Below are 48,626 nucleotides of genomic sequence, written 5' to 3'. Positions count from 1 at the left end.
ACAGCCCAGATCACCAGCTAAGGCCCCTAAGCGTGTGCTAAGTGGAAAAGGATGTGGGGTCGCATAGACAACCAGGAGGTTGGCTTAGAAGCAGCCACCCTTTAAAGAGTGCGTAATAGCTCACTGGTCAAGTGGTTCCGCGCCGACAATGTAGCGGGGCTCAAGCACACCGCCGAAGCTGTGGCATTCACACATGAACTTCGTGCCTCCTTGATGGGGTATGCAGGTGTGTGGGTGGGTAGGGGAGCGTCGTGCCGGGGGTGAAGCAGCGGGGTGACCCAGTTGTGGACGCGGCACGAGTGAGAATGCAGGCATGAGTAGCGAAAGAAGGGTGAGAAACCCTTCCGCCGGATGACCAAGGGTTCCAGGGCCAGGCTAATCCGCCCTGGGTGAGTCGGGACCTAAGGCGAGGCCGAGAGGCGTAGTCGATGGACAACGGGTTGATATTCCCGTACCCGCGAAAGAGCGTCCCTGACGAACCTCGTTGTGCTAACCATCCGATCCATCCAAGACCTTCGGGTTGAGGGTGGGGAGCGTGGGAACCTGGCGGGTAGTAGTCAAGCGATGGGGTGACGCAGGAAGGTAGCTGAGCCCGGCCGGTGGTTGTGCCGGGGTAAGCGTGTAGGCCGGTGTGTAGGCAAATCCGCACGCCATGGGGCTGAGACGTGATGCCGAGCCGATTCAGGTGAAGTCAGTGATCCTATGCTGCCGAGAAAAGCCTCTAGCGAGTTCTTAGCGGCCCGTACCCCAAACCGACACAGGTGGTCAGGTAGAGAATACCGAGGCGATCGGGCGAACTGTGGTTAAGGAACTCGGCAAATTGCCCCCGTAACTTAGGGAGAAGGGGGGCCGGAGACGTGAAGCCCCGCGCGGGTGGAGCGTTGTATGGCCGCAGAGAGCAGGGGGAAGCGACTGTTTACTAAAAACACAGGTCCATGCGAAGAAGTAATTCGATGTATATGGACTGACGCCTGCCCGGTGCTGGAACGTTAAGGGGACCTGTTAGCTCTTCGGGGCGAAGCGGAGAACTTAAGCGCCAGTAAACGGCGGTGGTAACTATAACCATCCTAAGGTAGCGAAATTCCTTGTCGGGTAAGTTCCGACCTGCACGAATGGCGTAACGACTTCCCCACTGTCTCAACCACAGGCCCGGCGAAATTGCATTACGAGTAAAGATGCTCGTTACGCGCGGCAGGACGGAAAGACCCCGGGACCTTTACTATAGCTTGACATTGGTATCTGAATTAGCTTGTGTAGGATAGGTGGGAGCCGGTGAAGTCCATACGCCAGTATGGGTGGAGGCAATCTTGAAATACCACTCTGGTTGATTCGGGTATCTAACTTCGGACCGTTATCCGGTTCAGGGACAGTGTCTGGTGGGTAGTTTAACTGGGGCGGTTGCCTCCTAAAGGGTAACGGAGGCGCCCAAAGGTTCCCTCAGCCTGGTTGGCAATCAGGTGTTGAGTGCAAGTGCACAAGGGAGCTTGACTGTGAGACTGACAGGTCGAGCAGGGACGAAAGTCGGGACTAGTGATCCGGCACTGGCATGTGGAAGCGGTGTCGCTCAACGGATAAAAGGTACCCCGGGGATAACAGGCTGATCTTCCCCAAGAGTCCATATCGACGGGATGGTTTGGCACCTCGATGTCGGCTCGTCGCATCCTGGGGCTGTAGCAGGTCCCAAGGGTTGGGCTGTTCGCCCATTAAAGCGGTACGCGAGCTGGGTTTAGAACGTCGTGAGACAGTTCGGTCCCTATCCGCCGTGCGCGTAGGATACTTGAGAAGGGCTGTCCCTAGTACGAGAGGACCGGGACGGACGAACCTCTGGTGTGCCAGTTGTCCCGCCAGGGGCACGGCTGGTTAGCTACGTTCGGAAGGGATAACCGCTGAAAGCATCTAAGCGGGAAGCTCGCTTCAAGATGAGGTATCCCACCCACATTTGTGGGGTAAGGCCCCCAGCTAGACGACTGGGTTGATAGGCCGGAAATGTAAGCCCGGTAACGGGTTCAGTTGACCGGTACTAATAGGCCGAGGACTTGACTACCAAGCTGCTACGCGTCCACTGTGCAACTCTGAACAAACCACCACCCATGTTGTTGGGTTGGTTGACATGTTCATAGAGTTACGGCGGTCATGGCGGAGGGGAAACGCCCGGTCACATTCCGAACCCGGAAGCTAAGCCCTCCAGCGCCGATGGTACTGCACTCGGGAGGGTGTGGGAGAGTAGGACACCGCCGGACAATCCTTCAGTTCAGGGCCACCCCACACCGGGGCGGCCCTGAATTGCGTTCACCGGAAACCCGGCCGGAGCCGGCGCCGGACGAGCGGGCTCAGCGGCTCTGGACGGATTCGCGGATGTCGCGGAACAGCGCCGCCGCGTCGTCGACCCGCCGGCCCGGGAACATGCCCATCACGACGCTGCCGTGGTCCGCCCACCCGCAGACCGCGAAGTCGCCGCCGTCGCCGCTCGTCGTACCGCACTTCATCACGCCACCCAGGCGGCCCGCGTCCACCTCACGCAGTCCTGCTACCCGGCCGGTCTCGTCGGCCATCAGGCCGAACAGGGTGTCCAGGTCGCGTTCGGGCTGCCAGAGCAGTGTGGTGCCGCCGAACAGCAGCACCGAGCGCTTGGCGTCCCCGCGGTCGGAGTAGACGGCGCCGAAGCCGCGGTCCAGCTCGATGTCGGCGGCCAGCCCGTCGCGCAGGTAGTCGGCGGTGCTGCGGGCCCGCTCACTGTCGTCGCGTACCAGCCCGGCCACCTCGGCCGGCTGGCCCAGAGTCGTGTCCTTCTGCTGGAGGACCCGCCAGCCACCCAGCCCGAGCGCGCCCGCGCCGGCGATCCCGGCCGCGAGCAGAGCGGCCATGACGATCCTCCGGCGCCGCGAGACGGGACGGCGTTCGGGGTCCTGCGCGGGGTCGCGGCGGCTCAGCTCGATCGGCTCTTCGGTCAGCTCGACCGGATCGGAACCCCCGTCGACCGGGCGCTCGGTGAGATGCGCGTCGGACATGACCGCCACCGTACGCGAATCACAGGTGGTGCACGTCGGGTCCCCGAAAGCGCTCCGTAGACTTTCCGGGTGACCGAGAGACTGGATGCCCGACGCCCCGACGCCCCGACCCTCGCCGGCCAGTACCAGCCCGGCGAGGTAGAGCAGCGACGGTACGAGCAGTGGGTAGCCGGCGGGCACTTCCGGGCGTCGGCGGACAGCGAGAAGCCGCCGTTCACCATCGTCATCCCGCCGCCGAACGTCACCGGCTCGCTGCACATGGGTCACGCGTTCGAGCACACCCTCATGGACGCGCTCACCCGGCGCAAGAAGATGCAGGGATACGAGGCGCTCTGGCTGCCGGGCATGGACCACGCCGGCATCGCCACCCAGAACCTGGTCGAGCGGCAGCTCGCCGGTGAGGGGCTGTCCCGGCACGACCTCGGGCGGGAGAAGTTCGTCGAGCGGGTCTGGCAGTGGAAGGCCGAGTCCGGCGGCGCGATCCTCGGCCAGATGCGCCGGCTCGGCGACGCGGTCGACTGGGACCGCGAGCGCTTCACCATGGACGAGGGCCTGTCCCGGGCCGTGCAGACCATGTTCAAGAAGCTCTTCGACGACGGGCTCATCTACCGGGCCAACCGGATCATCAACTGGTGCCCGCGCTGCCTCACCGCGCTGTCCGACATCGAGGTGGAGCACACCGACGACGAGGGCGAGCTGGTCTCGATCCGCTACGGCGACGAGGTGGTGGTGGCGACCACCCGGGCGGAGACCATGCTCGGCGACACCGCGGTGGCGGTGCACCCGGACGACGAGCGCTACCGGCACCTGATCGGCACCGAGGTGGAGCTGCCGCTCACCGACCGGCGGATCCCGATCGTCGCCGACGAGCACGTCGACCCGAGCTTCGGCACCGGCATGGTCAAGGTGACCCCGGCGCACGACCCGAACGACTTCGAGATCGGCCAGCGGCACGACCTGCCGTCGCTGACGATCATGGATGAGCGCGGCGTCATCACCGCACCCGGCCCGTTCGAGGGCCTGGACCGGTACGAGGCCCGACCGGCGATCGTCGCGGCGCTGCGCGAGCAGGGCCGCATCGTGGCCGAGAAGCGGCCGTACCTGCACGCGGTGGGGCACTGCTCGCGGTGCAAGACGACAGTCGAGCCGCGGCTGTCGTTGCAGTGGTTCGTCAACACGGCGCCGCTCGCCAAGGCGGCCGGAGACGCGGTGCGCGACGGCCGGGTGAAGATCGAGCCGGCCGAGCTGGCCAAGCGCTACTTCGCCTGGGTCGACAACATGCACGACTGGTGCATCTCCCGCCAGCTCTGGTGGGGGCACCGCATCCCCGTCTGGTACGGCCCGGACGGCGAGATCGTCTGCGTCGGCCCGGACGAGGAGCCGCCGTCCGGCGAGGGCTGGCGGCAGGACGAGGACGTGCTGGACACCTGGTTCTCCAGCGGTCTGTGGCCGTTCTCCACGCTCGGCTGGCCGGAGCGCACCCCGGACCTGGCGAAGTTCTACCCGACCAGCGTGCTGGTCACCGGCTACGACATCCTGTTCTTCTGGGTCGCCCGGATGATGATGTTCGGCCTGTACGCGATGGACGGCGTGCAGCCGTTCGACGTGGTGGCGCTGCACGGCATGGTCCGTGACGAGCACGGCAAGAAGATGTCGAAGTCGTTCGGCAACGTGGTGGATCCGCTGGACTGGATCGACCGGTTCGGCGCCGACGCCACCCGGTTCACGCTGGCCCGGGGCGCCAACCCCGGCCAGGACGTGCCGGTCAGCGAGGAGTGGTGCCAGGGCTCCCGTAACTTCTGCAACAAGCTCTGGAACGCCACCCGGTTCGCGCTGCTCAACGGCGCGCACACCGACGGCCCGCTGCCGGACGCCGGTGACCTCTCCACCGTCGACAGGTGGATCCTGTCCCGGCTGGCGCACGTCACCGCCGAGGTCGACGAGCAGTTCGAGGCGTACGAGTTCGCGAAGGTCTGCGACCTGCTCTACCACTTCGCGTGGGACGATGTCTGCGACTGGTACGTCGAGCTGAGCAAGCCGGTGCTGGCCGAGGGCGGTCCCGCCGCCGACGCCACCCGCCGGGTGCTCGGTCACGTGCTGGACCAACTCCTGCGGCTGCTGCACCCGGTCATCCCGTTCGTCACCGACGAGCTGTGGGCCGCGCTCAGCGGCGGCGAGACCGTGCTGACGGCCTCCTGGCCGGTCGCCGACCGTACCCTGATCGACGACGCCGCGGAGGGCGAAGTCGGCACGCTTCAGCGGGTGGTGACCGAGGTCCGGCGGTTCCGCTCGGACCAGGGGCTGCGGCCGACCCAGCGGGTCGCCGCCCGCCTCGACGGCCTGACCGGCGCGGGCATCGCGGCGCATGAGCCGCTGGTCCGCTCGCTGGCCCGGCTGGACGCGCCGGGCGACGACTTCCAGGCGAGCGCCACGTTGGCCATGCCCGGCGCGGTCAGCGTCGCACTCGACACCCGCGGCTCGATCGACGTGGCCGCCGAGCGCGCCCGGCTCACCAAGGATCGGGCGGCGGCCGAGAAGGAGGCCACCCAGGCGCGGGCGAAGCTGGACAATCCGGCGTTCGTCGGCAAGGCGCCCGAGCCGGTGGTGGCGAAGATCCGCGACCGGCTGGCGGTGGCCGAGGCGGACCTGGTCCGGATCGACGCCGCCTTGGAGGCGCTGCCCTCGTGAGCGCGAGGAGTGAGCCGGGGTTGCGAGCCCCGCAGTCGCGAACGAAAGATGGCCCCGTATGAGTGACCGCACCGCGTTCGCCGAGGTGGAGGCCGCGCTCGACGCGCGCGGCTTCACCCGGATGCACTTCGAGCTGGAGAAGATCGGAACCCTGCTCGATCTGCTGGGCAGCCCGCAGCGGGCGTACCCGTCGATCCACCTGACCGGCACCAACGGCAAGACCTCGACGGCCCGCATGGTCGACTCGCTGCTGCGGGCGTTCGGACTGCACACCGGCCGCTACACCAGCCCGCACCTGGAGACCGTCCGGGAGCGGATCAGCCTGGACGGCGAGCCGGTGAGCGAGGACCGGTTCGTGTCCATGTACCGCGAGATCGCCCCGCTGGCCGAGCTGGTCGACCAGCGGTTCGCCGAGCCGCTGACGTACTTCGACATGACCACCGCGCTGGCGTTCGCTACGTTCGCCGACGCCCCGGTCGACGTGGCGGTGGTGGAGGTCGGGCTCGGCGGCGCGGAGGACGCGACGAACGTGATCCAGGCCGGTGTCGCCGTGATCACCCCGATCGGGCTGGACCACACCGAGTGGCTCGGCGACACGATCGAGGACATCGCGCTGCACAAGGCGGGCATCATCCACCCCGGCGCCACGGTGATCGCGGCGGCGCAGGAGGAGGAGGCGGCCCGGCCGATCCTGGAACGCTGCGCCGAGGTCAACGCCACCGTCGCGCGCGAGGGCGCCGAGTTCGGCGTGCTGCGCCGCGCGGTCGCGGTCGGCGGCCAGGTGCTGACCATCCAGGGCCTGGGCGGGGTGTACGAGGAGATCTTCATCCCGCTGCACGGCGCGCACCAGGCGCAGAACGCGGCGGTGGCGCTTGCCGCGGTGGAGGCGTTCCTCGGCGCCGGGACTCGGCGGCAGCTCGACATCGAGGCGGTCCGTGAGGGCTTCGCCGCGACCAGTTCGCCGGGCCGTCTGGAGCGGGTGCGTACCGCACCGACGGTGCTGCTCGACGGCGCGCACAACCCGCACGGGATGGCCGCGACAGTCGCCGCCGTGCAGGAGGAGTTCGCGTTCAGCAAGCTCGTCGGCGTGCTGGCGGTGCTCGGCGACAAGGACGCGGCGAGCCTGCTCGAACTGCTCGAACCGGTGCTCGACTCGATCGTGGTGGCGGAGAACAGCTCGGCCCGGGCGCTGCCGGTGGACGAGCTGGCCGCGCTGGCGCGGGAGATCTTCGGGCCGGAGCGGGTGCAGGTGGCCCGGGACATGCCCGACGCCATCGAGGCGGCGGTGGCGGAGACCGAGTCGGACGTGCCGGGCGAACTGGCCGGTGTGGGCGTGCTGATCACCGGATCGGTGGTGACAGTGGCCGACGCACGCCGGCTGCTCAAGCGATGACCGGCCCGCAGCAGCGGCCGGACGCGGAGCCGGCGGGCGGCCCGGAGCCGGCGGGCGGCGCGCGGCGGTCCGGGCTGCGGAACCCGGACAAGGCGGTACGCGGGCTCGGCGCCGGCACCATGTCGCTGGAGGCGCTGGTGCTGCTGCTGGCCATCCAGCCGATCCGGGTGGTCGGCGGTGACCTGAGCGGCGCGGCGATCGGCGCGATCGTGGGGCTGGCGGTCGCCTGTGTGGTGCTCGCCGGCATGATGCGCCGCCCGTGGGCGTGGCACGCCGGCACCGTGATCCAGGGACTGCTGCTGCTCTCCGGGCTGCTGCACTGGTCGCTGTTCGCGCTGGGTGTGATGTTCGCGCTGGTGTGGGCGTACGCGCTGCACGTGCGGCGGGTCATCCTCGGCTGAGCGCCGCCGCGCGGTCGCGCGTGTTAAGAAGGGCCCCTTCCTCTACCTGAGGCGTTAAGAAGGGGCCCTTCCTTACACCTGGGCGAGGGTGCGCCACTGCGTCAGCGCGACGCCGTGGCCGTCGGGGTCGCGGAAGGCCGCCGCCCACACCTCCAGCTTGGTGCCCCGGTTCACCACGCGCGGGGCGTACGTGAACCGGACGCCGGAGTCGCGCAACCGCTCGTACGCCCCCTGGATGTCGTCCACCTCCAGGTTCACGTGCACCAGGCGACGGCTGATCGGGGCGGCGCCGGTCACCCGGCGCAGCACCAGCCGGGTCGGCCCGGAGGAGAGCACGGCGTTGCCCTCGCCCCGGTCCAACTCGTCGAAGCCGAGTTCCCGGTAGAAGTCGAGGGACCGGTCCAGGTCGCTGACGAGCAGCGTGATGCCGACGCCGCTGATCGGGCTGGTCAGCTCGTCCGGCTCGGCCGCGCCGGACGGGCCGAAGATCGCCTCGTCCAGCTCCTCGGGCGTCGGCGGTGCGTCGGAGCGCCGCGGCGCGTCCGAGGGGTCGTCCAGCGCCACGTCGATCGGGTCGGGCCCGGAGTCGGCCGGCCCGGGTCCGGGCGGTCCGATGTCGGGCGGTCCGATGTCGGCCCGTCCGGCGTCGGACCGTCCGGCGTCGGCCGGCACCGAGTCAGCCGGCCCGGAGTCGACGAGCACTGTCTCGACCGGCACCGTGTCGACCGGCTCCTCGGCCGGCGAGCGGGGGGCCGGGGCGCGGCGGGGGAGCGGGCCGGGGCCGGCCGTGCGCTCGGCCCGCTCGACGAGCTGCCCCTCCAGCACCACCGGACCGCCGGGGCTCTGGTGCAGCACCACCGGCTCGCGTTCCTCGGCCCGGGGCGGGACGTCGTCCAGGTACGGGTCCGGCGCGGGCGGGTAGTCGTCGCGGAAGTCGTCCTCCGGTGCGCGCCCGGCCCACGGCGGCGCCTCCTGCGCGATCAGCGGTTCGTCCAGCGGGTCCGGCTCGGCGGCGTACTCGGGCGGCAGGTCGGCCACCCCGGCGGCGCTCTCCGCGTGCGTGGGCACCTCGTCCCACAGCACGCGTACGTGCCGCTGGTCGTCGAGCGCCACCCGGACCGGCAGCGCCTGGCCCAGCGAGGGCCACTTGGCGACCGGCACCCGAGGCTCGATGATCTTCTTGGATCGGGGCGGCAGCCCCGGCGCGTCGATGACCAGTTGCAGCTCGCACCGGCCGAACGCGTACTGGGTGGGCGGTTCGGAGGCGCTGTGCACGTGCCCCAGGCCGATCACCCAGGTGCGGCCGCCGCCGCGTACCGTGGCCAGGGCGATCGCCAGCACCAGCAGCGCGACGCCGAGCGCCACGATGGCCCAGCTGGTCATGCCGAGCCCGAACACGGTCACGAAGGTGGCGACGGTGCCCAGCACCACCCCGATCAGTTTGCGTACCGGCGCGATCGTGCGGTTCCCGCCATTCGCCACAGTGGACCTCCCAGGGGTTCCAGGGCCAGGCTAGGCCGCCGCGGCGGGCCAGGGAAGACGCAGCCGCCGCGCCGGCGCCGGGACCGGGTCGCTACGCTGACCGTACCCAGCCGAACCCCGTTTGAGTGCGCAGGAGGAACCCAGCGTGTCCAGCAGCAGCCCGGACGAGCGGTCGCTCGTACTGATCAAGCCCGACGCGGTGCGCCGCGGTCTGGTGGGCGAGATCCTGTCCCGTTTCGAGCGCAAGGGCCTGCGGATCGACGCGATGGTGAGCCGGACCATGGACGGCGACTTCGCCGACCAGCACTACGCCGAGCACGTCGACAAGCCGTTCTACCCGCCGCTGAAGACGTTCATGACCAGCGGCCCGCTGGTGGCGCTCGTGCTCTCCGGCGACCAGGTCGTCGAGGTGGTGCGCGCGATGATCGGCAGCACCGACGGCCGCAAGGCCGCCGCCGGCACCATCCGCGGTGACCTGTCGCTGTCGAACCGGGAGAACCTGGTGCACGCCTCCGACTCGGCGGACAGCGCCAAGCGCGAGATCGCGCTCTGGTTCCCCGAGCTGGCCTGACCGACGCGCCGACGGCCCCGGCCCGCATGCTCGCGGGACCGGGGCCGTCGTGTGCCGGCGATCAGACCTGCGCCGGCGGCTGTGTCCGGCAGGTCACCGCGACCCGGTTCCACACGTTGATGGTGGCGATCGCCATCACCAGGTCCGCCAGCTCCTTCTCCGACCACACCTTCGCCGCGGCGTCCCAGACGTCGTCCGGCACGCCGTGCTCGCCGAGCCGGGTCACCGCGTCGGTGAGGGCCAGCGCGGCCCGCTCCCGCTCGTCGAAGAACGGCGCCTCGCGCCACGCCGCGACAGCGAACAGCCGGCGGCTGTCCTCTCCGGCCGCCAGCGCCTCGCGGCTGTGCATGTCGACGCAGAACGCGCAGCCGTTGCGCATCGACGCCCGTAGCTTCACCAGCTCCAGCACGGTGTGGTCCACGTTCGCCCGGACGTACTTCTCCAGGCCCAGCACGGCCTGGTACGCCTCGGGCGCCACCGCCGCAATGTCCATCCGGCTCATCGCCGCCTCCTTGAGGTTCGGGTACGCGGACAGGACGGGGCACGGCGGGCGCGGTGTGACGGCCCGGCGGTGTGACGGTGGTCATGACCGGGCCGACAGCAGTCGTTGACGTGCCGGTCACCTCGACCGGAGTTCCCGGCCACCTGCGGCCGGTAGACCGGGCTGGTGACACTGCCGAGACCGGGAGAAGTCATGACGCACATCGATCGACGACCGGGTACGGGTGGAGAGCCTGGACCGGCACGGCCTGTGCGGCGAGCCGCTGACCGGTTCGTTCGCCACCGCCCCCGGCCGGCACCAGCGGCGTGACGTGCGGTTCGTGTGGACCGGCGACATCGTCGGGCAGGGCTGGGGGATCAGCACCGGCTTCGACGGCCTGGCGATCTTCCGGGCGATGCGGGAGCGCCGCCCGGACTTCTTCCTGCTCGACGAGCACCTGCGGGCGTTCGCCGCCGAGGTGCCGCAGGTCAACCAGTGGGACGACCACGAGGTGGTGAACAACTGGTACCCGGGGGAGGTCCTGACCGACGAGCGGTACGGCGAGAAGCGCGTGGACGCGCTCGCCGCCCGGGCCCGGCAGGCGTTCCACGAGTGGCTGCCGGTGCGGTCGGGCGGGCCCATGTACCGCAAGCTGTCGTACGGGCCGCTGCTGGACGTGTTCGTGCTGGACATGCGCACCTACAAGGACCCGAACGACGGCAACACGTACGCCGACCGCAACCGCGGGCTGCTCGGCGGGGCGCAGCGGGAGTGGCTGATCCGGGAGCTGCGCGCGTCCCGGGCCACCTGGAAGGTGATCGCCAACGACCTGCCGATCGGCGTGGTGGTGCCGGACGGTTCCGCCGCGCAGGAGGGCGTCGCGCAAGGCCCAGGCTCTCGTTGATCATGAGGTTGGCGGCGATGTGGATCTCGGATTTCACCGTCAACTTCATGATCGACGGGGCAGAGGCGGGGCAGAGGCGGCGGGGCAGAGGCGGGGCGGGGGTGGGGGATACTCGGCGGCGCGGTGGGTGGGGGTCGAGTACGCTTGACGGGCACAGGCGACGACCCGGCCATCACCGGCGAGCCTCCGGAAGAACGGCCGGGTGACCGGCTCAGTAGAACCGGACGGGACCGGCCCGTCACAGCCGGCCAATGAGCGGGCGGTCGCACCTCGGCCGCCAAGCGGGGTGGTACCGCGGGCCACACCCGGGCGCCGGTCACGGCGTACCGGATTCGGCTCGTCCTCGCAGACCACTGACGAGTGAGCTGCTGAGGGAGAGCGACAGGCGATGGCCTATCCGTTGCACGACCCGACCGGCGCCGGCGTACCGGCGAGCCCGGACCTGCCCGCGGTCGAGCGCCGGGTGCTGGAGCACTGGACGGCCGACAAGACCTTCGAGGCGTCGGTCGAGGCCCGCGACGCCGGCCGGGACGGGGAGAACGAGTACGTCTTCTACGACGGCCCGCCGTTCGCCAACGGCCTGCCGCACTACGGCCACCTGTTCACCGGCTACGTCAAGGACGTGGTGCCGCGCTACCAGACCATGCGGGGCAAGCACGTCGAGCGCCGGTTCGGCTGGGACTGCCACGGCCTGCCCGCCGAGGTGGTGGCCGAGAAGCAGCTCGGCATCACCACCAAGGCGGAGATCCTCGACCTCGGCGTGGCCCGGTTCAACGACGCCTGCCGCACCTCCGTGCTGGAGTTCACCCACGACTGGGAGCGGTACGTCACCCGGCAGGCCCGCTGGGTCGACTTCGCCAACGACTACAAGACGCTCGACCTGGACTACATGGAAAGCGTCATGTGGGCCTTCAAGACCCTGCACGACAAGGGTCTGGTCTACGAGGGCTTCCGGGTGCTCGCGTACTGCTGGCGGTGCGAGACGCCGCTGTCGAACACCGAGACCCGGATGGACGACGTCTACCGGGACCGGCACGACCCGACGCTCACCGTCTGGTTCGAGCTGACCGCCGACGAGAACGCGCCGGAGCCGCTGCGCGGGCCGGTCAAGCTGGGCGTCTGGACGACCACGCCGTGGACGCTGCCGTCGAACCTGGCGCTCGCCGTCGGCCCCGACATCGAGTACGCGCTGCTGGAACACCGGGGTTCCCCCGACAGCGAGCGCAGTGGCGAGCGCTACGTCGTCGGCGCCGCGCGCCTCGGCGCGTACGCCAAGGAGCTGGAGGGGTACGAGCAGGTCGGCACCGTGTACGGCCGCGACCTGGTCGGACGCCGCTACACGCCGCTGTACGACTTCCTCGTCGAGCCGGCCGGCCCGAACGCCTACCAGGTGCTCGGCGCGGACTTCGTGACCACCGAGGACGGCACCGGGATCGTCCACCTGGCGCCCGCCTTCGGTGAGGACGACCAGAACACCTGCAACGCCGCCGGCATCCCGACCGTCGTGACCGTGGACGACCACACCCGGTTCACCGCGCTGGTGCCGCCGTACCAGGGCGAGCAGGTCTTCGACGTGAACAAGCCGGTGATCCGGGAGCTGAAGGAGCGGGGGGTGGTGCTGCGGCAGGACACCTACACCCACTCGTACCCGCACTGCTGGCGCTGCGACACCCCGCTTGTCTACAAGGCGGTGTCGTCGTGGTTCGTCGCGGTGACGACGTTCAAGGACCGGATGGTCGAGCTGAACCAGCAGATCAACTGGACGCCCGGGCACATCAAGGACGGCTCGTTCGGCAAGTGGCTGGCGAACGCCCGGGACTGGTCGATCAGCCGGAACCGGTTCTGGGGCTCGCCGATCCCGGTGTGGCGCTCGGACGACCCGAACTACCCGCGCGTCGACGTGTACGGCTCGCTCGCCGACATCGAGCGTGACTTCGGCGTACGCCTGACCGACCTGCACCGGCCGGCGGTGGACGACCTGGTCCGCCCCAACCCGGACGACCCGACCGGCAAGTCGATGATGCGCCGGGTGCCGGAGGTGCTGGACTGCTGGTTCGAGTCCGGCTCGATGCCGTTCGCCCAGGTGCACTACCCGTTCGAGAACCGTGAGTGGTTCGAGCACCACTACCCGGGTGACTTCATCGTCGAGTACATCGGGCAGACCCGCGGCTGGTTCTACACCATGCACGTCCTGGCCACCGCGTTGTTCGACAGGCCGGCGTTCCGCAACTGCCTGAGCCACGGCATCCTGCTCGGCTCGGACGGGCGCAAGATGTCCAAGAGCCTGCGCAACTACCCGGACGTCTACCACGTGTTCGACTCCTACGGGTCGGACGCGATGCGGTGGATGCTGATGTCCTCGCCGGTGCTGCGCGGCGGCGACATGGCGGTCACCGAGTCGGGCATCCGGGACGCGGTGCGCCAGGTGCTGCTGCCGCTGTGGAACGTCTGGTACTTCTTCTCGCTGTACGCCAACGCCGACGGCTACACCGCGCGTCGTCGTACCGACTCCACGAACGTGCTCGACCGGTACGTGCTGGCGAAGACGAACGAGCTGGTCGCGACCGTCGGCGCGCAGATGGACGCGTACGACATCTCCGGCGCCTGCGCGACCGTGCGGTCCTACCTGGACGCGCTGACCAACTGGTACGTGCGCCGGTCCCGGGACCGGTTCTGGGCCGGCGACGCGGACGCGTTCGACACGCTGTGGACCGTGCTGGAGACGCTCTGCCGGGTGGTGGCGCCGCTGGCGCCGCTGACCGCCGAGGAGATCTGGCGCGGGCTGACCGGCGAGCGGTCGGTGCACCTGACCGACTGGCCGCAGGCGGAGGAGTTCCCGGCCGACCACGAGCTGGTCTCCGCGATGGACAACGTCCGGGCGGTCGCCTCGGCGGCGCTGTCGCTGCGCAAGGCCAAGGGCCTGCGGGTGCGGCTGCCGCTGGCGACGCTCACAGTGGCGTCGCCCGTCGCCGCCCAGCTGCGGCCCTTCGCCGACCTGGTCGCCGACGAGGTGAACGTCAAGGAGGTCGTGCTCACCGACGAGGTGTCCGCGTACTGCCAGCAGGTGCTCACAGTGGTGCCGCGGGCGCTCGGCCCGCGCGTCGGCAAGGCCGTCCAGCAGGTCATCAAGGCGGTCAAGGCGGGGGAGTGGGAGCTGCGCGACGGCGCCCCGGTCGCCGCCGGGGTCACGCTCGCCGAGGGCGAGTACGAGCTGCGCCTGGTCGCCGCCGACGCCGAGCACTCCGCGCCGCTGCCCGGCGGTGAGGGGGTGGTCGTGCTGGACACCGAGGTCACGCCGGAACTCGCCGCCGAGGGGCTGGCCCGGGACGTGGTCCGGGTCGTGCAGCAGGCCCGCCGCGACGCCGATCTGGACATCTCCGACCGGATCACGGTGGCGGTCTCCGCGTCGGAGGAGGTGCGCGCGGCCGTCGCCGCGTACACCGGGTTCGTGGCCCGGGAGGTGCTCGCCGACAGCATCGACTTCGCCGAGGGCCTCGACGGCTTCGCCGGCGAGGCCGGCGAGGGCGAGCGCGTGACGGTGACGGTCCGCAAGGTGTGATGTAGGGCGGGGGCCCTTCCTGACGCCTCAGGTAGAGGAAGGGCCCCTGCTTGACACCCGCACCCAGCGAGTGGACTGCGGACCACCCCCTCGGTGGCGGACGGCCGCGTCGGCTACCGTGACAGCGCCTGTTTCACGTACGACCGCCGGAGGACCCGTGCCCCTGCTCTACACCATCGGCAAGCTCACCGTGGCGCCCACGCTCCGGTTGGCCTTCCGTCCGCACGTGGAGGGTTTGGAGCACATCCCGGCGACCGGCGGCGCGATCTTCGCCAGCAACCACCTCTCCGTCGCCGACGAACTGCTCCTCGGCACCGTGGTGCCCCGGCACCTGGCGTTCTGGGCCAAGTCGGAGTACTTCACGGGCACCGGCCTCAAGGGCGGCTTCTCCAAGTTCGTGCTCACCGGCCTGGGCGCCATCCCGGTCGAGCGGGCCGGTGGCCGGGCCGCGCTGACCGCGTTCGACGCGGCGATCCCGGTGCTCAAGGCCGGTGACCTGGTCGCCGTCTACCCGGAGGGCACCCGCTCCCCGGACGGGCGGCTCTACCGGGGGCGCACCGGTGCGGCGCGGCTGGCGGTCGCCGCCGGGGTGCCGATCATCCCGGTCGGCGTGACCGGCACCGACAAGGCCCAGCCGATCGGTACGCGGATCCCGCGACCGGGCCGCGCCAAGATCACCATCAGGTTCGGCAAGCCGCTGGACTTCACCGGCCGTCCCGACGACCGCACCTCGCTGCGCGCCATGACCGACGAGATGATGGCCGAGATCCAGAAGCTCAGCGGCCAGGAGTACGTCCCGCGCTACGCCCCGAAGCGCGCCGCCCAGACCGGCGGCGACCAGGCCGGCGGCGACCAGACCGCCTGAGCGGTCAGGACTTCGGCACCACCACGCGCTGGCGCAGGTCGTTCAGCAGCCGCCCGCTGTCGTCCACCGACAACCGGGTGAACACGCCAGTGGTGAGGCTGCCGTGGTCGGCCGAGACGCAGACCACCACCGAGTCGCCGTCCGCGCGGCCGACGGCGCAGCGCTCGTGGCGTCCCCGTACGCCGGTGTCCACGGCCACCGACTCCTTCAGGGCGTAGTCCCCGGCGAGGCGGTCGAGTTCCGCCTTGGCGTCCGACTCCGGGCTGAACCGCAGCCCGGTGCTGCCGAACAACGTCACCCGCTTGCCGTCGCTCGTGCCGTAGATGCCGGCGAACGTGTCCTCGGCGAGCAGGTTCGCCTCGCGTACCTGGGATTTCAGCTCCTCGGCGGCGGCCCGGCTGCTCTCGTCCTGGCGCAGCCGCATCGAGTCGATCTGGTCCGGAAGGGTGGCACTGGCCGGGTACTGGCTGGAGATCGGCTGGAACCACCAGAGCGGGAGGCCGCAGCAGCAGGCGACGGAGAGCAGCAGCACCCAGGGCCAGCGGCGCCGGCGGCGGGTCCGCCTGGGCGGCTGCTGCCAGCCCGGCGGCGGTGCGACAGGCGGTCCGGCCTTGCTCCGGCGCTGCTTCGGCGGCCGTCCGGGCTTCGCCGGCGGCGCGACGGGCGCCGCGGGCGGCAGCGGCCGGGCGGCGGGCGGACCGGGGTGGTGCGGCGGCGGGACCGGCCGGGCCGGTCCGGGGTACGGCGGGCTGTGCGGCGGCGGTGAGACCGGCCGGGCTGCGGGCGGCGCGGGACGGGCCGGTGGCGCCGGTTGCGGGGCGGGGTGGGCCGCCGGTGGCGCCGGATGGGCCGGGTGGGGGTTGTTCGGCGCGGCCCAGGGCGCGGTGTAGGGCAGCGTCGGCGTCAGCGGCGGCAGTTCGGGGGCGTGCAGCTCCCAGCCCGTGGTGTCCACCCCCGCCCACGGGTCGACCGGCGTGGCGTGCTCCGGCGATGCCAGCGGCGGCACCGGCGTGGGCTCGGCGGACTCGCCCCAGGCGGGCCGTCGCGGCGGCGGTGGCGGGACGGCGGCGGAACCGCTCCAGCGGGGCGCAGGCGCCTCGACCCGGGTCGGATCGGGGGTGTTCTCCACGCGGGTCGGGTCCGGCGTGTTCTCCACGCGGGTCGGGTCCGGCGTGCTCGCCGACGGCATGCGGTCCGGTGCGTTCTCGACCTTGGTGGGGTCAGGGGCGGCCGCAGCCCGGGACGGCTGCGGCGCGACGTCGATCCGGGTCGGATCCGGCTGCCGCCCGGTCCGGGGAGTGGGGACGGGTGTGGTGCGGCCCGGAACCGCCGCGGATCCCCGAGCCCGGGTGGCCGGTACGGGCGGAGTGCCGCCCGGCGCTCCGGCGTCGGCAGTCGGAGCCTCGTCGTCGGTAGGCGCGTCGGCCGGCTCGACGGGGTGCGGCTGCTCGTCGGACGCGACGGCGGAAGGCCGGCGCTGGGGCGTACCGTCGTGCGGTTCGCCGTCGGCGGCGTCGGACGGCTGGTCGGCCGCCGTCGCGCCGGGGGTCCGGTCGTCGGCGGCCGCCGTCGCGCCGGACGGGGACGCCGGAGCCGAGGCGCCGGTGGCGTCCTCGGTGTCGGCGGCGGTCGCCGGCTCGGTGACGGACGGCATCTCGGCCCCGTCGGCCGGCCGGTCCGCCCCCGGCTGCGGCTGCGGCATCGCGGCTATCTCCTCTCGCGCCCGTTGCGAGGTTAGTACCGCCCCGCCACCCAGGACGAATTCCGCCCCCGTCCCCGGCCCCACTCCGGTGATCAAGGAGTTCGCGTCCGGTGGGAGCGCCGGACAGCGCACAAACTCCTTGATCAACGCGGCGGACACGGGCGCGGGCGCGGGAGAAGGCCGGGGCACCGCGTACGCTTGGGCATCATGAGTGCCCCGTCCACGACCCCGCGTCCCGCCGCCGCCAACTCGGTCTGGCCCCGGCTGGAGCCGTTGCTGCCGCAGGTGACCAAGCCCATCCAGTACGTGGGTGGAGAGCTGGGAGCGGTGGTCAAGGACTGGGACGCCGCGACCGTCCGGTGGGCGCTGATGTACCCGGACGCCTACGAGGTGGGCCTGCCCAACCAGGGCGTGCAGATCCTGTACGAGGTGCTCAACGAGCTGCCCGACGTGCTGGCCGAGCGGACGTACGCGGTCTGGCCCGACCTGGAGAAGCTGATGCGCGCCCACGGCGTGCCGCAGTTCACCGTCGACGCCCACCGCCCGGTGCGTGACTTCGACGTGTTCGGCGTCTCGTTCTCCACCGAGCTGGGCTACACCAACCTGCTCACCGCGATCGACCTGGCCGGCATCCCGCTGCTCGCCGCCGACCGCACCGACGCCGACCCGGTGATCGTGGCCGGCGGGCACGCCGCGTTCAACCCGGAGCCGATCGCCGACTTCGTCGACGCCGCGGTGCTCGGCGACGGCGAGGAGGCGGTGCTGGAGATCACCGCCATCGTCCGGGAGTGGAAGACGGAGGGCTCCCCGGGCGGCCGCGACGAGCTGCTGCTGCGGCTGGCCCGCACCGAGAGCGTGTACGTGCCGCGCTTCTACGACGTCGACTACCTGCCCGACGGCCGGATCCAGCGGGTCGTGCCGAACCGGCCGGACGTGCCGTTCCGGGTGCACAAGCGCACGACCATGGACCTGGACGCCTGGCCGTACCCGAAGAAGCCCCTGGTGCCGCTCGCCGAGACGGTGCACGAGCGGTACGCGGTGGAGATCTTCCGGGGCTGCACCCGCGGCTGCCGCTTCTGCCAGGCCGGCATGATCACCCGCCCGGTGCGGGAGCGTTCCATCACCACCGTCGGCCAGATGGTGCAGCAGGGGCTGGAGTTCTCCGGCTTCCACGAGGTCGGCCTGCTGTCGCTGTCGTCGGCCGACCACTCCGAGATCGGCGACATGTGCTCCGGCCTGGCCGAGCAGTACGCGGGCACGAACGTCTCGCTGTCGCTGCCGTCGACCCGGGTGGACGCGTTCAACATCGACCTGGCTCAGGAGCTGTCCCGCAACGGACGCCGGACCGGTCTGACCTTCGCCCCCGAGGGCGGGTCGGAGCGGATCCGCAAGGTGATCAACAAGATGGTGTCGAAGGAAGACCTCATCCGTACGGTGGTCACCGCGTACTCCAACGGCTGGCGGCAGGTGAAGCTCTACTTCATGTGCGGCCTGCCCACCGAGACCGACGAGGACGTCCTGGAGATCGCCGACATGGCGCACGAGGTGATCCGGGCCGGCCGCGCGGCCACCGGATCGAAGGACATCCGCTGCACGGTCTCCATCGGCGGGTTCGTGCCGAAGCCGCACACCCCGTTCCAGTGGGCCTCGATGGAGCGGCCGGAGGTCATCGACGGCCGGCTCAAGCTGCTCAAGCAGGCGATCAACAGCGACCGGTCGCTGGGCCGGGCGATCGGCTTCCGCTACCACGACGGCGAGCCGTCGCTGATCGAGGGCCTGCTCTCCCGGGGCGACCGCCGGGTCGGCGCGGTGATCCGCAAGGTCTGGGAGAACGGCGGCCGATTCGACGGCTGGAGCGAGCACTTCTCCTACCAGCGGTGGGTGGACGCCGCCACCGAGGTGCTGCCGGCGTACGGCGTGGACCTCGACTGGTACACCACCCGGGAGCGCGAGGAACTGGAGGTCCTGCCCTGGGACCACCTCGACTCCGGCCTGGACAAGGACTGGCTCTGGCAGGACTGGCAGGACTCGCTGTCGGAGTACGAGCAGGACGACTGCCGCTGGACGCCCTGCTTCGACTGCGGCGTCTGCCCGTCCATGGACACCGAGATCCAGATCGGCCCGACCGGCCGCAAGCTGCTGCCGCTCACCCCGGTCAACGGGCTGAAGCTGCCCGCCGCCGCCCAGGGCTGACGCCGCCCGCACTCATCGGAGCGCGGGAACCCGTCCGGGTTCCCGCGCTCCGTCGTCCTTCCCGATGACCGCCGCGGTACACGGGGTGGGGGTGCCCCGACTGGTCCTTCCTCGATACGCTGCGTCCGTAATGGACCGGCCGGGGCCGGCAGCGGGGAGGACAGTCAGGATGGGCATCAATCCGCCGGACACCGGCGATCTGCACGTCAGCGTCGAGGATCTGGACGCCGCAGCGGAGTACGTCGAGCGTCTCAAGCAGTACGTCGACGACACCATCGGCTGGGAGATGGAACGCATCAAGGAGCGGATGAAGGGCGACAGCGGCAACGCGCAGACGGTGCCCAACGGCACCCCGTTCGGCGCGTACGAGGACGCCCGGATGCAGTGGCAGGCGCTGACCACCTCCACGGCCAGCATGGAGGCCCACCTCAAGGCCATCTCCATGAAGCTGGCCGGCCTGAAGCAGGGCACACAGGACATCGCCAAGGCGTTCCGCGACGCCGAGGCCCGCAACGCGGCCAACGGCAAGGACATCGAGCGGCTGCTGGAGTCCGCGGCCCCGCCGCCGGACGCCGGGCAGCAGCCCACCTACCCGTACACGGCCTGAGGGGGAGACTGTCATGGCAGGAGGCACCTGGGAGCGTTGTGTCCGTGAGGTGACGCTCTCGGCGGACCCGGAAACCGTCGGATCGGTCGGCGCGGGCTGGAAGAACCTCTCCACCGCGCTCGGCCACCTGCGCGACTCGCTCGTCGGTCGCTCGTTCGTCGGCCCGATCGCGGCCGGGCAGGAGCGCCCGCACACCGGCGGCCTGCCCGGGATGCTCGCCGGCTGGAAGGGCAGCGGCGGCGACGCGTACCGCGAGCACCTCGGCGACATCGGCAAGGAGATCGAGGAACTCATCACCCACGCCAGCAACGTCAGTGGCGCGCTGACGCGGATCGAGGGCGACATCCGTACGGCGGTGGCGAGCATCCCGATCCCGCTGATGGACAACTTCGGCTGGAACGAGTGGAGCCTGCCCGGCGGCACCGAGCTGGACGACGCGCGCGACGGCGAGAGCCAGTCCGGCTTCCTGGCCGCCCTGCGCAGCGACTACCAGGGCAACCAGGCGTTGTACGCCGACGGCGCGTTCCGCGACAAGGCCGACGACCTCGAAGCCACCATGAAGATCGACGGCAACGCCAGCGACCAGAAGCGGGGCGGCTGGTGGGACACCAAGTCCCACCTGGACAACTGGTACCGCGACAACCAGCAGGCGGCCAACACGGCGATGTCGCCGCTGCCGGCCGCGGTCGAGGCCGAGCGCCCCAAACTGGTCGTACCCCGCCCCACCGACAGTGAGCTGGGCGACGGCTACCGCGGCGACCCGCGGGTTCCCCCGTCGGGTGTGCCCGGCGGCGGCCTGCCGGGTGGCGGCGCGCCCGGCGGCGGCATGCCCGGCGGTGGTGGCCCCATGCCGTCCATCGGCAGCACCGGAATCGGTGGTGGCACGCCCGGCGGCGGTTCGTTCACGCCGTCCCCGGGTGGGCCCGGCAGCGGCGTACCGGGTGGCGGCTCCTACACCCCGCCGACCTCCGGGGGGATCCCCGAGCTCGGTGGCGCCCCCGGCTCGGGCACCCCGGAGTACGGCAGTGGTCTGGCCGGCGCGGCCGGGCCCGGCACGATCACCGCGGGCGGGCCGGGGACGCTCGGTCTGGGCGGCGGTGGCGGTGGCGCGGGTGGACTGAGCGCCGGTGGCGGCGGCTTCGGCGGTGGTGGCGCCGGTCTGGGCTCGGCCGGTGGGATCGGCGCGGCCGGCGGCATGGCCATGGGCGGCCTGCCCGGCATGGTCGGCGGCGCCAACGGAAAGGTTCCGCCACTGACCAGCGCGGCCAGCGCGTTGAAGGCCGCGGCCGCGGCGGGACCGGGCGGCTCGCGTGGCGGGATGGCCGGCGCCGGGATGATGGGCGGCGGAATGATGGGCGGTCACGGCGGCGCCGGTCACGGCCGCGACGCGGCCGGGCACTCGTCATGGTTGACTGAGGACGACGATCCGTGGGGCGCCGGTGACGGTGCGTCCCCGGGCATCCTGCGATGAGGACGGACGGATGAAGGTGCACGTCGGTGCGCTCCGGCCGGTGACGGCCGGTCTGCTCGCCGGACTGATGCTGCTGGGTGCCGCCCAGCCGGCGGTCGCCGCGCCGCGCCGCGCCGAGCAGTGGTATCTGGACGAGCTGCGGATCGACCGGGCGCATCAGATCTCCACCGGGCGGGGCGTCGTCGTCGGCGTGCTGGACACCGGTGTGGACGCCGGGCACCCCGACATGCGGGGCCAGGTCCTGGCCGGGGGCAGCACCCGTGACTCCGGTGACGGCCGGCGCGACCCGGACGGCCACGGCACCCACATGGCAGGGATCATCGCGGCCAACGGGACCGGAGTGGTCGGCATCGCGCCCGACGCCCGGATCCTGCCCATCCGGAAGCCCGTCGGCGCGGCGGCCACCAAGGACGACTCCGCGACCGGCATCCGGATGGCCGTCGACGGCGGGGCGAAGGTGCTCAACCTGTCGTACGGCGGCGCCGGGCCCGTGGAGGAGGCCGAGGAGGCCGCGATCCGGTACGCGCTGGAGCGCGACGTGGTCGTGGTGGCCGCCGCCGGCAACGTCCGGCAGGCCGGCCCGGGCGTCGTCTCACCCGCCAAGATCCCCGGCGTGATCGCGGTGACCGGCACGGTCCGGGGCGGGGGTTTCTGGTCCGGATCGGCCCAGGGCCCGGAGGCAGTGATCGCCGCGCCCGGCGACGAGGTCTACAACATCGGCCCGGACCGGGGCTACGGCTGGGGGGACGGCACCTCCGACGCCGCCGCCGTCGTCTCCGGCGTCGCGGCGCTGATCCGGTCGAAGCACCCGAAGCTCTCCGCGCCCGACGTGATCAACCGGATGATCCGTACCGCCCGGGACGCCGGGCCGCCCGGCCGCGACCCGCGGTTCGGCTTCGGCCGGATCGACCCGGTGGCGGCGCTCACCGCAGACGTGCCGTCGGTGTCGGCGAACCCGCTGCTCGGGGCCGCCGCGCCCAGCGCGTCCGCACCACCGGCCGCCGCCGGGGACGACAACTTCGACGTGACGAAGTACGGCGACCGGGGCGGCCCCACCGACCAGCAGGTGATGGTGATCGGCATCGGCATCGCCGTGGCGCTCGTGGTGCTGCTGGCGCTCGTGGTGTTCCTGATCTGGAGCCGTCGCCGTCACCGGCGTGAACTGGCGAAGGTCGGCTCGATCCCGGACGAGGCGCTGGACCGGATGGACGCCGGTGGGCAGGGCCCGCCGGTCCCCGCCGGTCACGCCGCCCGGCCGCCCGGCTACGGTCCACCCGGCGGCTACCCGCCACCCGGCGCGCACCCCCAGCCGGGCGGATACCCCCAGCCGGGCGGATACCCCCAGCCGGGCGGATACCCCCAGGCGGGCGGATACCCCCAGCCGGGCGGATACCCCCAGCCCGGCGCGGGCGCCTACCCGCCCCAGGGCCAGGCCCACCACACCCCACCCGGCCAGAGCCCGTACGCCCCACCCGGCGACACCCGCCCCTGACCGCCCCCGCACCCGCCGCCCGCGCCCGCCCACCCGCCCTCACGCTGTTCCTGGCGCACCCGGAGACCCGGCACCGGCCCGCCCCCGCGCCCCCGCCCAACCCGTCGATCATGAAGTTGACGGCGAAGTCGATCTCCGATCTTGCCGCCAACTTCATGATCGACGGGGCGGGGGGAGGCGGGGGGAGGCGGGGACGGAGGTGAGGGCGGGTGGGGTTTGTGGGGGTTTGGGGTGGGTGGGGTGGCCCCGGGTGTGGGGCGCGGCGGACGCTGCGTCAGGATGAGACCGATACGCAGGCACAGCCGAGGAGCTCACGATCGCCAGAAAGCCTCAACCCGAGGGCGGCCAGGCCCCCGTCGTCCAGCGGGTCCGTATCCGGTACGCCAAGCGTGGGCCGCTGCGCTTCACCTCGCACCGGGACTTCGCCCGGGCCTTCGAGCGCGCGTTGCGCCGGGCCGGCGTGCCGATCGCCTTCTCCCAGGGGTTCACCCCGCACCCGAAGATCTCGTACGCCTCGGCCGCCCCGACGGGAGTGGCGAGTGAGGCCGAGTACCTGGAGATCGGGCTCCGTGAGCCGGCCGACCCGGCACGGCTGCGTGAGGCGCTCGACGCCGCGCTCTCGCCCGGGCTCGACGTGCTCGATGCGGTGGAGGCCACCGGGGGCAGCCTGGCGGACCGGATCCAGGCGTCGTACTGGCGGATCGAACTGCCCGAGGTCGACCCGAAGGTGCTCGCGGAGGCCGTGGCGGCCTTCACGGCCGCCGAGGAGATCCAGGTCGAGCGGATGACCAAGCAGGGGCGGCGCACCTTCGACGCCCGCGCGGCAGTGGTGTCGATCGATGCCATGGCTCCGGCTGAGACGCCTTCCGGGGCGGCGGCCGTACCGTGTGCGATACTCGAACTGGTCGTGCGGCAGGTCACCCCGTCCGTTCGGCCCGATGACGTCCTGTCCGGCCTCCGTGCGGTGGCCGCCTTGGAGCCGCCGGTCACCCCGAAGGTGATCCGGCTGGCGCAGGGCACGCTGACCGCGCAGGGCGAGATCGTCGATCCGTTGGAAGCGGATCGCGACGGGGCAACCATCGGAGAGCGCTGACCGTCGGTCAACGCTCTGGCAGGCAGACTTCGGCGGTCGCGCGTTGCGCGCCCGGCGGAAACACCTTTGCGGCAACCCTGCGTGGCAGCGCTCACCCGCGCCCGGGGCAGCCAGAACTGGAGAACGTCCATGCTCGAGAACGAGCCCGAGGGCGGCGAACGGACCGGCGCAGAGCCGACCGGGACGACCGCCGACAGCGCCACCACCGCCTCCGGCAGCGCCGCGAGCGCGACCTCTGCCGGCGCCGGGGCAGCCACCACGGAAGGCGGCGTCACCGCGGAGGGCGGTGCCACCGCGGAGGGCGTCGCCGAGACGAAGCCGCCGGCCCGTAAGCGGGCCAGCCGCCGCAAGGCCGCTCCGCTGAACCAGCCGGAGCAGACCGACGCGCCGGTCGAGGCGTCCACGACGGCGACCGGCAGTGGCGAGTCGCCGCAGGCCGAGGTGCTCGCGCCGGTGGCCGGCGAGTTGGACACCGCGCCGAAGACCACCCGGCGGCGTCGTAAGGCGACTCCGGCGAAGGCGGTCGAGGAGCCGGTGGCCGCGGCCGGTGTGGAGGCCGCCTCGGAGGAGGTCGTTCCGCCGGTCAAGGTGACCCGGACCCGTCGTCGCAAGGCCACGCCCCCGGCTGCCGAGACCGCCGCCGCGGGGCAGGCGCCCGCGGACGGCGTGATCGACGGACCGGTCTCCGCGCCCGGTGGTGACCTGATCGCCGAGGGACGCGCCGACATCGACGGCGGCGAGACCGCCGCGCCGGGCGAGGCCGTCACCGCCGGTACCGCCGCCGAGACTGCACCGCAGGCCCCCGCGGGCCGGCGCAGGGCCACCACCGGCAGGACCAAGGCCGCCGGCAGGGCGGGCACCGGCGGCGCGGCGAGCACCGGCGGCGCGGCGAGCACCGCCGGCATCGGTGAGACCACCGGCGAGGACGTCGAGGACGAGGACGCCGAGGCCGTTGCGGACGCGAGCGCCGCGGCTGCGCGTACCGAAGAGGTCGATCTGGCCCGCAGCGGCGGCCCGGCGGACGCGACGGGCGTCGTGTCGACGGGCGCCGCCGTGCCGCGTGCGGCCGAGGAGCCGGCCGAGACGCCGCGGGCCACCAGCCGCCGGCGTCGTGCCGCGCTCTCCGCGCCGACCGTCCTGTTCATGGCGCCGCAGCCCGACGAGGCGCCGGCCGTCCAGGTGACGTACCCGGCCGCCGAGGAGCCGATCGAGGAAGCGGTCGAGACCGGCCGGCGACGCCGTCGCGGCCGCCGTGAGGCCGAGCCGGTCGAGGCCGAGGCCGAGCCGGTCGAGGACGCCGAGGAGGAACTCGCCGCCGAGGCCGAGGAGACCGCCGAGGGGGACGAGGACGACGAGACGGCCGCGGGCCGGCGTCGCCGCCGCCGGGGCCGCCGGGGTCGTGGCCGGGGCAAGGGCGGCGCGGACGAGGCCGACGACGAGGACGTCGAGGAGCCCGCCGCGGCCGAGGCCGAGGGTGAGGCCGAGGAGTCCGCGGAGGACGAGGAGGCCGAGGGCGAGGGGATGACCCGTCGCCGTCGCCGTCGTCGCCGCCGGGGCGCCGGGGAGGCGGACACCGCGGCCGAGGACGGCGTGCCGACCGTGGTCAAGATCCGTGAGCCGCGCAAGCCGGTCGACGAGGTGCAGGGTGTCTCCGGCTCGACCCGGCTGGAGGCCAAGCGGCAGCGCCGGCGGGACGGCCGCGAGCAGCGGCGTACGCGGCCGCCGATCCTGAGCGAGTCGGAGTTCCTGGCCCGCCGCGAGGCGGTGGACCGGGTGATGGTGGTCCGCCAGCGCGGCGACCGCACCCAGATCGCCGTGCTCGAGGACGGCGTGCTCGTGGAGCACTACGTCACGCGGAACTCATCCGGCACCATGGCCGGAAACGTCTACCTGGGCAAGGTCCAGAACGTCCTGCCGAGCATGGAGGCGGCCTTCGTCGACATCGGGCGGGGGCGCAACGCGGTCCTGTACGCCGGTGAGGTCAACTGGGACGCCACCGGCCTGGAGGGCCGGGCCCGCTCGATCGAGCAGGCGCTGCGTTCCGGCGACTCGGTGCTGGTGCAGGTGACCAAGGACCCGATCGGGCACAAGGGCGCGCGGCTGACCAGCCACATCGCGCTCTCCGGCCGGCACCTGGTCTACGTGCCCAACGGCAACGCCTCCGGGATCAGCCGCAAGCTGCCCGACACCGAGCGCAAGCGGCTGCGGGACGCGCTGAAGAAGCTGGTGCCGGACGGCGCCGGGGTGATCGTCCGGACCGCGGCCGAGGGCGCCAGCGAGGACGAGCTGGCGCGCGACGTCAAGCGGCTCCAGGCGCAGTGGGAGGACATCCAGGCCAAGGCGACCGAGGGCGGCGCTCCGGTCCTGCTCTACGAGGAGCCGGACCTGGTCATCCGCGTGGTCCGGGACCTCTTCAACGAGGACTTCCGCGAGCTGGTCATCGAGGGCGAGCCCGCGTACGACCTGGTCGAGTCGTACCTGTCACACGTGTCGCCGGACCTGGTGGCGCGGCTGCGCCGGCACGCCGGGGTGGCGGACGTGTTCGCCGAGTACCGGATCGACGAGCAGATCCTCAAGGGGCTGGACCGGAAGGTCTTCCTCCCCTCGGGCGGCTCGCTGGTGATCGACCGTACCGAGGCGATGACTGTCGTCGACGTCAACACCGGCAAGTACACCGGCTCCGGGGGCAACCTGGAGGAGACGGTCACCCGCAACAACCTGGAGGCGGCCGAGGAGATCGTGCGCCAGCTGCGGCTGCGTGACCTCGGCGGCATCGTGGTGATCGACTTCATCGACATGGTGCTGGAGTCGAACCGGGAGCTGGTGCTGCGCCGGCTCACCGAGTGCCTCGGCCGGGACCGTACGAAGCACCAGGTCACCGAGATCACCTCGCTCGGCCTGGTGCAGATGACCCGTAAGCGCATCGGCGCGGGCCTGCTGGAGGCGTTCAGCGAGACCTGCGAGTGCTGCAAGGGCCGGGGCGTGATCATCCACACCGAGCCGGTGCCGGAGAAGCCGCGTGGCGGGGCGGGGGAGAAGGTCAAGGCGGTCGCCTCGACGGTCGCCGCGCCGGCCGAGGAGAAGGGCCGCCGCCGGGGCCGCAAGGCCGCCGCGGAGAAGCCCGCGGTGGAGGCCGCGCCGGAGCAGCCTTCCGCGCAGCCGCAGGCAGTCACCGAGGCACCGGCCGCCCCGGAGCGGACCGTCGTCGAGGTGGCCGAGACCGACGACGACTACTACGACACCCAGGGCTACGACCTGTCCCGGTTCGAGACGGACACGCCCGCAGCCCCGGCGGTCGCGGACAGCCAGGAGGGCGACTCGGCCCGGCTGGCCGCCGCCGACGACCCGGACGCGATCGGTGACGGCGACAGCGACGACGACAGCGGCGCCCCGCGCCGGCGGGCGCGTCGTGGTGGCGCCCGGCGGCGTACCCGGCCGTGAGGCTTTAGCGCGCTGACCTGCGCGAACAGGGCCCCCGATCCGCCGAGAAGAGGCGGGGCGGGGGCCCTGTCGTGCCCGCCGAACCCGGCGGAGGGGCACCGACCGGCAGCCCGGTTTGGGAGGCGGGCCGGGTATGGCGTACGCTTGCCTGCGGCGCACTTTGGTGTGCCGAGTTCCCGCGTGCCCGCGCCGCCGGTGTCACGGCTCCCGGCGAGTCGCCGTGGGAACGACCGTCGACGGTGTGACAGCCGGCAACGGTGCAATAGACGCCAGCAGCCTCAACGACAGGGAGTCCGCCTCCGATGTACGCGATCGTCAAGACCGGCGGCAAGCAGTACAAGGTCGCCGAGGGCGACGTGATCGAGGTCGAGAAGCTCGCCGGTGCGCCCGGCGACGCGGTGAAGCTCACCGCGGTGCTCCTCGTCGACGGTGACGACCTGGTGACCGAAGCGGCGAAGCTCGCCAAGGTCGCGGTGTCCGGCGAGATCGCCGCGCACACCAAGGGCCCGAAGATCCGGATCCACAAGTTCAAGAACAAGACCGGCTACCACAAGCGCCAGGGTCACCGCCAGCCGCTGACCCAGGTCAAGGTGACCGGCATCTCCAGCGGGAAGTAGGTCGTCCTCCAATGGCTCACAAAAAGGGTGCGTCCAGCTCGCGTAACGGCCGTGACTCCGCGGCCCAGCGGCTCGGCGTGAAGCGCTTCGGTGGTCAGGTCGTCAGCGCGGGTGAGATCCTCATCCGTCAGCGTGGCACCAAGTTCCACCCCGGTGACCTGGTCGGCCGTGGCGGCGACGACACGCTGTTCGCGCTGGCCGCCGGCTCGGTGCAGTTCGGCACCAAGCGCGGTCGCAAGACCGTCAGCATCGTGCCTCAGCAGTAGTTCTGTAAGCGTTGCGGGCCGCGGACCTCGAGTCCCGGCCCGCTTCGCTTTTCCCCGTGCGGGGCGGACCCCGCTGGAAGGATTGGCGTCGTGACGACGTTCGTTGACCGGGTCGTCCTGCACATGCAGGCCGGCGACGGCGGGCACGGCTGTGTCTCGATCCACCGGGAGAAGTTCAAGCCGTTCGGCGGGCCGGACGGCGGCAACGGCGGCCACGGCGGCAGCGTGTCGCTGGTGGTCGACCCGCAGGTCACCACGCTGCTCGACTTCCACTTCCGGCCACACCTGAAGGCCGAGAACGGCAAGGGCGGCGCCGGCTCGAACCGGGACGGCGCCAACGGCCGTGACCTGGTCATCAAGGTGCCGAACGGCACCGTCGTGCAGAGCCTCGACGGCGAGGTGCTGGCCGACCTGGTCGGCGTCGGCACCACGTTCGAGGCGGCCCGGGGCGGCCGGGGCGGGCGCGGCAACGCCTCGCTGGCCAACGCCCGCCGCAAGGCGCCGGGCTTCGCCGAGCTGGGTGAGCCCGGCGATCGGCTGGACGTCGTGCTGGAGCTCAAGAGCGTCGCCGACGTGGGCCTGGTCGGCTTCCCGTCGGCAGGCAAGTCGTCGCTGATCTCGGTGATCTCCGCGGCCAAGCCGAAGATCGCCGACTACCCGTTCACCACGCTGGTGCCCAACCTGGGCGTGGTGCGGGTGGACAACCACACCTTCACCGTCGCCGACGTGCCGGGCCTGATCCCGGGCGCGGCCAGCGGCAAGGGCCTGGGCCTGGAGTTTCTCCGCCACGTCGAGCGCTGCGCCGTGCTGGTGCACGTGATCGACACCGCGACGCTGGAGCCCGGCCGCGACCCGCTCGCCGACATCGACGCCATCGAGTCGGAGCTGTCCCAGTACGGCGGCCTGGCCGACCGGCCCCGGCTGGTCGCGCTCAACAAGGTCGACGTGCCGGACGGCAAGGACCTCGCCGACATCGTCCGCCCCGACCTGGAGGCGCGCGGCCTGCGCGTGTTCGACGTCTCGGCCGCCACCCGGGAGGGCCTGCGGGAGCTGACGTACGCGATGGCGGAGCTGGTCGACCAGGGCCGCCGGGCCGCCCCACCGGCCGAGCCGACCCGGATCGTGATCCGCCCGAAGGCGGTCGACGACGCCGGCTTCACCATCGAGGCCGAGCCGGACGGCTCGTACACGGTGCGCGGCAGCCGGCCGGAGCGCTGGGTGAAGCAGACCAACTTCGACAACGACGAGGCAGTGGGTTACCTGGCCGACCGGCTGGCCCGCCTCGGCGTCGAGGAGAAGCTCGCGAAGGCCGGCGCGCAGGCCGGTGACCTGGTGCGCATCGGCGACCGGGAGTTCGACTGGCAGCCGACGCTCTACGCCGGTGTCGACTTCGTGCCCGGTAACCGGGGCACCGACGTACGGCTGGAGGAGAAGTCGAACCGCCCGTCGGCGTCCGACCGGCTGGCGGCCCGTAAGGCCCGCCGGGTCCGGCCGGAGGACGAGGTCGAGGCCGCGCCCGCGGCGGAAGCGGACGCCGAGTAGCCGTCTCCGGGTCGGTGGCGGGAAACCTGCGCGAAATCCGGCCGATCCAGCGTACGGGCATGTTGATCGAGTCCCGTCCCGCCGCCGATCCGGAGATCGCCGCGCTCGTCGTCTCCCAGCAGCGTGAGCTGCGCGACGCGGACGGCGGGCTGGACGGGCAGGTCACAGTCGTGCACACCGACGTCCACTACCTGGCCGCCGTGGTGGGCGGCCTGACGCTCAGGCGCTCGTCTGCGCGTGCGGCGCGGTGACCGGCTTCGACTCGGGGCTGGCGTGCTGGCGCAGCACGATGCTGAGCAGGATCAGCACGCCCACGGCGAGGAACTCGCTCTGCCAGTTCTGCATCGACTGGAACCAGAAGTCGCTGGTGCCGAGGAACTGCCACGCGCTGATCGGGGCGGCGCCGCTCTCCAGCGCCTGCTCCTGGTTGTAGGCGGCCACGCCGCCGAACAGGTGCCCCAGGAACGCACCCCCGAAGATCATCAGAAGTGCGATGGCGAGGCTGTTCCGGTCGACCACGAGCGGCAGCCCGCCGACGCGTACCGGCCACGGTGAATCGGGGCGGGCGTGGTCGCGGTTGTCCTCCGGGCGGTCCGTCTGGTCCTCCGGCTTCGACTCGGCCGAGCCCTTCTGCACCAGGTACGCGGTGAGCAGCACGTAGCCGCCCATCTGGAGGAACTCCGACTCCCAGTTCTCGAACACCGCCTCGGCGAAGTGCCCGGTGCCGAGATAGGCCCACCAGCTCAGCGGCTCGGCGCCGTACCGGCTCAGCTCCTCGTTGTGCACCTGCCAGCCGAACACGCTCTGCAGCAGGAGGAAGGCCAGGAACGCGCCGAGCATGGCGACCGAGAGCATGTTGTCGCGCAACCACCGTGGCATCGCCGGACCTCCTCGACCCGCTCGCGGTTGCCCTCCTGCCCGGCGTCGGGCCGGAGCAAACGCCGCACCGGCGTGTCGCGCCTGGTCAGGGGCGGTCGAAGGGGGCCTGCACCCGGGTGCCGGTGCCGAGGTCGTTGTTCAGCAGCAGGCCGGCGGCGAGCATGCCGAAACCGAGGAACAGGTGCAGCCAGTTGTCCGCGTCGTTCACCGGCAGGATGTTCACTGTGGTGTCGTGGTCGATGGCGAAGCCGTACAGCCACAGCACCAGGTAGAGCGCGCCGCCGACGGCCAGGAACACCCGTGCCCCGGCCAGCCGCCGGGCCGTCACCAGACCGACCAGCCCGAACAGCAGGTGCACCAGGTTGTGCAGCACCGACACCTGGAACACCCCGAGCAGCCTCGCCCCGGAGTGGTGCCCGGCGAACGTCATCTCGCCGTAGGGCGTGGTGATGCCGGGCACGAAACCGAGCACGCCGATCAGCGCGAAGAGAGCCGCCGCCGCGAGCGCGACCTTCTGCACCGCAGGCCGGGCGGACGCGTGTTCGCGCACGTCACGTGCCATCCCTGTCACCCCCGTGGGACTCGCCGCCGCCCGGGCGGGCAGGCATTCCATTGTCTGACCGGGACGGGTCGCTCCGGCAGAGAAATCAGGAATCAGGCATGGAAGCGCCGACCTGGGGTAGGGCGATTGTCATGCGGAAACAATCCGCGTACCCCCCGAAGACACCCGCTGGGAACACACGAGCGGAAGGGACACCATGACTCAGGATCTCTCCCCCAGTTCGGCCACGTACCAGTCGACGAACGGCGGCAGCGTGCGTGACCAGGCCCGCCAGGTCGGCTCCGACGCCGCGAACGCGGGCGGCGCCGTCGCGCAGACCGCCAAGGAGCAGGGCCGGGAGGTGGTGGGCGAGGCCAAGCGGCAGGCCCGCGACCTCTACGGCGAGACCCGTAGCCAGGTCACCGCGCAGGCCGGTCAGCAGCAGCAGCGCGCCGCCAGCGGACTGCGGTCGCTCGCCGACGAGATGCGCACCATGGCGCAGCAGGGTGGCGGCTCCGGGCCGGTCACCGAACTGGCCCACCAGGCGGCCGAGCGCGTGCACGGCGTGGCCGGCTGGCTGGAGCAGCGCGAGCCGGGCGACCTGCTCAACGAGGTGAAGAGCTACGCCCGCCGCAACCCCGGCACGTTCCTGGTCGGGGCGGCGCTGCTCGGTGTGGTCGCCGGGCGGCTCACCCGCAACATCGCCGCGATCGGCGACGACAGCACGGCGCGGCCGGCGTACGACCCGGACCGCACCGCCGTCATCCCGGCCGCGCGTGAGGTGCCGGACCAGGTGCCGCCGGGCGGCTACCTCGACCCGACGCCGGGCAGCTACGCCGAGCCGGACCCGGGCTACTCCGCGCCGGGCGCGACCTATCCGGCCGGCGGCGCCCCGAACACCTGGGCCGACCCGGCGGGTGGCACCGGTCAGCCGCTGCCGCCGCCGGAGCGCACCGACCCGCTGCCGGGTGTCCCGTCGACCGGCGCTCCCCGCCCGTGACCGGCCGCACCGGCAGAAGGGAGGCGACGGCATGACCGTACCCACGCAGGACCCCGGCTATCAGGCGGCGGGCGGCCCGCCCCACGCCGACGAGGTGCGCGGCAGCTCGCTCGGCGATCTGATGCGTCAGGTCACCACGGACCTGTCCACGCTGATGCGCCAGGAGGTCGAGCTGGCCAAGGCGGAGATCCGCCAGGAGGGCAAGAAGGCGGGCAAGGCCGCCGGCCTGTTCGGCGGCGCCGGTTTCGGCGGCTACATGGTGGCGCTCTTCGTCTCGATCGCGATCTGGCAGTTCCTCGACAACGTCATGGACTCCGGGCTGGCCGCGCTGATCGTGGCCGTCATCTGGGCCGCTGCCGCGGCGGTCCTGTACTCGATGGGCAAGAAGAACGCCGAGCGGATCCGCGGCCTGAAGCAGACCAACGACAGCGTGCAGCGCATCCCCGACGCGCTCAAGCCGCACCCGGAGGGAGTCATCCGATGAGCACCGATCCCGAGCAGATCCGCCGCGAGATCGAAGCCACCCGCAACAGCCTCAGCTCGGACGTGGACGCCCTGGCGTACAAGGTCAGCCCGAGCCGCATCGTTGACGACCGCAAGCAGCGCGTCCGCAGCGCGCTGACGAACGTGAAGGACAAGGTGATGGGAACCGCTTCGGACCTCGGCCACAGCACCGGCCACGCCGCCCACTCGGTGGGCGACCACGCCTCCTCGATGGCCTCCACTGTGGGCGACAAGGCGCAGTCCGCCGCCGCCACGGTGAGCGACGCCGCCCACCGGGCGCCGCAGGTGGTGCGGCGCAAGTCCGAGGGCAATCCGATCGCCGCCGGCGTGATCGCCTTCGGCGTCGGCATGCTGGTCTCCTCGCTGATCCCGGCCACCCGCCGCGAGCAGCAGGTCGCCGCGCAGGTCAAGGAGAAGGCCGCCGAGCACGGCGGAGCGGTGAAGGAGAAGCTGGGCGAGGTCGCCACCGAGCTGAAGAAGGAGCTGCGCGAGCCCGCGCAGCACGCCGCCGAGTCGGTGAAGGCCACCGCTCAGGACGCCGTGCACACGGTCAAGGACGATGGCCGCGCCGCCGCCCAGGACATCCGGCACAGCGCCGAGCAGGCGCGATCCTGAAGGTCCGCGCCCTCGGTAAGGAAGGGCCCCTTTTTATCGCCCAGGCGATAAAAAGGGGCCCTTCCTTACACCTCGGCGCGCAACGGTGGGGGCACGGCGCCGGTCTCCACCCACAGCACCAGGTCGTCGGGGCGGCGCCGGGTCATCCGCCTGCGTAGGAGGCGGGTGGGGTTGGCCGCCGTCCGCAGCCGGGCGCCCGCGTAGGGCACCCCGCCGCGCATCCGCCGGCCCACCGCCAGCCACGCGCACAGGCCGCGTTCCAGCACCCAGGCGGGCGCGGCCAGGCTGGTGTGCGCCGGGAAGACCCGGGCGCCGCCGGCCCGTCGCCGGCCCAGCTCCGCCACGGCCACCGTCGCCAGCCCGGCGCGCAGCAGCAGCCCGGGCCGGCGGGTGGCGAGCGCGACCGCCGCCGCCGGCAGCACCGCCAGCGCGGCGAGCAGCCACACCGGCCGGGCCGTCTCGTCGTACGCCTGGCGGACGCGCTGCCCGAGGAAGTGCGCGGCGGTGGGCGGTAGCCGCCGCACGTACAGCCACGCCGGGGTGGCGGTGCTGCCGCCGTACGCGCGCACCGTGCGGACCAGCTCCAGGTTCTCGAAGAGCACGTCGGGGTCGTAGCCGCCCATCGCCAGGAACGTGCTCCGCCGCATCCCGAGCGTGCCCGGCCAGTCGCCGCCGAACACGCGGGCCAGCAGCGTCCGGCCGGTGTCCCACCAGGCGTGCCAGGGCAGCGGGTCGAAGTGGTTCTGCGGCCGGACCAGGTCCACCCCGTCCAGCAACTGGTGCACCGCGCACAGGGCCGCCCGGTCGTACCGGACGTCGTCGTCGGCGATCACCATGTGCTCGTGCCGGGCCAGCGCGACGCCGGTGAGCACGCCGAGCACCTTGCCGTTGCGCCCGCACAGCGCCGGGTCCGGCGGCACGTGCCGGACCAGCCCGCGCCAGGTGCCGGCGTGCCGGGCGAACAGCTCCGGCGCCGATCCGTCGACCACCACCACGTCGACCCACCGGCTCAGCTCGCGCAGGTACCCGGTCAGCTCGTCCAGGCCGCCGTCGTCGTGGGCGCGCAGCGGCAGGACGTACGCCATCGGCAGCCGGACCGGCGCGGACGCGGCACCCTCGTCGCGTGGCTGCGCGGCGGTCGGTCGGGTCACGTCGCCTCCCCCTCGTGTCGGGTCACGCGACTTGCCCGGAATGCGGCTGCTCAAACCGTTTCTGGCGGGCTGTGTCGGTAGCGCAGCCGGATACGGACGGTCCGAGCCGGGGGGAGACGCGATGCCCGGCACCGCGACGAGATGGACGCCGGCCGGCGCACCGCGCTCGGAGTCATCCGCCGACCTGCACCAGCAGGCCGCCTGACCGCCCGGCCGGGGTGCGCCCGTTCAGCGCAGCGGGCGCACCCCACCGGCCGGGCGTGCTCCGTCGGCCGGGCGTACCCCGTCGAGCACCAGCCCGCCGGGCGGCAACGCCGGCATGGTGCCGAGGTCGAGCGCCAGGTCCTGTGGCGGTACGCGGTAGCTCATCGCGCCGGTCAGGTTCGTCACCGCCCGTTTCATCAGCTCGATCGTGATCCACTCACCGGCGCAGCGGTGGCCGGTGTGGTGGTCGCCGCCGCCCTGCGGGACCAGGCCGAACGGGTCGTCGCGCCAGCCGGCGAACCGCTCCGGGCGGAACCGTTCCGGCTCGGGCCACACGTCGGGGTGGTGGTTCGTGCCGTACAGGTCGAGCAGCACCCGCCGGCCCTGCGGGAACGCGTACCCCCGCCACTGGAACGAGCGGCGTACCCGGGCCGCGGCGACCGGGAAGAACGGGTAGTAGCGGCGTACCTCCTGCACGAACTGCTCGGTCGCGGCGTCGTCGCCGGGCAGCCGGTCCCGCCAGTGCGGGTGGTCGTGCAGCGCCAGCGCGGCGAAGACCACGTACCGGTCCACCGCGACGGTGGGGCGCAGCACGTTCAGCAGTTCCACAGCGGCGATCCGGCGGGGGAGCGGCAGGCCCCGTTCGTCCCGGTGCCCGGCCACCACCGCCAGCGCGCTGCCCTCCGGTGCGGGCACCGCGCCCGCGCGTACCCGCTCGATCAGCTCGCCGGCCCAGCGTTGCGCGGGCCGGCGGCCGAGCCGTCCGCGCCAGTGCCGGAGTCCCACCGCGGCCGGCGCCTCGATCATCGCGTGCATCTCGGCGGTGCGGCGCGGCACGTCGGCCTCGGCCGGCGGCACCCCGGCCCAGGCCCAGACCGTACGGGTCAGGATCCGGCCCACCTCGTCGTAGAGCACCACCGGGCCGTTCCGCGCCCAGACCGGGATCCGGGCCCGCCACTGCTCGTCGAAGATCTCCCCGAGGCGGCGGATCGCGGCCGGGGTCATGAGCGACATGAACATCGCCTTGCGGACCAGGTGCGCCTGCCCGTCGAGGCCCTGCACGCCGCCGACGCCGGTGAGGGTGCGCTGCCCGCGCATCGGCATGGCGCCGCGCCGGACGAACCGCTCCTCGTCGTAGAACAGCTCGGCGGCCTCCCGGCCGCGCAGGCAGATCGTCGGCTGCAGCAGGAGCCGGGTCTGGAAGACGTCGGTGCCGAGGCGGTCGCAGCGGTCGCCGACGAAGCGGTAGCCCTCCCGGAGGAACGCCAGCGTGCTGTCCGGGCTCCGGTCGCTCGGCATGGTGCTCATCTCGGCTGCTCCTGACGCGGTTCGGCGGCGCTGCCTACCTACCCGGGCCGGCGCGGCCAAACCCTCCATTCCAGCAGCTTCGGCCGCTTGGCGGAGGGGCCGGCCACGCGAGCCGGTGCTGGCCCCTCCCCGGGCGCGGAAAAGCTGGTTGGCTCGGTTCGCGGACCGGCGGCCACCGGTCCGCCGCCCGCCGGCGCGACGTCCGGCGGGCGTCACCGGCGACGGGGGAGGGCACCGATGCGTGACGACAGGGCGGCACGACGGCACCGCGAGGCACCGGCCCGGCTGCGCGGCGACGGTCGCGACGGGCCGCTGATCGGCGCGCCCCGGCGCGCCGCACCCCGCCCACCGCGTTACTTCACCGTGCACCTGGGCTTCGCCGCCACCGATCCCGCCGTCGCGCGGGAGCACGCCGTGGCGTACGCCGAAGCGCTCGGCCTGCTCCGCCCGGAGCTGGCGCTCGGCGCGGCGGCGCTGTCCCCGGCGGACGCCTGGCACCGCGCCGAGCGGCTGTTCTGCGACGCCGCCGGGCCCGACGGCGAGCGTTGTGCCGACGTGGCCGGTCACCCCGGCTTCCACCACGCGCCCGGTCCGGGCGGCCTCGGCTGGGGCGACGGTGACTGAGGCGCGCTCAGTCCAGGTCGAACTCGCCGTCCTGGGCACCGGCGACGAACGCGTCCCACTCGGCCTGCGTGAAGACCAGCACCGGCCCGTCCGGCTCGGCGGAGTTGCGCATACCGATCAGGTCGTCGACGAAGGCCACCTCGACCGCTCCCTCGGAGGTGTCGCCCTCTGCCCGCTGCCAAACCGCCCGGGAGAGGTCGAAATCGCCCTTGGGGTGCTGACCCATCGCTGCTCCTCCATCGCCATGCGTAACGAGAAGTCCCGAGCGGACCTCATCGGGCAGGATAAGCGGATGCCGAGCCTCACACGTGCAGAGGCGACCGCGCGTCGCGCGTCGATCGTCGTCGAGTCCTACGATGTGGACCTCGACCTGACCGGCGACGCCGAGCGGTTCCGCTCCGCCGTCACCATCCGGTTCCGGGCCACCCCCGGCGCCGAGACCTTCGTCGACGTCAAGCCGCGCCGACTCCTCGCCGCCCGCCTCAACGACCGCGACCTCGACCCGGCCCTGCTGGCCGGCGACCGGCTGCCGCTGACCGGCCTGGCCGAGGACAACACGCTCACCGTCGAGGCCGAGATGGCCTACTCCAACACGGGCGAAGGGCTGCACCGCTTCGTCGACCCGGCCGACGGCGAGACCTACCTCTACGCGATGTCCTTCCTGGACGACGGGCCGCGCGTCTTCGCCGCCTTCGACCAGCCAGACCTGAAGGCGCCGGTGACGCTGACCGTCACCGCGCCACCGGAGTGGACTGTCGCCGCCAACGGGCCGCTCGCCGCCCGGCCCGCGCCCGGGCGCTGGGAGTTCGCCACCACCGAGCCGCTGGCCACCTACTTCGTCTCGCTGATCGCCGGGCCCTGGCACGTGCTGCACGCCGAGCACGACGGCATCCCGCTCGGCCTCTACTGCCGGCGTTCGCTCGCCGCCCACCTGGACGCCGACGCCGAGGAGATCTTCACCGTCACCCGGCAGTGCTTCGACCGCTTCCACGAGCTGTTCGCCGAGCGCTACCCGTTCGGCAAGTACGACCAGGCGTTCGTGCCCGAGTTCAACGCCGGCGCGATGGAGAACCCGGGCCTGGTCACGATCCGCGACGACTACGTGTTCCGCTCCGCTGTGACCGACACCCAGCGGGAACTGCGCGCCACCACCATCGCCCACGAGATGGCGCACATGTGGTTCGGTGACCTGGTCACCATGAGCTGGTGGGACGACCTCTGGCTCAACGAGTCCTTCGCCGAATACCTCGGCACCCGGGTCACCGCCGACGCGACCCGGTTCGACCGGGCGTGGACCACGTTCGCCAGCCGCCGCAAGGCGTGGGGCTACACCGCCGACCAGCGTCCCTCCACCCACCCGGTGGCACCGGAGGAGGTGGCCGACGCCGCACAGGCGCTGCTGAACTTCGACGGCATCTCGTACGCCAAGGGCGCCAGCGTGCTGCGCCAGCTCGTCGCCTGGCTCGGCGACGATGCGTTCCTGGCCGGGCTGAACGCCCACTTCGCGGCGCACCGGTTCGGCAACGCCACGCTCGCCGACCTGCTGGCCGTCCTGGGCAAGGCGAGCGGCCGCGACCTGGACGGCTGGGCGGAACGCTGGCTGCGCCGCGCGCAGGTGAACACGCTGCGGGTCGACACCGCTGTGGACGCCGACGGGCGGTGGACCGACGTGGCGATCGTGCAGACCGCCCCGGCGAGCCACCCGGTGCTGCGGCCGCACCGCATCGGAGTCGCCCACCACACAGCCGACGGCCCGGCGTACCGGTTCGAGGTGGACCTCGACCCGGACGCCGACGGCGGCCGTACGCCGCTGCCGGAGCTGGTCGGGCGGCCCGCCACCGGGCTCGTGCTGCCGAACGCCGGTGACCTGACGTTCGCCAAGATCCGGCTCGACCCGGCCTCGGCGGACGCGGTGCCGCTGCTGCTGCCGGGTCTCGCCGACCCGCTGGCCCGGGCGCTGCTCTGGGCCGAGACGCTGGACGCGGTCACCGACGGGGAACGGCCGGCCGGCGCGCTCGCGGGGCTGATCGCGTCGGCGCTGCCCGCCGAGACCGAGGTGACGATCGTCGAGGACGTGCTGCTGCTCAGCCGCCGGCTGATCGACCGCTACCTCGACCCGCTCGCCCGCGACGCGGCGCTGCTGCGGGTGGCGGCCGCCTGCGCGGCGCTGCTCGACTCGGCGCCCGCGGGCGGTTCCCTGCAACTGGCGGCGGCGCGGGGTCTGATCGGTGCCACCGCCGACACCGCCGTGCTGACCGGCTGGCTGGCCGGCGAGGGCGTGCCGCCGGGGCTCGCGGTCGACGCCGACCTGCGCTGGGCGGTGCTGCGCCGGCTCGTGGTGCTCGGCGCGGCCGGGGCGCCGGAGATCGACGCCGAGGCCGACGCCGACCGCAGCGCCACCGGTGCCGAGCGGGCCGCCGCGTGCCGGGCCGCGCTGCCCGACCCGGCTGCGAAACGGGCCGCATGGGAGATCGTCACCCGCAGCACCGAGCTGTCCAACCGGCTCGTCGAGGCGACCGCCGAGGGTTTCTGGCAGCCCGAGCAGGCAGAGCTGACCACCGGGTACGTGGAGCGCTACTTCACCGACATGCCGGCGGCGGCGCGTCTGCGTACCGCGTGGGTGGCCGACGCTGTCACAGTGGCCGCGTACCCCCGCTACGCCGTGTCGCAACCCACCCGGGAGATGGCCGCGGCGCTGCTGGCCCGCGACGACCTCACGCCCGGCCTGCGACGGTGGGTGACCGACCTGGACGACGACATGCGCCGGGCGCTCGTGGCCCGGACGGCTGTGGCCGCCGCGTCGGCCTGACCGGGGCACGCCGGGCGGGCTGATCCGCCCGGCGTGGCCGACCCCGCCCGGGCCCGTCCGGCGCGCGGCCTACGATCGCGGGGTGGAGGAAGACATCCGGCGGGTCGGCATCATGGGCGGCACGTTCGACCCGATCCACCACGGGCACCTGGTGGCGGCGAGCGAGGTGGCCGACCGGTTCGGCCTGGACGAGGTCGTCTTCGTGCCGACCGGGCAACCGTGGCAGAAGGCGGAGGAAGCGGTCACCCCGGCCGAGGACCGTTACCTCATGACGGTGATCGCCACCGCCTCCAACCCGCGTTTCCAGGTGAGCCGGGTCGACATCGACCGGGGCGGGCCCACCTACACCGTCGACACGCTGCGCGACCTGCACGCCGAGTACGGCCCGAAGGCGCAGCTTTTCTTCATCACCGGCGCGGACGCTCTGGAGCGCATCCTTTCCTGGAAGGACCTGGACGAGGCGCTCGAACTGGCCCATTTCATCGGCGTGACCCGGCCCGGCTTCGAACTGACCGACAAGCACCTGCCGGCCGACTCGGTGAGCCTGGTGCAGGTGCCCGCGATGGCGATCTCCTCGACCGACTGCCGCGCGCGGGTCGCCCGGGGGGAGCCGGTGTGGTACCTGGTGCCCGACGGTGTGGTGCAGTACATCGCGAAACGGCGTCTCTACCAGCGATGATTCGCTCCCTTACATCCCGGTTCATGCCTGAAATCGACCAGAACTGACAAGTCGTCGCACCGCCGGGTGTGAGAGGCTTGGAGGGTCGCACGGTTGATCGAAGGAGAACGGTGACAGTTTCCGAACGCGCGCACGAGCTGGCGATGGCCGCCGCCCAGGCCGCGGCCGACAAGAAGGCACAGGACATCGTCATCATCGACGTGGGCGACCAGCTCGCGATCACCGACGCGTTCCTGCTGGCCGCCGCTCCGAACGAGCGTCAGGTGCTCGCCATCGTCGACGCCATCGAGGAGCGCCTGCTGGAGCTGCCGGAGAAGGCCAAGCCGGTGCGCCGCGAGGGCGAGCGGGGTGGTCGCTGGGTGCTGCTCGACTACGTCGACATCGTGGTCCACGTCCAGCACACCGAGGAGCGCGAGTTCTACGCGCTCGACCGGCTCTGGAAGGACTGCCCGCAGATCCCGTTCGAGGATCGCGACCTGGCCGACTCGGCCGCCGGCACCGCCACCGCCGAATGACCCGCCTGATCATCTGGCGGCACGGCAACACCGACTGGAACGCCGGAAGCCGCGTCCAGGGTCAGACCGACGTGCCGCTCAACGACCTCGGCCGGGAGCAGGCCCGTGCCGCGGCGCCGGTGCTGGCCGCGCTGCGCCCGGACGCGATCGTCGCCAGCGACCTGCGCCGGGCCGCCGACACCGCCGCCGCGCTCGCGGCGCTGACCGGGCTGCCGGTCCGCTCCGACGCCCGGCTGCGCGAACGGCACTTCGGCCAGTGGCAGGGCCTCGCCCTGACCGAGGTGGCCGAGCGGTTCCCCGACGAGTACGCCCGCTGGCGGGCCGGCGACCCCGACCCCGGCGCCGGCATCGAGCCCCTGGGCGACCTGGGCACCCGGCTCGGCGCCGGGTTCCAGGACGCGGCCGACCTGGCCACCGGCGGCACGGTCGTGGTGACCACCCACGGCGGCGGCGCCCGGCAGGGCGTCGGGCACCTGCTCGGCTGGGACCACACGGTGCTGCGCAGCCTCGGTTCGCTGGCGAACTGCCACTGGACCGAGCTGCGCCACGACGACGTCCGGGGCTGGCACCTGCGCGCACACAACGTCGGCCTGATCACCCAGCCGGCGCTCACCGACGCGATCTGACACCTCCGGCCCCGGCACGTCACAGCGCCATCGGCTAGCGTGCCGGTCATGCCCGTCGCGGTCGTCACCGACTCCACCGCCTACCTGCCCCCCGACCTGGTCCGCGCACGCGGGCTCACAGTCGTCCCGCTGACCGTCGTCCTCAACGGCGCGGAAGGGCTGGAGGGCGTCGAGACGTCCCCGGCCGACGCCACCCGTGTGCTGCGCGGCCGGCGGGTCTCGGTGAGCACGTCCCGGCCCGCGCCGGAACAGTTCGCGCAGGTCTACCGCACGCTGCTCGCCGAGGGCGCCGACGGCGTGGTGTCGGTGCACCTGTCCGCCGAACTGTCCGGCACCGTCGAGGCCGCCCGGCTGGCCGCCGCCGAGGTCGGCGACGACCGCGTCACAGTCGTGGACAGCCGATCCACAGGCATGGGCCTCGGCTTCCCGGCGCTCGCCGCCGCCGCGGCCGCCGCGCGGGGCGCCGATCTGACCGGGGTACGCGACGCGGCGCTGGACGCGGTCGCCCGGACCACCATCTACTTCTACGTCGACACCCTGGAGTTCCTGCGCCGGGGCGGCCGGATCAACGCGGCCGAGGCACTGCTCGGCACCGCCCTCTCGGTCAAGCCGATCATGCACATGCCGGACGGCGCGATCGTGGTCAAGGACAAGGTCCGTACCGCCAGCCGGGGCGTGGCACGCCTGGTCGACCTCGCCGTCGAGGCGGCAGGCGACGGCCCTGTGGACATCGCGGTGCACCACCTCGCCGCGCCGCAGCGGGCCGAGCAGCTGCTGGTGGCGCTGACCGAACGGCTGGGCGACCGCCTGCACGACACGTACGTCACCGAGGCCGGAGCGGTGGTCGCCGCCCACGCCGGACCCGGGCTGGCCTGCGTGGTGGTCCACCGCCGCACACCATAGGGTGGCCGGATGAGCCCCCTGTCGTACGTCGTCACCGGCGGCGGGCGCGGCGTCGGACGAGCCATCGTCGAACGGCTCGCGGCCGACGGCGGCACAGTGGTCGTGGTCGAGCGGGACACCGGCGCGCTGGACTGGCTGGCCCGCCATCCGCTCGCCGACCGGCTGCACGCCGTGACCGGGGACGCCGGCGACGAGGCGGTCACCGGGCGGGCCGCCGACCGCGCCGAGGCGTACGCGCCGCTGGCCGGCTGGGTCAACAACGCCGCCGTCTTCCGCGACGCCGACCTGCATCGCGCGCCCGCGAGCGAGGTGGTCGACCTGATCGCGCTGAACCTGCGCCCCGCCGTGGCCGGGGCCGGCACCGCCGTACGCCGGTTCCTGGCGGCCGGGACCGGCGGCGCGATCGTCAACGTCTCGTCCCACCAGGCCCGCCGGGCGGTGCCGGGTGCCCTGCCGTACGCCACCGCGAAGGCCGCGCTGGAGGGGCTGACCCGGGCGCTCGCCGTCGACTACGGTCCCCGCGGGATCCGCGCCAACGCGGTCGCACTCGGGTCCATCCACACCGAACGGCACGCCGCCTACCTGGCCGGACTCGACGTGGCCGGGGTGGCGCACGTCGGCGCGGAGATGGGCCGGCTGCACCCGGTCGGTCGGATCGGGCGTACCGGCGAGGTGGCCGAGGTGGTCGTGTTCCTGCTCTCCGAGCGTGCCTCGTTCGTCAACGGCGCGACGGTGCCGGTCGACGGGGGACGGGCGGCGCTCGGGCTGGATCCGGAGGCGCGCTGACGTGATCATGCCGTGCCCGGGGGGCCGCCGGCACGCCTAGCACAGTTGCGGACGGGCGGCGCTGGTCATGCCGTCACCCGTACCCGCCTGGCGCGAGGGCGGCTGACAGCAGGCGTTGCCGGCGCGGCGGCGAGCCAGCGCAGTCCGGCCGGTTGCACGAACAGTTCCCGCTTGGCGACCGCCTCGCCCCTGGCGCTCAGCTCGTATGCCTCGATCCATGTCCAGCCGTCGTAGCTGTGCCGGTCGGCGATCTCCCGAATCACGCGGACGATGATGGGTCGCACGAATTGCACGCTTGCGGCGCGGGTGAGGTGCAGGACATCGCCGCACTTGATCAACCCGGGCGCTGCCGTCATGTGACCCCCTCCGTCGTTGGGAAGGGGCCGCCCCTGGTTGCTCGCCCAAGGGGCGACCCCGGGCAGCACTCCCGCCGGGCATCGGGCCTCCACCGGGTAGCGCCGCTCAACCGTCACCCTGCCGAGAGCTACGGGACCAGTACACAGCGTTGATGTATGGTGCCCAGATATTCGGGACGTCCACAGGGGAGGCGGGATGAACCACGTACTCCAGGCGGCGATGGCTGAGGCTGGCGAGACGGCCGAGAGCTTGGCAGCTCAGACCGGCGTAGACCCGAAGACGGCAGCGCGTTGGATCTCCCCGGGACGAGTGCCCCAACCACGCCGACGTGCACAGGTGGCCGCACTCCTTGGTCGGGACGTCGGGGATCTATGGCCCGACGTCCTGAAGCGACGTGAGCCGCAGTGGCTACGCGAGTGGGTCGACTGGGAACGAGAAGCCGTTGCCCTCCGCTGGTTCGAGCACTGTTGGATACCTGGCCTTCTCCAGACCGAGGCGTACGCGCGGGCAACTCTTGCCGGCGAGGCGCTGACCCCGGCGGAGGTAGACGAACTGGTCGCCTCACGCATCGAGCGGCAAGCGATCCTGCGCCGAGAGCGCCCACCCCTTTTCGTCGCCGTCATCTTCGGAGGAGTGCTGCACCAGTCGGCGTATGGCAACCGCGATCTGATGCGCGAACAGGTCGAGCACCTTGCCCGCTGCGCAGCCCTTTCCACGGTGCAAGTGCACATCGTGCCGAAGGACGTTGGCATGTATCCGGGGCTCGGCGGAGGCTTCATCATCGCCGAGCTACCCAGCGGCGAGCACGTCGCGCACGTCGACAGCCAGGGGCCGGCGCAGATCGTAAATCAGGCTGCGGACGTTGCTACGCTCAGTCGTAGATGGGAGCGCATCAGGGGTGACGCCCTCTCCCGAAACCAGTCCCTAGACCTGATCAGAGAAGCGGCAGGATCATGGACATGACCGGTGCGCAGTGGCGCAAGAGCACGAAGAGCGGCAACAACGGTGGCTCGTGTGTCGAGGTCGCCGACAACCTCCCGGGTATCGTCCTGGTCCGGGACACCAAGGACCGTGACGGCGGAACCCTGACCTTCGGGCCGGTATCGTGGCAGGGCTTCGTTAACCTGGCCAAGAAGATCGGCCCTGTGGGCTGACCCCAGGCCATGTGCGGCCCCGGTACTCCTGATGGGTGCCGGGGCTGCTTCACGTCCGACGGCGCGTCAGGGTAATCACTAGCCGACCGGCTGCACGCCGTGACCGGGGATACGTCTGCCCGGCCGGACTCGACCCGGCCGGACTCGACCCGGCCGGGGTGGCGCACGTCGGCGCGGAGATGGGCCGGCTGCACCCGGTCGGTCGGATCGGGCGTACCGGCGAGGTGGCCGAGGTGGTCGTGTTCCTGCTCTCCGAGCGTGCCTCGTTCGTCAACGGCGCGACGGTGCCGGTCGACGGGGGACGGGCGGCGCTCGGGCTGGATCCGGAGGCGCGCTGACGTGATCACGCCGTGCCCGGGTGGCCGCCGGCATGCCTAGCACAGTCACGGTCGGCTCGGGTGCCTGTCCACAGTGCCTACGTTGTCCACAGGTGACGGTTCACCGGCCGATGCGTGACGAGCCGTCACCGTAGCGTTCCGAGCCGTGCCACACGACGAGGAGACGACGGTACGGCGGCGGCTCGTCCGGCTGTTCGGGTTCGCGGACGCCGCTGCCGTTCCGCCGACCCCCGCCTCCCGCTCGCGCGGGCCCGGCTCGGCGGCGGGGTCCTCGCGGTGGCCCGGGCCATCCCTGTCCGGGCCGGACCGCGAGCCTGGGCCCGACGACGCCGGGCCGGTCCTCAACGGCATGCCCGGTGCGCGCTCCGGGCATGCCACCGGCGGGACCGGGCCGGATTTGCGAGGGCGGCTCGGCTCGGGTTCCGGGGGTGGGCCGGGCGAGGCCGAGACGGGTTTCGGGCTGCGGCGCGGTGTCCCGGAGCACGACGGCGGTGCGGAGCAGCCATTCGGGGCGGATCCGGCGTCCGCCGAGCCGGACGACGAGGGGAACCGTCAGTCGGCGTCCGCGCGAGGTCTGGCGTCCCGGCTGCCCGGCCCGGGCGCGTTCGACCCCGGCCGTCGGGGTGTGCGTGCGCTCGCGGTGCTGGCGGCAGTCGTGGTCGTGGTGGCCGCCGTCTGGGCGTGGCGCTCGCGTCCGACCGCCGAACCCGTCCAGCCGGTCGTGGCGGCCACCGAGGCGCCGGCAGGCGGGGTGACCGACGTGGTGACCGGTGCGCCCGCATCGGGCGGCTCACCCGGTCAGGTCGTCGTCGCGGTGGCCGGGAAGGTGCGCCGCCCCGGCCTGGTCCGGCTGCCTGCCGGTGCCCGGCTCGCCGACGCCATCGAAGCGGCCGGCGGCGCGCTGCCCGGCGTCGACGTGGCACTGCTCAATCCCGCCCGCAAGGTCACCGACGGCGAGCTGATCCTGGTCGGCGTGACCGCCCCACCGGGACCGGCCGGACCCGCCCCGGCCGGCGGCGGGACAGCGCCGGGCGGTCCGGCGGCACCGGCCGGGCCGGTCAACCTGAACACCGCCACCCTCGCCCAGCTCGACGCGCTGCCCGGCGTCGGCCCGGTGCTCGCCCAGCGGATCCTCGACCACCGGGACCGGAACGGCGGCTTCCGGTCCGTGTCCGACCTGCGCCAGGTCGACGGCATCGGCGACGCGCGGTACGAGCAGCTCAAGGAACTGGTGACTGTGTGAGCAGCCGACCTGGGCCAAGGCCCGATCTGGCTGATGGCCGCGCCGTGGTCGCCGACGGGGACGTGGGCGGCCGTGATGTGCTCGACCTGCGGCTGGCCGGGTTGGCGGTGGCGGCCTGGCTCGCCGCGCTGGCCGGGCTGCACCTCGGTGTCCGGGCGACCGTGTGGCTGGCCGCCGTCACCGCCGTACTCGCCGTTCTGGCGGGCCTGCACCTGTGCGGTGTGCTCGGCCGACCGGGGGAGCCGGTCCGCCGCTACGGCTGGATCGTGGTCGCCGTGCTGCTCGGCGTGGTCTGCGGTGCGGCGGCCACCGGCGCCCGGCTCGCGATCCGCGACGCTACCCCGGTACGCGCGCTCGTGACCGAAGGAGCCCGGGTGACCGCCGACCTGGTGCTGCGCGACGACCCCCGCCCGATACGCGGCGCCCCGGGCCGGCAACCGATGCTGCTGGTCCGCGTCGACCTGGTCCGCCTCACCGGACCCGACGGCGCTCGGGTCACCGGCCCGGTACGCGCGCTGGTGCTGGCGACCGACCCGTCCTGGCGGCCGCTGCTGCCGGGCCAGCGGGTCACCGTTCAGGGGCGGCTGTCCGCCCCGCGCGGCGGCGACCTGACCGCCGCCGTGCTCTCCACCGCCGACCCGCCCACGCTGCGCGGCGACGCGTCGTGGCCGCAGCGGGCGGCAGGCGTGCTGCGCGCCGGGCTGCAACGGGCCTGCGAACCGTTGCCCGACGCGCCGGGCGGGCTGCTGCCGGGTCTGGTGGTGGGCGACACCAGCCGGCTGCTGCCGGAGGTGGAGGAGGACTTCCGGGCCACCGGGATGACGCACCTCAACGCGGTGTCCGGCTCCAACGTGGCGATCGTCGTCGGGGCGGTGCTGCTGCTTGCCCGCTGGGCGCGCGCCGGTCCGCGTACCGCCGCCACGCTCTGCGTACTCGCGCTCGTCGGGTTCGTCATCCTGGTGCGGCCCTCGCCGAGCGTGGTGCGTGCCGCCGCGATGGGCGCGATCGGGCTCGCCGCGCTCGCCGCCGGGCGGTCCCGGTCGGCGCTGCCCGCGCTCGCCACCGCGGTCACCGGGCTGGTCCTGTACGACCCGGACCTCGCGGGCGACCCGGGTTTCGCGTTGTCGGTCTGTGCCACCGGGGGACTGCTGCTGCTCGCGCCGGGATGGCGGGACGCGTTGCGGCGCCGGGGCGTACCGGCCGGACTGGCCGAGGCGCTCGCGGTGCCGGCCGCCGCGCAGCTCGCCTGCGGCCCGGTGATCGCCGGGCTGTCCGCGACGGTGAGCCTGGTGGCGGTGCCGGCGAACCTGCTGGCGGTGCCGGCCGTCGCGCCGGCCACCGTGCTCGGTGTGCTGGCGGCGGTGCTGTCGCCGCTGTGGCCGGGCGGTGCGGAGTTCCTGGCCTGGCTGGCGAGCTGGCCGGCGCGCTGGCTGGTGGCGGTCGCCGCGTACGGGGCGGACCTCCCGGCCGGGAACCTGCCGTGGGCGGGCGGGGTGACAGGTGCCCTGCTGCTGGCGGCGGTGAGCGTGGCGCTGCTGCTCGCCTTCCGCCGACGTCGGGCGCGGCGGCTGATCGTGGTTGTCGCGGTGGCGGTGGTGCTGGGCGCGGTGCCGGTGCGGCTGCTCGCCTCCGGCTGGCCGCCGCGCGGCTGGGTGGTGGTGGCGTGCGCGGTGGGGCAGGGGGACGCGGTGGTGCTGCCGGTCGCCGCCGGCCGGGCCGTGGTGGTCGACGCCGGCCCGGAGCCGTCCGGCGTGGACGCCTGCCTGCGCCGTCTTCGCGTACGCGAGGTGCCGTTGCTTGTGGTCAGCCACTTCCACGTCGACCACGTCGGTGGCGTGGCCGGGGTGTTCCGGGGCCGGCGGGTGGGTGTGGTGGTTGCCCCGTCCTGGTCCGAGCCGCCCTACGGTGCCGCCCAGGTACGCGAGGCGGCGCGCCGGGCCGGTGCGCCGCTCGCTGCGGTGCAGGCGGGCTGGCGGTGGCGGGCGGGCGCGGTGGACCTGGTTGCGGTCGGGCCGCCGTACCCGCTGCGGGGCAGCCGGTCCGACCCGAACAACAACTCGCTGGTGCTGGCCGCCACCGTGGGCGGGGTACGGATCCTGCTCACCGGTGACGCCGAGACGGAGGAGCAGCGGGCGATGCTGGAGACCACACCGGCCGCCACGATCCGGGCCGACGTGCTGAAGGTCGCCCACCACGGGTCGGCGTACCAGGCGCCGGAGTTCCTGGCCGCGGTACGCCCGGCGGTGGCGCTGGTGAGCGTGGGCGTCGACAACGACTACGGGCACCCCAACGCCGGGCTGCTGGACCGGCTGAGCCGGGGCGGTGCGCGGGTGCTGCGTACCGACACCGACGGGGACGTGGCGGCGGTCCGAGCGGGTGGTGGTCTCGCGGTGGTGAAGCGCGGCGCCGAGTCGGGACGGTCACGCTGAACCAAGGGAATCTTGTCGCGGTAGATGGGGAATCAAGTCAAATGTCTGGATTTGCGCTGTGTGCGGGCTGCGCCGTCACAGTCCCCGATGAGCAGGCCCGGCCGGGTCGGAGGGCGTGCGAGTATGGGCGACGTGACCCCCGCCGACCTGCCTCCTATTGTGCTCGTCCTCGGCGACGAGGAGCT

The 48,626-nt window shown here is 72.6% G+C and carries 42 protein-coding genes, 2 rRNA genes and 1 pseudogene (2 of these 45 only partly in view); 35 read left to right on the top strand and 10 right to left on the bottom strand.

Annotated features, from left to right (window positions below):
• Both O7622_RS27130 and rrf read left to right on the top strand, forming a co-directional pair.
• Window positions 1–2,044 (top strand): 23S ribosomal RNA (locus O7622_RS27130); it begins 1,066 nt to the left of the window's first position.
• A 79-nt stretch (window positions 2,045–2,123) separates the two neighbouring features.
• A 5S ribosomal RNA gene (rrf, locus tag O7622_RS27125) occupies window positions 2,124–2,240 on the top strand.
• 90 nt (window positions 2,241–2,330) lie between these two features.
• Here the strand turns inward: rrf and O7622_RS27120 are convergent.
• Window positions 2,331–3,008 carry a hypothetical protein gene (locus tag O7622_RS27120; RefSeq protein ID WP_282310946.1) on the bottom strand — a complete coding sequence of 226 codons (678 nt, stop codon included), beginning with the start codon at window positions 3,006–3,008 and terminating at the stop codon, window positions 2,331–2,333.
• A gap of 69 nt (window positions 3,009–3,077) precedes the next feature.
• Here O7622_RS27120 and O7622_RS27115 point away from each other — a divergent pair, with 69 nt between their 5' ends.
• The 3 genes from O7622_RS27115 to O7622_RS27105 are packed head-to-tail and all read left to right on the top strand — an operon-like array spanning window position 3,078 to window position 7,490.
• The gene (locus tag O7622_RS27115) at window positions 3,078–5,696 is read left to right on the top strand and encodes a valine--tRNA ligase (protein WP_282310945.1); all 2,619 of its coding nucleotides are present in this window, start codon (window positions 3,078–3,080) and stop codon (window positions 5,694–5,696) included.
• A 58-nt stretch (window positions 5,697–5,754) separates the two neighbouring features.
• Window positions 5,755–7,089, top strand: coding sequence for a folylpolyglutamate synthase/dihydrofolate synthase family protein (locus tag O7622_RS27110; RefSeq protein ID WP_282310944.1), 1,335 nt, complete (start codon window positions 5,755–5,757; stop codon window positions 7,087–7,089).
• On the top strand, window positions 7,086–7,490 hold the full coding sequence (locus O7622_RS27105; protein WP_282310943.1) for a DUF4233 domain-containing protein: 405 nt from the start codon (window positions 7,086–7,088) through the stop codon (window positions 7,488–7,490). Before O7622_RS27110 ends, O7622_RS27105 begins: the two co-directional genes overlap by 4 nt.
• Window positions 7,491–7,562: 72 nt before the next feature.
• Here the strand turns inward: O7622_RS27105 and O7622_RS27100 are convergent, their stop codons facing one another.
• Entirely contained in the window at window positions 7,563–8,972 is a 1,410-nt protein-coding gene (locus tag O7622_RS27100; protein ID WP_282310941.1) for a VOC family protein, read from the bottom strand.
• 145 nt (window positions 8,973–9,117) lie between these two features.
• On the opposite strand from O7622_RS27100, the gene ndk reads away from it, so the two are divergent.
• A complete protein-coding gene (gene ndk, locus O7622_RS27095) occupies window positions 9,118–9,543 on the top strand; it encodes a nucleoside-diphosphate kinase (protein ID WP_013288023.1) in 426 nt (141 codons plus the stop codon).
• 61 nt (window positions 9,544–9,604) lie between these two features.
• Here ndk and O7622_RS27090 read toward each other — a convergent pair whose 3' ends face one another.
• Window positions 9,605–10,045: a carboxymuconolactone decarboxylase family protein gene (locus tag O7622_RS27090; protein ID WP_282310940.1), complete on the bottom strand. Its 441-nt coding sequence runs from the start codon at window positions 10,043–10,045 to the stop codon at window positions 9,605–9,607.
• Between the two features lie 214 nt (window positions 10,046–10,259).
• Between O7622_RS27090 and O7622_RS27085 the strand changes: the two are divergent.
• The 3 genes and pseudogenes from O7622_RS27085 to O7622_RS27075 form a co-directional block, all read left to right on the top strand.
• Window positions 10,260–10,922, top strand: a pseudogene (locus O7622_RS27085) (alkaline phosphatase D family protein); the annotation flags it as partial.
• Window positions 10,923–11,316: 394 nt separating this feature from the next.
• Window positions 11,317–14,487 (top strand): isoleucine--tRNA ligase, encoded by a 3,171-nt coding sequence (ileS, locus tag O7622_RS27080; RefSeq protein ID WP_282310939.1) that lies wholly within the window; start codon window positions 11,317–11,319, stop codon window positions 14,485–14,487.
• 157 nt (window positions 14,488–14,644) lie between these two features.
• On the top strand, window positions 14,645–15,352 hold the full coding sequence (locus tag O7622_RS27075) for a lysophospholipid acyltransferase family protein (protein ID WP_282310938.1): 708 nt from the start codon (window positions 14,645–14,647) through the stop codon (window positions 15,350–15,352).
• A gap of 4 nt (window positions 15,353–15,356) precedes the next feature.
• Here the strand turns inward: O7622_RS27075 and O7622_RS27070 are convergent, their stop codons facing one another.
• Window positions 15,357–17,054: a hypothetical protein gene (locus O7622_RS27070; RefSeq protein ID WP_282310937.1), complete on the bottom strand. Its 1,698-nt coding sequence runs from the start codon at window positions 17,052–17,054 to the stop codon at window positions 15,357–15,359.
• 207 nt (window positions 17,055–17,261) lie between these two features.
• On the opposite strand from O7622_RS27070, the gene O7622_RS27065 reads away from it, so the two are divergent.
• The 10 genes from O7622_RS27065 (at window position 17,262) to O7622_RS27020 (ending at window position 30,027) form a co-directional block, all read left to right on the top strand.
• Window positions 17,262–19,247 carry a TIGR03960 family B12-binding radical SAM protein gene (locus tag O7622_RS27065; protein ID WP_282310936.1) on the top strand — a complete coding sequence of 662 codons (1,986 nt, stop codon included), beginning with the start codon at window positions 17,262–17,264 and terminating at the stop codon, window positions 19,245–19,247.
• Window positions 19,248–19,416: 169 nt separating this feature from the next.
• Window positions 19,417–19,854 (top strand): hypothetical protein, encoded by a 438-nt coding sequence (locus tag O7622_RS27060; RefSeq protein WP_091421868.1) that lies wholly within the window; start codon window positions 19,417–19,419, stop codon window positions 19,852–19,854.
• Between the two features lie 13 nt (window positions 19,855–19,867).
• Window positions 19,868–21,325, top strand: coding sequence for a hypothetical protein (locus O7622_RS27055; RefSeq protein ID WP_282310934.1), 1,458 nt, complete (start codon window positions 19,868–19,870; stop codon window positions 21,323–21,325).
• A 10-nt stretch (window positions 21,326–21,335) separates the two neighbouring features.
• Window positions 21,336–22,817, top strand: a complete 1,482-nt coding sequence (gene mycP / locus O7622_RS27050; protein ID WP_282310933.1) for a type VII secretion-associated serine protease mycosin — start codon at window positions 21,336–21,338, stop codon at window positions 22,815–22,817.
• A gap of 373 nt (window positions 22,818–23,190) precedes the next feature.
• A complete protein-coding gene (locus O7622_RS27045) occupies window positions 23,191–23,910 on the top strand; it encodes a TIGR03936 family radical SAM-associated protein (RefSeq protein ID WP_282314239.1) in 720 nt (239 codons plus the stop codon).
• Window positions 23,911–24,039: 129 nt separating this feature from the next.
• The gene (locus O7622_RS27040) at window positions 24,040–27,351 is read left to right on the top strand and encodes an Rne/Rng family ribonuclease (protein ID WP_282310932.1); all 3,312 of its coding nucleotides are present in this window, start codon (window positions 24,040–24,042) and stop codon (window positions 27,349–27,351) included.
• Window positions 27,352–27,653: 302 nt separating this feature from the next.
• Window positions 27,654–27,968, top strand: a complete 315-nt coding sequence (rplU, locus tag O7622_RS27035) for a 50S ribosomal protein L21 (protein WP_013288011.1) — start codon at window positions 27,654–27,656, stop codon at window positions 27,966–27,968.
• Window positions 27,969–27,979: 11 nt separating this feature from the next.
• Complete coding sequence (gene rpmA / locus O7622_RS27030; protein WP_013288010.1) at window positions 27,980–28,234, top strand: 50S ribosomal protein L27; 255 nt, start codon at window positions 27,980–27,982, stop codon at window positions 28,232–28,234.
• 90 nt (window positions 28,235–28,324) lie between these two features.
• Window positions 28,325–29,776, top strand: a complete 1,452-nt coding sequence (obgE, locus tag O7622_RS27025; protein ID WP_013288009.1) for a GTPase ObgE — start codon at window positions 28,325–28,327, stop codon at window positions 29,774–29,776.
• Between the two features lie 59 nt (window positions 29,777–29,835).
• Window positions 29,836–30,027, top strand: a complete 192-nt coding sequence (locus tag O7622_RS27020; RefSeq protein WP_282310931.1) for a hypothetical protein — start codon at window positions 29,836–29,838, stop codon at window positions 30,025–30,027.
• Here O7622_RS27020 and O7622_RS27015 read toward each other — a convergent pair.
• Window positions 29,996–30,655, bottom strand: coding sequence for a DUF6766 family protein (locus O7622_RS27015; protein WP_282310930.1), 660 nt, complete (start codon window positions 30,653–30,655; stop codon window positions 29,996–29,998). The two genes, O7622_RS27020 and O7622_RS27015, sit on opposite strands and share 32 nt — an antisense overlap.
• 85 nt (window positions 30,656–30,740) lie before the next feature.
• Window positions 30,741–31,205, bottom strand: a complete 465-nt coding sequence (locus O7622_RS27010; protein WP_282314238.1) for a DUF4383 domain-containing protein — start codon at window positions 31,203–31,205, stop codon at window positions 30,741–30,743.
• Between the two features lie 208 nt (window positions 31,206–31,413).
• Between O7622_RS27010 and O7622_RS27005 the strand changes: the two genes are divergently transcribed.
• From O7622_RS27005 to O7622_RS26995, 3 genes are read left to right on the top strand one after another with little or no spacing between them, the layout of a single operon-like run.
• Window positions 31,414–32,196 (top strand): hypothetical protein, encoded by a 783-nt coding sequence (locus tag O7622_RS27005; RefSeq protein ID WP_282310929.1) that lies wholly within the window; start codon window positions 31,414–31,416, stop codon window positions 32,194–32,196.
• A 31-nt stretch (window positions 32,197–32,227) separates the two neighbouring features.
• Window positions 32,228–32,680 (top strand): phage holin family protein, encoded by a 453-nt coding sequence (locus O7622_RS27000; protein WP_282310928.1) that lies wholly within the window; start codon window positions 32,228–32,230, stop codon window positions 32,678–32,680.
• A complete protein-coding gene (locus O7622_RS26995) occupies window positions 32,677–33,315 on the top strand; it encodes a DUF3618 domain-containing protein (protein WP_282310927.1) in 639 nt (212 codons plus the stop codon). The genes O7622_RS27000 and O7622_RS26995 overlap by 4 nt, the downstream gene beginning before the upstream one ends.
• 65 nt (window positions 33,316–33,380) lie before the next feature.
• Here O7622_RS26995 and O7622_RS26990 read toward each other — a convergent pair whose 3' ends face one another.
• Together O7622_RS26990 and O7622_RS26985 are read right to left on the bottom strand one after the other, a co-directional pair.
• Entirely contained in the window at window positions 33,381–34,466 is a 1,086-nt protein-coding gene (locus O7622_RS26990; protein WP_282310926.1) for a glycosyltransferase family 2 protein, read from the bottom strand.
• A 228-nt stretch (window positions 34,467–34,694) separates the two neighbouring features.
• Window positions 34,695–35,978 (bottom strand): cytochrome P450, encoded by a 1,284-nt coding sequence (locus O7622_RS26985; RefSeq protein ID WP_282310925.1) that lies wholly within the window; start codon window positions 35,976–35,978, stop codon window positions 34,695–34,697.
• A gap of 237 nt (window positions 35,979–36,215) precedes the next feature.
• Here O7622_RS26985 and O7622_RS26980 point away from each other — a divergent pair, with 237 nt between their 5' ends.
• The gene (locus O7622_RS26980) at window positions 36,216–36,602 is read left to right on the top strand and encodes a hypothetical protein (RefSeq protein WP_282310924.1); all 387 of its coding nucleotides are present in this window, start codon (window positions 36,216–36,218) and stop codon (window positions 36,600–36,602) included.
• A 7-nt stretch (window positions 36,603–36,609) separates the two neighbouring features.
• Here the strand turns inward: O7622_RS26980 and O7622_RS26975 are convergent, their stop codons facing one another.
• Complete coding sequence (locus tag O7622_RS26975) at window positions 36,610–36,828, bottom strand: DUF397 domain-containing protein (protein ID WP_013287999.1); 219 nt, start codon at window positions 36,826–36,828, stop codon at window positions 36,610–36,612.
• Between the two features lie 66 nt (window positions 36,829–36,894).
• Between O7622_RS26975 and pepN the strand changes: the two genes are divergently transcribed.
• From pepN to O7622_RS26945, 6 genes are all read left to right on the top strand, one after another.
• On the top strand, window positions 36,895–39,411 hold the full coding sequence (gene pepN / locus O7622_RS26970; RefSeq protein WP_282310923.1) for an aminopeptidase N: 2,517 nt from the start codon (window positions 36,895–36,897) through the stop codon (window positions 39,409–39,411).
• A gap of 82 nt (window positions 39,412–39,493) precedes the next feature.
• On the top strand, window positions 39,494–40,090 hold the full coding sequence (gene nadD, locus O7622_RS26965) for a nicotinate-nucleotide adenylyltransferase (protein ID WP_013475510.1): 597 nt from the start codon (window positions 39,494–39,496) through the stop codon (window positions 40,088–40,090).
• Window positions 40,091–40,200: 110 nt separating this feature from the next.
• The gene (rsfS, locus tag O7622_RS26960) at window positions 40,201–40,605 is read left to right on the top strand and encodes a ribosome silencing factor (RefSeq protein WP_194802364.1); all 405 of its coding nucleotides are present in this window, start codon (window positions 40,201–40,203) and stop codon (window positions 40,603–40,605) included.
• Entirely contained in the window at window positions 40,602–41,231 is a 630-nt protein-coding gene (locus tag O7622_RS26955; protein WP_282310922.1) for a histidine phosphatase family protein, read from the top strand. The genes rsfS and O7622_RS26955 overlap by 4 nt, the downstream gene beginning before the upstream one ends.
• 48 nt (window positions 41,232–41,279) lie before the next feature.
• Complete coding sequence (locus O7622_RS26950) at window positions 41,280–42,134, top strand: DegV family protein (protein ID WP_282310921.1); 855 nt, start codon at window positions 41,280–41,282, stop codon at window positions 42,132–42,134.
• 9 nt (window positions 42,135–42,143) lie between these two features.
• A complete protein-coding gene (locus O7622_RS26945) occupies window positions 42,144–42,920 on the top strand; it encodes an SDR family oxidoreductase (RefSeq protein ID WP_282310920.1) in 777 nt (258 codons plus the stop codon).
• Window positions 42,921–42,985: 65 nt separating this feature from the next.
• On the opposite strand, the gene O7622_RS26940 is transcribed toward O7622_RS26945, so the two are convergent.
• Window positions 42,986–43,276 carry a hypothetical protein gene (locus tag O7622_RS26940; protein WP_282310919.1) on the bottom strand — a complete coding sequence of 97 codons (291 nt, stop codon included), beginning with the start codon at window positions 43,274–43,276 and terminating at the stop codon, window positions 42,986–42,988.
• A 196-nt stretch (window positions 43,277–43,472) separates the two neighbouring features.
• Here O7622_RS26940 and O7622_RS26935 point away from each other — a divergent pair, with 196 nt between their 5' ends.
• The 6 genes from O7622_RS26935 to holA all read left to right on the top strand — a co-directional run.
• A complete protein-coding gene (locus O7622_RS26935; RefSeq protein ID WP_018787310.1) occupies window positions 43,473–44,240 on the top strand; it encodes a DUF5753 domain-containing protein in 768 nt (255 codons plus the stop codon).
• Window positions 44,237–44,431 (top strand): DUF397 domain-containing protein, encoded by a 195-nt coding sequence (locus tag O7622_RS26930; RefSeq protein WP_018787311.1) that lies wholly within the window; start codon window positions 44,237–44,239, stop codon window positions 44,429–44,431. The genes O7622_RS26935 and O7622_RS26930 overlap by 4 nt, the downstream gene beginning before the upstream one ends.
• Window positions 44,432–44,589: 158 nt before the next feature.
• Window positions 44,590–44,769, top strand: a complete 180-nt coding sequence (locus O7622_RS26925) for an SDR family oxidoreductase (protein WP_282310918.1) — start codon at window positions 44,590–44,592, stop codon at window positions 44,767–44,769.
• Between the two features lie 349 nt (window positions 44,770–45,118).
• Window positions 45,119–46,012 carry a ComEA family DNA-binding protein gene (locus tag O7622_RS26920; RefSeq protein WP_282314237.1) on the top strand — a complete coding sequence of 298 codons (894 nt, stop codon included), beginning with the start codon at window positions 45,119–45,121 and terminating at the stop codon, window positions 46,010–46,012.
• Window positions 46,013–46,089: 77 nt separating this feature from the next.
• A complete protein-coding gene (locus tag O7622_RS26915) occupies window positions 46,090–48,441 on the top strand; it encodes a ComEC/Rec2 family competence protein (RefSeq protein ID WP_282314236.1) in 2,352 nt (783 codons plus the stop codon).
• Window positions 48,442–48,564: 123 nt separating this feature from the next.
• Window positions 48,565–48,626, top strand: partial view of a DNA polymerase III subunit delta gene (gene holA, locus O7622_RS26910; protein WP_282310917.1) — the beginning only. 919 nt of this gene lie beyond the right edge of the window; 62 of the gene's 981 nt are visible here — the first part of the coding sequence; it begins with the start codon at window positions 48,565–48,567; its stop codon lies off the right edge, out of view.

Source organism: Micromonospora sp. WMMD1076 (assembly GCF_029581475.1).
In the GTDB taxonomy this organism is placed as follows: domain Bacteria; phylum Actinomycetota; class Actinomycetes; order Mycobacteriales; family Micromonosporaceae; genus Micromonospora; species Micromonospora aurantiaca.
Note: the sequence above shows the minus strand (reverse complement) of the source record. Positions and strands in the feature narration are given on the sequence as shown.

Excerpts from the sequence above, each read along its gene's own strand:
- ileS (WP_282310939.1), top strand. The coding sequence starts at position 11,317 with ATGGCCTATCCGTTGCACGACCCGACCGGCGCCGGCGTACCGGCGAGC.
- O7622_RS26945 (WP_282310920.1), top strand. The coding sequence starts at position 42,144 with ATGAGCCCCCTGTCGTACGTCGTCACCGGCGGCGGGCGCGGCGTCGGA.
- O7622_RS27065 (WP_282310936.1), top strand. The coding sequence starts at position 17,262 with ATGAGTGCCCCGTCCACGACCCCGCGTCCCGCCGCCGCCAACTCGGTC.
- O7622_RS26920 (WP_282314237.1), top strand. The coding sequence starts at position 45,119 with ATGCCCGGTGCGCGCTCCGGGCATGCCACCGGCGGGACCGGGCCGGAT.
- O7622_RS26995 (WP_282310927.1), top strand. The coding sequence starts at position 32,677 with ATGAGCACCGATCCCGAGCAGATCCGCCGCGAGATCGAAGCCACCCGC.
- O7622_RS27055 (WP_282310934.1), top strand. The coding sequence starts at position 19,868 with ATGGCAGGAGGCACCTGGGAGCGTTGTGTCCGTGAGGTGACGCTCTCG.
- O7622_RS27015 (WP_282310930.1), bottom strand. The coding sequence starts at position 30,655 with ATGCCACGGTGGTTGCGCGACAACATGCTCTCGGTCGCCATGCTCGGC.
- O7622_RS27110 (WP_282310944.1), top strand. The coding sequence starts at position 5,755 with ATGAGTGACCGCACCGCGTTCGCCGAGGTGGAGGCCGCGCTCGACGCG.
- O7622_RS27070 (WP_282310937.1), bottom strand. The coding sequence starts at position 17,054 with ATGCCGCAGCCGCAGCCGGGGGCGGACCGGCCGGCCGACGGGGCCGAG.
- O7622_RS27060 (WP_091421868.1), top strand. The coding sequence starts at position 19,417 with ATGGGCATCAATCCGCCGGACACCGGCGATCTGCACGTCAGCGTCGAG.
- O7622_RS26950 (WP_282310921.1), top strand. The coding sequence starts at position 41,280 with ATGCCCGTCGCGGTCGTCACCGACTCCACCGCCTACCTGCCCCCCGAC.
- O7622_RS27040 (WP_282310932.1), top strand. The coding sequence starts at position 24,040 with ATGCTCGAGAACGAGCCCGAGGGCGGCGAACGGACCGGCGCAGAGCCG.
- O7622_RS27090 (WP_282310940.1), bottom strand. The coding sequence starts at position 10,045 with ATGAGCCGGATGGACATTGCGGCGGTGGCGCCCGAGGCGTACCAGGCC.
- O7622_RS26930 (WP_018787311.1), top strand. The coding sequence starts at position 44,237 with ATGACCGGTGCGCAGTGGCGCAAGAGCACGAAGAGCGGCAACAACGGT.
- O7622_RS27120 (WP_282310946.1), bottom strand. The coding sequence starts at position 3,008 with ATGTCCGACGCGCATCTCACCGAGCGCCCGGTCGACGGGGGTTCCGAT.
- O7622_RS27105 (WP_282310943.1), top strand. The coding sequence starts at position 7,086 with ATGACCGGCCCGCAGCAGCGGCCGGACGCGGAGCCGGCGGGCGGCCCG.
- O7622_RS26985 (WP_282310925.1), bottom strand. The coding sequence starts at position 35,978 with ATGAGCACCATGCCGAGCGACCGGAGCCCGGACAGCACGCTGGCGTTC.
- O7622_RS26935 (WP_018787310.1), top strand. The coding sequence starts at position 43,473 with ATGAACCACGTACTCCAGGCGGCGATGGCTGAGGCTGGCGAGACGGCC.
- O7622_RS26980 (WP_282310924.1), top strand. The coding sequence starts at position 36,216 with ATGCGTGACGACAGGGCGGCACGACGGCACCGCGAGGCACCGGCCCGG.
- O7622_RS27020 (WP_282310931.1), top strand. The coding sequence starts at position 29,836 with ATGTTGATCGAGTCCCGTCCCGCCGCCGATCCGGAGATCGCCGCGCTC.
- rpmA (WP_013288010.1), top strand. The coding sequence starts at position 27,980 with ATGGCTCACAAAAAGGGTGCGTCCAGCTCGCGTAACGGCCGTGACTCC.
- pepN (WP_282310923.1), top strand. The coding sequence starts at position 36,895 with ATGCCGAGCCTCACACGTGCAGAGGCGACCGCGCGTCGCGCGTCGATC.
- rplU (WP_013288011.1), top strand. The coding sequence starts at position 27,654 with ATGTACGCGATCGTCAAGACCGGCGGCAAGCAGTACAAGGTCGCCGAG.
- mycP (WP_282310933.1), top strand. The coding sequence starts at position 21,336 with ATGAAGGTGCACGTCGGTGCGCTCCGGCCGGTGACGGCCGGTCTGCTC.
- O7622_RS26975 (WP_013287999.1), bottom strand. The coding sequence starts at position 36,828 with ATGGGTCAGCACCCCAAGGGCGATTTCGACCTCTCCCGGGCGGTTTGG.
- O7622_RS27000 (WP_282310928.1), top strand. The coding sequence starts at position 32,228 with ATGACCGTACCCACGCAGGACCCCGGCTATCAGGCGGCGGGCGGCCCG.
- O7622_RS26940 (WP_282310919.1), bottom strand. The coding sequence starts at position 43,276 with ATGACGGCAGCGCCCGGGTTGATCAAGTGCGGCGATGTCCTGCACCTC.
- O7622_RS26955 (WP_282310922.1), top strand. The coding sequence starts at position 40,602 with ATGACCCGCCTGATCATCTGGCGGCACGGCAACACCGACTGGAACGCC.
- O7622_RS27005 (WP_282310929.1), top strand. The coding sequence starts at position 31,414 with ATGACTCAGGATCTCTCCCCCAGTTCGGCCACGTACCAGTCGACGAAC.